This window comes from Clostridium aceticum, assembly GCF_001042715.1.
GTDB classification, from domain to species: Bacteria; Bacillota; Clostridia; order Peptostreptococcales; family Natronincolaceae; genus Andreesenella; species Andreesenella acetica.
In genome coordinates this window covers 230,687-288,357 of record NZ_CP009687.1, presented here as the reverse complement: position 1 = coordinate 288,357, position 57,671 = coordinate 230,687, and the positions used below count along the sequence as shown (strand labels likewise).

The window sequence follows — 57,671 nt, the reverse complement described above, 5'->3', positions numbered from 1 at the left end:
TGCCATCTTTAAATCGAATCAAAAGTCCGGTATCGTTTTGTATAATATTTACTTGGTCTAAAAGATTCTTTTCCCTTAAATAAGCAATAAACTCTTCCTGAGACTGGACTATATCTATTTCTATATCTTCTAGTCCAAAAAGTAAAGCGGCTAAAGAATCTTTTTCATTTTTTAGCACTTCATTTTCTTTACTCAGTTCATCTACCTGACTGCTCAAATCCTCCACCTCTGAAGTAAGGGTTTCTTTTATAGTATATAGTAAACTAGTTTCTTCTGCAGTGAAGATGAAAAATATAATAAAAAAACATAGAACAATGGTGATCATATCACTATAGGTAATGATCCAACTATTAGAGAATTCTAATTCATCTTTTTTATTCTTATATTTTAAACTCATGAAGTTGATAATTCCTTTCATCTGCCCTTTTTCCAGGGTACGCCAACCGATCTTCTTCCTTCAACATAACATTCATTTTATCGAAAACATTCCTTGCAGAATCATTTTCCGCAATCAACAATATGCCTTCAGTAATCATAGCATATCTTAAAATATTTTTACCCACATACTCTTTAATCCTTACCATAATAGGTACAGCAATAAAATTGGCTATCAAGCTTCCATAAAGTGTACTTACTAAAGCTGCTGCCATATTGTTCATAATCTCATAGGGTTGGTGCATATTTGCCAATAAACCGATCAATCCCACCAAAGTTCCAATAAGTCCTAGAGAAGGTGCCACGTGGGAGATCATCTTAAACACGTGATAGGCTTTAAGTAAGTTTGCCTCTCTTGCCTCGATATCCTTTTCTAGAATATCTCTGATCACCTCTGGCTTTTTATAATCATTTAACAAAATCATAGCATCTCTTAAAAAAGTATCTTCCTCAATATTGATCTCAGATTGTATGGATAATAAACCGTCCCTTTTCACCTTTGCTGCAAGACTATGAACTTTATAGATATCCTCAGTATAATTGATTTCCTTTATAAAACTTTCTTTAGTCATTCTTAATGTATCAGTTAAAGTTGTCATCGAGAAACTAACAAATATAGATATAAATATTCCTGCAAAAATAATTTGTATTGCTGTTGTGTTAAGCAATAGCTTCAAAGAAATACTGCTTACAAAGGATTGTCCAATAATCAGCAGCATTACCACAATCACTATTAGTTTTTTGTTTTTTCCTTCAAAATTGATTTTCATTTTATGCCCCCAGTAATTCTATCTAATTCTTATTATTAACTTATTTTATATTATCATATTATCCTGTTTAAGTCATGTTCTGAATCAGGATATTTTAAGGTTTAGTGATAAGTAATTGAAAAAAAGGCAATTTAATGGTAAAATGTAGGAAAAGTGGTAAGTAGTTAGAAAAAACAATTGAAAGGAAGTGCAAAAAACATGAAAAAAATGTTAATTATTACCTTAGTATTAGCTTTAATGCTGACTACAGTTGGATTTGCTTCAGCAGAAACATCCTACTGGGAAGAGTTAAAGAGTATGTATGAATGGGATGCTATGGAGGGAAATATATCAATGGAGTTGACACTAGTGACTCCTCCTGACTCAAGTCATCATTATCATGTACATATGTATTCACAAACAAATTTAAAGGACTTTACCTCTTATACAGAAATGCATATCAAAGATGCCGAAGGATTACAAACTATCCCAACAATCAAGGCGTATACACAAGGCTCAAATCTGTATATTAATAGAGACGCTGTTCTTGCTTTTTTAGCAGCAATAGGTCAAAGTGAAGCAGTAGCTATTTCAGAAGAATATGTTATGCTACAGAACAATCAAAATGCCATTGAACTGAATAGCAATATCCTAAAAGATATGGTGGCATTTATAGAAGAGATGGACTTAGGTATGGATTTAGGTATGACGCAAGAAGATAATGTTTATACCTTAACTCTAACATCTGATGAGATGATCGATCTTTTAGATGCTTACATCCAATACATCCTCAATAATATAGATCAATTACCTTCTGGCCTTATACCATCTGAAGCTATGCCAACAGAAGAAGAAATGCAGGAAGCATTACAGGCATATAACACCTTCCTTGCACCTTATAAGGAAATGGCAAAAGAATTTACTAAAGGAAGCCTTTACCACCAAGTCAGCACATTTGAGGATGATTCCTACCATGAAGACGCTACTTTAACTTTTGTAACCCCTATGGGTCAGCTAAACATGAAAATGACCTCTACCTCTAAAAAGCTTGATTCCTCTACTATCCAACTGCCAACCTCAGTTATGGTTATTACAGAGGAGGAATTCACTAACTTACTAACAGGAGGACTTACTCCAGCTCCTTCAATGGAATTAAAAGCAGTTATTGATCTTGAAGGAAACTATGCTAAGCTAGGAGAAAGTATAGAAGAAGGAAAACTTTCATTGCATCTACTAAACCAAAGAGCCCATATCGCTATGACAGACGTCTCTAAGCTATTGGATATAGAACTAGCAGCTAGCGAAGATCTAGTGGCTGTCAGAGATTTAGAAAACTATGGTTATCTGGTTGTATGGAACGCTGCAAACAGTACTATACAAATCTATCAATAATAAATAAAAAACTCTCTAAAGTCCTCACTTTAGAGAGTTTTTTCTATTCAAGTAATCATTAACGTTAATTTTCCGTAATTTGTCATGCTGAGTGGAGCGAAGGGTACTATTACCATTAGATAGCTTTATATTGCTTCATTGCCTCTTCCCAAGTGTCCCTTAGCTCTTTGGTCATAGTAATTACTTCTCGAAGTTTTTCTGGATCTTTTTCTATGTTGGCCTCTACTAACCTATAGTTCATAAATTCATAAAGGCTAAATAGATTTTTAGACATCTCTATTTCTTGATTCAAAGTACTCATTAACTCAATAAAAATATCCTGTGCCCTTTGGATAGCAACGTTGGTTTTTTCATTGTTTTTTGCACTAATATAAATTACTGCTTGGTTCATGAAACGAATAGCTCCCTCATACAGCATCAGTGTAAGATTCTCTGGTGGAGCAGTTAGGATTTTGCTTTCTAGGTAGTTATTAGCAGATACGGCTTGTGCTCCTGCTGGCTTTGGTGGTATAGATTTTGTAGCATTGGGTTTTGGTGGCACCCCCATATAGGCTCTTGTGTTAGTCTCTGGTACCGACTTAAGTGCTGACGATGTAGCTACCTCTGTTTGTACATCTTGATTCTCGCCTTCTTCTTTTACTGTTTTTTTAACATATTTGGCATAGGCTGCATAGGGATTATTTGTTGCCATTTTTATTCTCCTCTCTTATGTAAGGATTTTCTGTCTTTTATGCTTTTTCGTCTATAATTAAACCTGCTAACTCCCACATCTTTGCCACCATATCCAGAATCTTTTCTGGTGGAATTTCCCTTATTACTTCCTTTGTTTCAGTATTGGTAACCTTCACACTAATTTGCTTCGTTGCCTCATGTATAGAAAATTGAAGCTCTGTTGGAGGTGTTATTAGGCTTTTATTTGCCCTTTCAATCATCTCAATTAGCTTTTCTTCTCCAATATTTAAGGTATCTCCTTCTTTTTTTCTCTGTAGAATATCTCTACCGGCTTTACTTTGCTGCTTTATTTGAGCAGTATTTGTTTGAGAATGGTATTGTTTATCTGTATTTTGAGTCTGATATTTTTGCACTTGTTGAACCGACTGAGGTTGTATTTTTGTGATTTCCATCCTTAATTCCTCCTTAACGCTAGCATTTTTTATCTAACTGCGTGTTCTTCTACTAAGAAGCTTATATTCTCTACTGATTTTTCCTCTATATCGTTTTTAAAAATTGTTCAACAATGACTTTGGGAATATTATTAGCTGCTTATGTCTTTAACACTACATTAATATTATCGGAATATTATCGGCTTTTTTTAAGGAAGTTTTAGGGAAAATAAGAATTTTTTTATAATGTTCAGAAACTTATTTTCTGAAATCACTTAACGTAGCTACATATAGAGAAAAAAGTTCTACTTAGGACCTTCAGTAGGACTATGTTTAAGGTTCACTTGATAAATTTTTCTATTTACGTTAATATATTGCATATATAGACATATGCCTATACCCTATATATAAAAAGGAGACTTTATCCATGGCAAATGAAGATTTAACTAAGAACAAAATAGAAAAATCAAAAAAAATACTCATAACAGTCTTAATAATTTTCTTCAGTATAAGTTTATGGGGATTTGTTGTCTATTATGGTTATACCTACGCTAAAGACTATATCGATACAACCATAAGGAATGTACAACAAGAAAATGCTATGAATATCCAACAGCTGTCAGAAGAAGTGCATACACTAAAACAAGAAATAGTTAATCTGATACAAAGTCTTGAAAGCACAGACTCTACTTTGTCCGATTCTGCATCCCTTCAAATTCGAATTGATAGGAGATTGGAAATACTAGATCAAAATTTGAAAGAGCTTGAAAAAAGTTTAAAAATTCTCAAGGAGGCCCCAAGTGTACAAAATTAGTTTATTTATGTTATTCTTAGTCGCCCCTTTCCTGCCACTCTTTCTAGTCAGCCAGGAGTTTATGCATCAGGAAAAGTTACTGGAGCTTCCTACAACTGTGTTACAGGAAGAAGTAAAACAGTTACAGAAGGAAATGGATCTTTTACAAGAAAAAGTGATGGCGCTAGGGATCAATATTGAAGAACAAGAGCAAACTTTCCGTTTTCAAGAAGAGAGTTTATCTGAATTTTCTCAAGTAAGCACTACTCATAGACAGCTATCTGATGACGTTTACGAACAAAAAATACTAGACATGCTAGGACCCACCGTTGCCACGTATATCTCTGATAAAACTGAAATCAAGATTTTTCAGCTTGCAGAGCTAGGCTATAGAGGGTATATTGCAAAAGTTAAACTTTTTGATCCACAAGGGTTTAAAGTTGTATTGGCACAAGACACCTTAGGAAAGCTAGAAACCACTTCAAGTGCAGCTAAAAGAACCTCGGCGGTTTTAGCCATTAATGGAGGCGGTTTCTATACTGAGCGGCGTAATGGTTTATCTTACGCACAAATGATAGGAAATACCGTAGTTGATGGAAACTTAGTAGAATCTTTCAATGGTTATCCAGGGGATTTATTTTTTGCAGGGATTAATCATCAAGGCCAGGTGGTAGGAGGAATACCAGCTTCTGAAAGGGAACTTATGTCTTTAGAGCCTTATCAAGGGGTAAGCTTCATTCCTGTTTTGCTGAAAGAGAGAAAAAAGGTAGCAATTCCAGATAAGTGGAAAACTACTCGCCAACCTAGAACAATCATTGGAAAGTATGCTAATGATGACCTGATCATGATCGTTATCGATGGCAGACAAAACAACTGGAGCATAGGTGTTACTTTAGAATCCCTACAGGATAAGCTGCTGGAACTGGGAGTGAAGGATGCTTATAATCTTGATGGAGGAGGATCTAGCGCTATGTATTTTAATGGTGTCCTTTTAAACAAGCCCTCGGATGGAAGAGAACGACCCGTAGCAAATAATATTGTAATTATTCCCTAATTAACCTTGATTCAATTTCTCTGGTATCAAATAATATTTAAGCCTAGGGCAGCTAGGTATTCCCAGTGTTTAGCAAATTTACCTGCTCCCTAGGTCTTATACCGGTTGGATCTTATGAATTTTTTCACCTTTCCAGTCTTAATCAACCACAAGAACCCTCCCTGTAGCTGTTATCTCTATTCTTCTCTCCATGCCTCCATTTTCTCCATCACTAAATCATAGGTTTTTTTACTGATCTCTGGCAGCTCTCCACCCAGCATATTAGATGCTTCTTTGAAGCCCTTCTCTATAGCAGATATGAGCATGTCTATTTTATCCGGATCTCCTCCAGATATAGCTTTAGCAAAAGCCACTATATTATCACTAACCTTCTCAGGGCTTAGGGGTCCGCCTTCTGCTATCATCTCTTGTGCTTTTAGGCGAGTCTCTTCATCAATCTCAACTACTGTTTCTAATCCCTCTAAATCCTTAAAGGTCAAACCTTGTTTCTCTAAAAGTTGCCTTACCATTTCTTTTAGCTGACTATGAGTTCTTTCACTTTCTTCTTTTAATCTCTGTATGGTAACCATATCTGGTTTAATGGTAGGCTTTTGATAAGTAACCGTTCTTTCCTCTTTTGGTGATGGAATATATTCGTCCTTTACTTCTTTTTTTGTGTTATCGTTATCTTTGTAATTATTTTTCTTACTCTCCTTTACCTCTGATGATCTAGTTAGATAATGATCTCTGCTTGTTACACTATTAACATTCATCATACTCCCCCCTTAGCATAGTCCTTTGTAAAATTTTTCTTTTCTCCTTAAAGCATTATAGGCACTTCTCAAGACTGTTAGTAATATCGTAATGCTCTAGCTTCTTATCTAAGATCTTATGTAGGTACTGACTCATAGCTAATCCATCATCTTTGTATTTTTCATGAACTTTCCTACTAAGTAGTTTCTATAAATATTATCGGCTTTTTTCTGGTAATGTTTACTAAATTATAGGAATTTTTTCTTCATTACCTTCTTTTCCTGCTTCCCTTAACAAGGTAATTCATACCTCTTACCCTCTACCATAAACCACCTCTCCCTCTATACAAACTCTTCCTATCCTAGTACTTGTATTTCTATGATTTTTTCCAAATCCTTACTTTTTCTTGAAGGTATAAAAGACCCCTTTCAGGATCTTCGCTGTCTACTTTAGTTGGATTTTAATCTAGGACAACTGGGTAGCCTCACTATCTAGTAGTTTGACCTGCTCTCCTAGGGTTTGGACTTGTTTGTTAATCTCTTGAATTTCTTCATCGGTTAAATCTTCATCTACTACTCTTTGGGCTAGCTCCTTCATCTGAAAGAGTTTTTCTTCTATCATATCTAGCATCTGTAGTCGCTGTTTGACTTTCTCTAACTCCTCTTGTAGCTGCTTTTTTACCTGCTCTTTCTCTGTCACGTTATCATCTCATTTGTAGTTATTTATAAGCTTATGTCTAGATTCTTACCTAGGTGTGGGTTAACAGACTGCTCCATCATCTTGGTGTTTTCCTGCACCATTTGTACCATATCATTCATCTGGGTTTGTCCTGCATTCATTGCCATCTTCATAACGGAGATACTGGCTTGCTGGGCTACCTTCATTTGGTTTAGGCTCATTGATAAAGCTGCTATATCCATGGGATCAGCTCCTTTCTTTTAAGAAATAGTGTAAGGTTTAAGTATTCTTTCTACTTCTTCTCTGAAGCTTAAAAATGCCGATAAAACTTCTTCATTTATTATGGTATATTCCACTTTGACTTTTTTCTCTTCCTCTTCTAGGCATACGCTATTACACTCTTAGTATAGCTTATCATTTGATGTAGAAAATTCAACCAGAAGAACCGTCCTCGTATTTTACTAGTCCCCGTGGTTTACTGGCTCCGTTCTGATTGTACTCTCTTCTCTATTTCTTTTAATTCTTCTAGTGGTAAATCTGTAATCTCTGCTACAAAATCTAAATCTGCACCATTCTTAAAGGCTTTCTCTGCAGTTTCAATCTTAGCTCGCTTTTCTCCTTGTTCTATTCCTTGTTCTATTCCCTGCTTCTTAGCATAAGCAATCTTAGAAATTTCATCTCTCCTCGCCTTCTCTCTAGCTCTATAAGCTTCTAGCATTTTCTCATCGGCACTTACCGTTTCTAAAGATTCTATTGCTTTACTCATATTCTCACTCCTCCTTTTTAATCTTTCTATCCTCTCTTCATTACCTACTTTTCCAGCTTCTTTTAAAAAGGCCATCCATAGTTCTACTCCCTCTAATACTTCTATTTCTTTTTCTAGCTTAGTCACCTCTAAATAATGAATTTGCAGGTCTTCTGTTAGGGTAAAATGTTCTTCTCTTTCTAATAGCTTAAAATGCGTATGTAGTTTTTTACTTTCCTTGATAGCGTCATAATCCATAATATTAATAACGATGGTTTTTTTCAGTTCCTCGTAGGGCTCTGCTTCTCCTATGGTTTCTGCGTAGGTCTTTGCCCAGTAATAGAGGCTTCTCTTTCTATAGCTTATTTCTGGCTTTACCTGAATCTCAATGTTTACTCGCTCGCCCTTTTCTGTCTCTGCTTTAATATCTAATACCGATAGTTTATCAAATTCATGCTCTTTATAATTAAATGGGTTGAGGTACTTTACACTTCTAATCAAATCTTCTCCCTTTGCCCTTAAGGTATCATTTAATAGATCTATGAGTAGTTGCTTACTTGTTTGATCTTCTCTTCCAAATAGAGCTTTAAATACAAAATCATTCATTGGATTTAATAGCTTCATCTTCATCACTTCCTAATCACAATCTTTTTATTATACTTATATTTTACCACAAATATAGATTTTTTAACTGTTTCTACTCATAAAGTTTGTGCAAAAAACAGCAGAAAAAAGACCCTTCTCAGGGTCTTTTTTGTCTATTTTATGAAGTTTTCACCTAAGATCGCTAGCTAGCTTCACCATCTAGCAGTTTTACCTGCTCTCCTATCGAAGAAGTTTACTATACTCTTTTAGATGACTATTAGTAGTTTCTAACACAAAACCTCCGTCCCTTTGTGCTCTTTATTTGCAAAATATGACTTACTTCTGTTAATGCCCCCTCAGTAGTTTGATATAGAGAATATACGTTATTAGCGTTTCTTGTAGCTTGTTTTAGACCTCTTATTCTTGCCCTCATCCCTTCACTAATAAATAAACCTGCAGGGTCATCTGCAGATTTATTTATTCTCATGCCACTGGATAGTTTTTCTTTAGTGTTTGAAAGTTTTTTGTTTGTTTTGGTTAAATTATTAAAAGCTGCTAAAATAGGTATGTTGTTGGTTATTTTCATGCTTATACAGCTCCAATTAAAATATTTTGTCCGATTAATTTGGTTTTAAGTTTTATGCTCTTAATAACTGTATTACACTTTGATTATCTTGATTAACTTGTGCTAATATTGCTTGTGCTGATTGTTGTAGTATGTTTTGTACAGTGGAATTAATAGTTTCTTTTGCTATATCTACGTCTCTAATACGAGACTCTGCTGATTGCAAATCCTCAAAGGATTTATCTAGGTTTTTAACAGTATATTCTAGACGATTTTGGAGCGCTCCTAGTTTTGAGCGTTCTGTTGAAACCCTTTGGATAGCTCTATCAACGGATTTGATGGATATTTCGTCTAATTGTGCATCTATATCCACTTGGTCTGGGTAGAAAAGGGCTACTTTATTTTCTATTACTATGTCTCCTGTACCAATACCGGTTCTCCAAATGTGCCCTATCTCATTATTATAATAAGGGTCATAGCTATAATAGTCATCATAGTGAGGATCTCCTGGAAAATAATATTGTTCATAAACAGAGTATGCGATTTCGTTATAATCCTGGTCGTACATTACTAGTATATCCCAACTGTCTTGGTATCTCTCTATTATAAATCTGCCCACTGTAAATATAGATCCATCTAAAAGAAAATCTGTGCTGGCAGTAGCTTGAATAGTAAATGAATTTTCTTGTATATTTAAGGTGTTTATAGTTAGTGTTGTTCCTTCAGGCATGCCTACATAATTATCATTATCTATATGTATACCTATCGGATAGTTATACCCTGAAGTCATATAGCTTGCATAGTTCATATCTTCTAATTTATCTACAGGACTTTCTAGTAAATTGATATATGTGGATTGCTTGCCTGAAAAACCTACGATTTTATCCTTGTCGTCAACTAAAATATGATGCACATAAAACCCATAAGAACCTTCCCAATGTATAAATGGATTATCTATCTCTTTTAGTGTATATGTTTTCCCTTCTTCTATTGCTACACTAGATATGTCAGATATAGTTCCCCAATAAGATTCATTAAGGGTTCTATTTACTTGAGCTATGGTGGGTATTACTCCTATGCCTATGGCGTCCATTTGTCTGATATTTAAAGCTATACTTTGACCTGAGTTGGTTCCTATCTGAAAAGTTCCTTTGAATTTTCCGTTTAATAAATTTTGATTGTTGAATTGAGTTGTATTCGCTATTCTGTCTATCTCTGATACTAGTTGTTTAACTTCTCTGTTTATGGATTGTTTGTCGGATTTTGCTTGAGTTCCGTTTTCTTTTTGAACCATTAACTCCCTTATACGTTGAAGCAAAGAATGTGTTTCATTTAAGGCTCCCTCGGCTGTTTGAATTAAGCTCACTGTGTCTTGGGCATTTCTAGAAGCTTGATTTAAGCCCCTTATCTGTCCTCTCATTTTTTCACTGATTGCTAAACCTGCTGAATCATCTCCTGCTGTATTAATTCTTGAACCTGATGATATTTTTTGCATTGAATTTGTGTTGGCTATATGAGAAATCCCTAGTTGTCTATGGGTGTTAATGGCCGTTAAGTTATTGGCTATTTTCATTTTTATTCCTCCCTAAAATCTATAGCTATTTCAATGCCTTTGAACTATAGGTGCTGCCATAGACATGTTGTAGACGAGATATTCAATTTAAATATCTCGTGTGATAAAAATGTGTTAATTTTAAGGACTAATCTTGTTTTTTATCTTAATAATTGTAATACTCCTTGTGGTACTTGATTGGCTTGCGCTAACATTGCTTGGGCCGCTTGTTGAAGGGTATTTTGTTTAGTTAGTGCTATCATCTCTTTCGCCATATCTATGTCTCTGATTCTGGACTCAGAAGAAGTTAAGTTTTCTGCTGCGTTATCCAGGTTTTGCATAGTATGTTGAAGTCTATTTTGGATTGCTCCTAATCTAGAACGGTGAGATGATATTATTTGTATAGCTGTGTCGAAGGAATCAATAGCTTGAGATGCGTTATTAACTACATTGACATTAGTTAATGCTAAACTCTCACAGCTTGTACTTATTAATTGTAATACTATTTGTTGCCCAGAATTGGCTCCTACTTGGAAGTTTAGTTTGCTTATTTCTGGTGGTTGAACATCTGGCCATATAATAGAAAATCCTGATAGTGGCTGAGGGTTTATGTTTGCTATGTCTGGTACTACGTCCTCTGCATTCCTTGACGCTCCTCCTGTTACATCGCTACCCCAAACAGAACCTGTGTCGTCGTTATACAAATTTATCTGACTTTTAAAATAATCTAAACCGTTTGTCTTGAAATCGTTATAAAAATCAGTTAAACCTCCTGCATAACTACCATTTGAAATATTCTTCAAAGCATCGTCTAAAGTGTGTGTTTGGTTAGTGTTTAGATAAACCATTACGTCTTTTATACCTTCTCCACCATTAGAACGTATGTGGTAATCTAAAAACCTAGTTGCTAAATACCCTGTTGAGTACATAGCACTAGTCCCTACCCAAGGAGAATCTACTTGATTAATAAGGCTTTGTACTGCTGATTCTATGTTGGCTGTTTGTCCTCCCCAAGTTGAATGATCTCCTGTTCCTAATGCTGTATAAACTGCTGATACATTCGAACCCCCTACTTCCCATGCGATGTCTGCACGAAGTCTCTCATCGGCTCCATGTATAAATTCTGCTGTTCCTTCTTTAAACCATGTTGGTAGTGCTGCAAAATTCATTGTTCTTGCCATTACTGCATGAACCATTTCATGAGCTATTATTCTATCATTATACATTGGTGCTGTTCCGCCATTTGGCCATGTTGCAGGACTAAAATCTGCCATTTCTATTACTAAACTCAAATTACTTAGCTTTCCAGTACCTACATCTACTAAACCACTAACGTATGCCAGTGTCCCTCCCTTTACCCCTTCAATTAAATTTATTTTCAACTCTACTCCGTCGGCTTCCAGACCAAAATAATCTTTAATAAGTTTTTCGGATTGTTCTAACCAACTTTTTTGTAGGAATTCTACTATTTTCCCTGCTTCCCCTACATCTATACTATTTGCATTTAATAATTTAATACCGTTAAAATGAGTGCTATTTGATATATTATCTATTTCTTTTTTGAGTTGATTTATTTCATTCTGAACTGATTGTTTATCTTCATCTGTTAATGTATCATTCGCTGCTTGAACAGATAGTTCTCTTCCACGTTGTAGCATTGCATGCTTTTCTGCTAGTGCCCCCTCCATGGTTTGAATGAGGGATATACTATCTTGAGCATTTCTACTGGCACGATGTAGTCCTCTGATTTGACCTCTCATTTTTTCTGATATTGATAAACCTGCTGCATCATCACCTGCTCTGTTTATCCTGTATCCTGATGATAATTTTTCCATAGATTTAGATGTATTAATTACGTTTAAATCTAGTTGTCTATGTGCGTTGCTGGCAATTAAATTATTATTTATTCTCACATTGACCCCCCCTCCCTATGATAATTCACTAATCAGCAAGCATCTCCGAAAACTCATCGCTATTATTAAATAGCTACATCCAAATATATTTCTTTTAATTCTCCTTCAATCCACATCCCTTAATAATCTGTGCACACTTTTTTTGCTGATGGCTGAACTCTCTGCATCATCTGCTGCAATGTTTATTCTATAACCTAAGACAACTTCTGTGTAGACTTTTCAGTACTTTCCCTGTTATTTTTTAATGTTTTCAAGGTGCTTAGAGCATTTGAATTATGATGAATAATCATCTATATCATGCCTCAGCCACTAAGATATAATCTTCCATAAAAGTGTATCGACATAAATCCTCTTAGACTTTAGGACTAATTGCCTATTTTTGAATGTTTTTCTATGAAGTTTTCAATTATACCACCTAAAGATAAAAAGATTTTTAAGTTTAAAGAATCCCTAAGGTTTAGCACCAAGACTTATTCCTAAGCTGGGATTTACTAATTGCTCTATCATTTTGATATAAACCTCTAACATATCAGGAAGACCAGCAGTTTGTATCTCTGCTATATCCATCTTGTCTCCTCCTTTTTTGAGTTATACTTTGCAAAGTTGGTTTTTTATTAGATTTTTAGGTTTATGATACAACATAGGGCTTTAATGTTTTTTCTATCTCTCTTTTCCAATCTGTAAAAACTGGAATAATTTCATTTTGTACTTGTATCTCTAGGTTAATTTCTTTTCCTCTTTTATATTTATGTATAGCTTTACTGATGCTTTCCTTCAGAAGTAATGATAAATTACTTATATTGTTTTCCATAAGTTCTTCATATATAGGTTTCATTGCGCCATCTATGCTAGCTATACCCTCTATCACATCCTGTAGCATAGCTAAAGCTTCTTCATAGCGGAGTTCTGTTAGTTGGTTTTGGATATGAGAAAATCCTTCTTCTATTGTTTCTAATAAAGGTAAAATTTGTTTCATAACTTCTATGTATTTATCCATCCTTATCTCCTCTTTTCTGAGCAATATCCATGCTCATTTTTTAAGGTGTCTGGGGTTATTGCGTCTTTACTAAAACATGCTTAATTGTCCTTGTTAATCTAGCTTTCTGTCTTGTCTTAACTACTTTTCTTCAGCAGCTTTAACCCCTGTTTCTTTCAGTCTTTTCTATACCTTCACTCATATTATAAGCTTTTAATATTATTTCCACGGTCTTTTTACCTTCTTCTCCATTAATAGTGCCCCTCTATCATGCTTTATAAAAAAACCCTCTGTCCCTTTGTGACTCTACCCAGTTTAAGCAGGTCTCCCTTTCTTTTGGGGTACTGTATTTTTAAGTCCTAATTTACTTGCATCCAGTGTTTTTTTTGTGCTACAGTTAAAACTTTTTTCACATAAAAATAATTTTCTGCTTTTATCTCTAGGGTCGTCAAAAGAGCACTCATTTACCAAAGTTATTATCTTATAATTATCTTTGAGGTAGTTTAATTGCTCATCTTGCTGTTGTGCTGTTCCATTGGATTCGAACAATAAATTAGGAGCTAGTTTAGATGCTTTAGTTATTACTTCTTTCCAGTTTTTTATCCATACACATACTGCTAATAAAAAACAAATATCTACTTTATCAGAAAAGATAAAATGATTAATTAAATCCAGGTTCTCTTCTTCTAAGTTAAAGGTGTAAAACTGTAGATTTGCAGAATTATTGATACTTTTTATACTATTTGCGGCATTTATTAGTTTATAATTGTAATCTATTCCAACTCCTAACTTAATTTTAGATGCTAAAGCATGTAACATACCACCCATATTACACCCAATATCTAAGACAACTTTCCCGTTAAAATTATATCTCACATTCTTTAGCCTTTCTAATGGCTCTCGTTGCCCTCTAAAATACTGACCTTTTATTTCTAAGGAGTGATACGCACTTTCAAAGTTTTGTGCATTATAAACAGTGCCACTGGTTTTAGTGTAATTAATAATCTCCAGCACCTTTTTTGTCACACTATCAACTTCTCTACTTTTATTGATAGTTTCATTAGTACTCAATAAAGCAATCTCTGTTAAACTATGTCCTGTGTACTTTAACCACAAATTATTATAATATTCTATAAGTCCTTTTCCTATATAGTTAGGTCTATCACCTGTAAAGTTTTTTGGCACTCCAATAATATCATAAGACTGTTTAAAGCTTTTAGGTTTTTTTGAGTATTTTTGTAAAAACTCAAAATCTATAGCTTTTAGTCCTTCCTCCTGGGAGTATACAAAATTGCCAGGATGGAAATCTGCATGTACATAGCCTTCATCATATATAAACTTAATAAATTTACTAATTTCTACAATATTTAACCTTAAAATATTGCTTTTTCCACTATCTCCTTCTATAATATTTTCATAGTATGGAATTATTATATAATTATTTCCCTTTTCAATGATAGGTGGTATTATTTCGCATTTTTTGCTTAAAACTTCATGTGCAACAATTTCTCTTTTTAAAAAACGTTCATTTCCTGGTTTGTAAGTTTTCTTAACCGCTAAACCATTTTTATATTTAATAACTTCAACTCTCGCTCTATGCTTAAAACTTTCAAAAGTTTTTACAACTTCATAAAACGACTCATAGTATTGATTTTCTATCTCCCTGCATTGGTTAAACAATCGTTTCATCAAGTTTTTTGATGAATTCTCTACTATTGTGATTGATTCTTTTTCGTTTTTTGTATGATAAAAATAATCTTGAATATCAGTAATTCCAAAGTCTAGTTTGAGTTGCTCTCTTAGTGAATCTATCAAAAAATAGTTCTTGTCATCATATTGTCTGTACTCATTTTTTTCCTCTATAGATAATGGTTTTGGATGTAAATTATAAAGTATAATGGTTCTTTTATTTTCATTATTAAAGTTGATATTTAGCGTCTCTATTGTAGTATATCCAAATTCAAAGTACCACTTTTCTAAGTAGTCCTGAAGTTTTTTACTTGCCTTATTGTGAAATATCAAAAGACTTAATCTGCCATTTAAGCTTACAGAATTATCGATACTGTTAATCACTTCTAATTTTTTTGCTATCTCTTCTTTAAGCGATTGTTCATCTGTGTGCTCTAGTACTTCTTTATATAGTTTATAACTTTCTTTATACTCTTTCTTTTGTTCTAGTATATATGCTTTATTGTATAAAAGGTCGAGATGATTTGGGCTTATGACTAAACCTCTATTAATTGTTATAAGAGCTTCATCTATATACCCTTCCATTATAGCGATAATGCTTTTCATAGAGTACGTATCTACGTCTTCTTTTATAATTTTTTCATATTGAGCTAGTAATTCTTTGGCATCCTCTAATCTATTTTTTTCAATTAGCAAATTAATATTTTTCTTTAGTTTCTTCTGATAAACTAGCATTTCCTTGCTCATTATGTTCCCTCCTCTGCTCGTCTCTTATACTTTCCACATCATCATATAAGTTGCAACTGTACTTCAGACTTTAGTATTAGCATTTCTAAATCACTTGGCACAATTTTTAGATATTCATCTATTAGCACTTTAGCCTCAGCAATTTTTTCGGTTTCTAGAAGGATTTTGATGTTTTTTTTCACCGTTTCTTTATACTTTTCAAATTCATCATATCTACTATTTTCTAAACTAGTTTCTATTTTTTCTTGTTTTACTTCTTCAAGAAAGAATTCTATGCCCTTTTTCATATAATCGTAAGAGCTAAGAGCTTTTCGCAAATATTGAAGATACTGAATTTCATCAGTCTCTTTATACTTAAAGGCTTTTCTCATGTACATAAAGAATATCTCTTCATAGCTTTTTAGTATATAAATGTTCTCTTCTTCTAAAATATTCTCCTTATACACTTTTTCTAGATAAAATATTCCTTCTTTTACATATCTGTTAAATAAGTTAAAATAGATCCTATCATCTATTTCACCTTGTATTAATATAGCTCTTTTAAAAGCTTTAGAAAAAACACAATAACTGATATCTTTTTTATCTTTATATTTTTGAAAGTAATTACTTATTACAGTAGAAAAATCACTAAACGTATATACAATATACTCCATATACCTATTCATCTCTTTTTCATTAATTTTGCTTATAATATCAGTTACATCAATAAGATCTCTCAGTAGATGGTAAATAAATTCTCCATAAATTCCTATTTGTTCATGAAAACTGAACTCCCTAATTTTAAGGCCGTCTTCTTCTGTAATATTTTGGGATTTTTGCACTTTTTCTCTTAGTTTGTTTAAGAATATATACGAGGTATTTATATTTAATCTTGAAAACCTCTTTATTATTTCTTTTTTATGACTTATACTATTTTTTATAGAAGATTCTAGAGAAACTATAAAGTTATTCTCTATTTCATGCTTAATATTTTCTGGCATTTGATCTATAATTTCTATATAAGATGCTACTATCTGGTCATATTCCTTATATTTTATACATAACTTCACAATATAACTGAAAGCCTTGTTTAGATATTGCTTCGACTCAATTTCTTCCTCATTAAACAAATCAATTGTTTTTTTTATGAATAGCATCGCATTATGAAAGTCTAAAAGCCCATCATATAGAACTGCTATTTGTTCATATACAAATAGCTTTCCGCCTAAATCAAAAACTTCATTATAATCTACTCTCAGTTGGTTTTCTTCATATAACTCTAATAATCTTAGATATTCTTTATAACTTTCTATAGCTTGGCCATTTTTATTTAAGCGTGCTTGAACCTGTGCTAAGTAAAAATATATCTCCAAACAGGAGGTAGTTTGTTGATGTTGGGCCTGTATTGACTCTTCTGCTATTTTTTCTGCTTCTCTGAAAAGTCCATTCTCTATACACATATTTACCACTAGATTACAAATCCATAAGGGATAAGTATTTGCTTTTTTAACTGTTTGGTAGGCTTTTTGTATTGCCTGCAGTGCTTCTGTATTTTCTCCATGCAAATTATATGTCTTTGACAAATGGTATAATAGATAGATATTATTAGGATCATTTTCAAGTTCTTTTCTAATCAAGCAACTATTTCTCTTGAATTTTTCATGCATTAATTCTTTATCCGTATTAATGTATCCATAATGAATGAATACTGAATTTGATAAATACACAGGTTCTCTTGATGGGAGCTGTTCGTGTATTCTACTTTTAAATCTTACTCCATTATCTTTTTTAACAATTCTTTTAGAATAGAATGTGCTACCTATATTCCCCTTATCATCTGCTAGATTTTTTATCTGTACAGCTAAAGCTTTATACTTTTTATAAATACTTTTATTAAAAAATTCGATGATGCTCTCTACATTCTCCAATATCTCATCCGCATCTATGTAAAAATACCATTCTCCTCGGGATTTATCTATAGTGATATTTCTAGCTTCAGCAAAATCATCCTTCCATTGGTAAAAAAATACCTTGTTCGTAAATCGTTTTGCTATTTCCACTGTATTATCCGTAGAACCTGTATCCACAATAATTAATTCTGATTCTATATTCTCTATAATTGGTTTCAATGCGTTTAGACATCTTTCAAGATATTTTGATTCATTCCTGACAATCATTCCTATGCTTAATTTCATTCTTTTAACCTCCAGTTATAGATCTATAAATTATAACAACACAAAATATATCTTTAAATATATCTTGAATTCTTATAATTTAAAAGAGGCCCAGAGAGAAAACCTCTCTGACCCTCTACTATTTTTGCAAATTTTACAAATAACTATCTTAATAATTGAAGTACCCCTTGAGGTGCTTGGTTTGCTTGAGCAAGCATTGCTTGAGCAGCTTGTTGAAGGATGTTGTTCTTTGTGAACTCCATCATTTCCTTCGCCATGTCTACGTCTCTGATTCTTGATTCAGAAGCTTGTAGGTTTTCAGAAGATGTATCTAAGTTCTTGATTGTGTGCTCTAATCTATTTTGGTATGCACCTAACTTAGATCTTTCTGCTGATACTCTTTCTAAAGCATTATTGATTGTAGTAATAGCAGCTGTTGCCTTTTGAGAATCTGTAATGTCAAGAGCTTCTCCACTATTTCTTAATCCTAAAGCCTCTGCTCTCATATCATCAATACCTATAAGCATTGTTTGGCCACTATTGGCACCTATTTGCATTGTCAATGCTTGAGTTGCATCAGTGTTTCCAGCATCAGCAGCTTTAATACTTATTGTAATACTTTCTCCAACTTGCATATCAGCTAATCCAGCTAATGTTAAATCACTACCAAATCCAGTCAGTGTATCTCCAGCAGCATTTAACGCAATACTTAATTCAGCTGGATCACCTAAATCAAAATCATCTCCTAAGTTAGTTGCCCCAGAAGCAGTACGTGTAATAATAATTGTTCCTGATGTATCAAGGGCCCCAGTAGAAGCTGCTGTAGCTGTTACTGTTGCAGAAGTATTAGATTGCACAGTTACAGTTCCTGTAGCCGCATCTCTTAAGCCAGCTTTATCTCCATTCAATAGTTTTTGTGTATTGAATTCTGTTGTATTAGCAATTCTGTCAATTTCAGAAGTTAACTGATTAATTTCTTTTTGAATTTCTCCTCTATCTACTTCTGTATTTGTATCATTTGAAGATTGAACAGCAAGTTCTCTCATTCTTTGAAGAATTGCATGGGTTTCTGTTAAAGCACCTTCTGCTGTTTGAATTAAAGAAATAGAATCTTGAGCATTTCTAGAAGCTTGGTTAAGGCCTCTGATTTGTCCTCTCATTTTTTCAGAGATTGCAAGACCTGCTGCGTCATCTCCTGCACGATTGATTCTAAATCCTGAAGATAACTTCTCCATTGATTTTGAACCCATGTTGTTACTGATTCCCAACTGTCTATGTGTATTCATAGCCATTAAGTTATTATTAATTCTCATTTGTTATTCCTCCTTGATTTTTGGTTTCGGCATCCTTGCCTTTTTTTATTTTAATACATAATTTGAAAATCTACCTGTCCTTGGCCAAGGTTTTTGGTGAGATTTTTTGTGCTTATTATATATATCGGTATATTCCCTTAAGACTTTATAGTGAAACAAAAATATTTTTAATGGAAAAAACAGGCATCTTATGATACCTGTTTCTTACTTATAATTTTACCGCCTTTAGTCTGACAATATCATTCCAGTTCTTAGCGGTAATCATCTCTACAGCACTCATATCTTCTCTGATTTTTTGTGTTTCTTGGTAAACATTTTGGATCTCACCTTTTAGTTCCTCACGGGTTATTTCATGCTCTTGGGTAAGACGCTGGTCTAATTCCGTAATACGATTATCTAGTTGTGTAATACTACTATCTAGTTGTGTAATACTACTATCTAGTTGTATAATACGATTATCTAGTTCTGTAAAACGCTTTTCAAATTTGATTTCAATTCTGTCCAGTCTTGCATCCATGTTGCTAACCTTTTCTAGTATTTCCCTTAGTAAGCTCTCCATGGCATCACTTCCCTTTTTTCTTTTAGTATTTACTTTATTATACTTTTTTTCTAGGGGATGAGCAAGAGAGAAGGGTCCCTTAAAGGACTATTTCCTAAAAAAACCTTTAAGTCCCTCTATAGAAACCTTCTGCTGACTGGCAGCTTTATTTTCTTCTTGGATTTCTAAGTAGACTTCCTTTCTAAAGATCTCTACATCTCTTGGTGCGGAGATTCCTAGTTTTACCCGGTCTTCTTCTATACCTAGAACCTTTATTTCTATATCTTTTCCCAGCATGATGCTTTCTTCTAGTTTTCTTGCCAGTACCAACATGCTATCTTGCCCCCTCTACCACTGGGGGTTCTTCTGCTTGTGGTGTTTGCTGTGGACTATTAGAGAAAATTTTCATCTCTTCTAAGATGTAATGCTTCGTCTGATAGTTTTCGTCATCTACAACAATCTGTTTTGCCTTGTTGTTTTTGGTATTGATGATAATAGGTGCTCTTAGATTTGCGGTGATTTTTTTGATATCCTCTGGTACTATGACTATGGTGAATACTTGAACTTCTTCACGGGACTGAATCTCTAGCTTTTCTACGATGTTTTTGGGTATTTCAAAGTCATAATCTGGTCGGAAGATAAATGGGTTGACAATGACAAAGGCTAAGTCTGTATCCTCCACCGATTGAAGCCACTGAAAAGGTACGCCTTCTTCTGGGTTTTGAATGATAAAAAATTTTGTTAAATTTTCAAATCCAGGAATACCATCGAAAAAGTCTAGTATTTTGTTTTCGTCTATTTCTATTTCACCAAAATGTTTTGTATTGAGCAGCATGATTTTCCTCCTATCTTAAGAAGTCTAACAAAGTTGGCTGGATGATTCTTGCTCCTACAGAAAGAGAAGCTCGATAGACATTTTCTTCGTTCATCAGCTCCATGATGACCTCTCCCATATCTGCATCCTCCAATTGAGATTGGAGCTTTCTGAAGTTGATAATATTATCCTCAGTTCTATTTTGAACAAGGTCCATACGGTTTACTTTTGCACCTATTTCAGCACGCGTAGTTAATAGTGAGTCTATATACTTATCTAGATTATCAAGTTGACTGCTGACTTCTTCATGTTTTCCAGCCAACAGTTGGGCTTCTATCGTGTCTATTAAGTGAATAAGACCAGATTTTTGAGGTATTGCTTTGATAATCAGTGTTTCTTTGGTCATTTCACCGTCTGCTATTTCTCTCCCTTGTTTTAAGTCCTGCACTTGAAAATTAAAGTTCTTTAATGGATGAAGGGGGTCTTCTATATCTTCTATTGCATCACTTAGTTCTTCAATAATTTTTTTCATAAAATCTTCTTTGCTTTCACCTGAACTATTAACTTCTACTGGCACGGTTCCTGCGTCTGTATGTATGTTAATAGTAGCTTCAAACTCTGGAGGTTCTCCATCTGCTGTCATTTTAATGACAATTTCTCCCCCCTCCAACTGGAGCCTTGTAGCATTTTTCTTATCCTCATCATATACCTGTGTTGGAAGCTGTAGTGTCAAGTCGCTAGCGCTAGTATACTTCTCAAACAAATCTATACCTAGTGTATTAACATCTATTAATTCTCCCACGCCAACCTCATACTGAATTCTATGATCTACTAGATTAGGGTTTTTTGCATCAAACAAATTAACATTATAATTTCCATAGTGATCGAACAAAGGTGTATTTGTGTTTTTTCCAGAAAACACATACTTACCTGCATAGGTAGTATTCCCCAAACTAATAATTTGTTGCTTAATTTCTTTAATTTCTCCCTGTATTTTACGTGTATCTTCGGTACTCAACACACCATTTGAGCCCTGCACCATAAGTTCTCTTAAACGTTGCAGTGCATCTCCTGCGTTGATTGCCGCTATCTCCGTAGCTTCTAGCCAAGAGATCGCATCATCTGTATTCTTTTTATACTGCTGCATTTCCTTAATATCTGCTCGAAGTTTTAAGCTTCTGGAAATGGCTATAGGATCATCTGAAGGCTTATGAATTCTCTTACCTGTAGCCATTTGCATTTGTTTTTTATCTAATCGTGTTACATTTTGATTTAGATTCCGCATCATATTGCGAATCATCATATTATTAGTAGTCCTCATGTATCATCCGCTCCTTATCTTCCTACTAACCCTACACGGCTAATAATAGTTTCCAGTAGTTCATCCATAGTGGTCATCATCCTGGCAGAGGCATTATAGGCATGCTGAAACATCACCATTTTAGAAAGCTCTTCGTCAGTAGATACCCCTGAAATCCGTTGTCTTTCTATATCTACTTGATCTGTCAATATATACTGATTATGAGCGTTTCTTATAGCCTCCTGAGTATCTACCCCGAGGTTAGAGATTAAGGATTTTATAAAGTCCTCTGGCTTTCCTTCTTTAAACATACCATCTTTGTGTCGAAGTTCTAACATTTTAAGTGCCATAGACCCGTCCCCCGGTAAGAGATCAGGGCTGCTTGAAGCCGCTATTTTATTCGGATCTTCTATATCTAAAGAAATTTTTATATTTCTAGCTGTTATTTTTTCTGCATCAACATCCTCAGTAGATACACCATTAGCGGTAAAAAACAGATAGCCTGTCTCTCCCCCTAAACCAAAACCCTCTACATGAAGATCATTGATTTCTTGAGCAAAAACCTCAACGAAACGATTTAATTCACTAATGTAATAGGGTACTCCTTTGTTGCCTCCGCTATCTCCATCCCTTAAGTCCAGCAATGCCTTCAGTTCCCCCTGTAATGCTCTTGTGTCTAGCCTAGAACCATCCGCCCATTGCACTACATTAAGCTCAACATCTGCACCTATGTTGCTAAAAAACTCGCTTTTTTGCTTTTCTTCTGCACTCAGTTTATAGGATCTGTCATGCGATACTAGAGATTGACCATTGATTTGAATCACCATTTTTTTCCCTACATGCTCTTGATCGCTGGCAACGTTATAATTAGCATCGCCCACCTCTATCACATCTACATTAACTAACTTAGAAAGCTGGTCTATTAAAAGATTTCTTTGATCTCTTAGGTCATTGGCGTTACTGCCATCAAGCTCAAATCGATAAATTTGTTGATTTAACACAGCAATTTGGTCTGCATAAGTGTTGATGGACTTCACTGTTGTTTGGATATCAAAGTTTAAATCCTTTACCATTTTTTCTAACTGATTATAGGTATGACTCACAGAGTTAGTGAAAGCTACTGCTCTCTGTCTCACCAAAGATCGAGTCGTCAAGTTTTCAGGATTTTTACTCAATTCCTGAAAAGAGGAAAAGAGTTCATCCATGACAGTTGCTATCCCTGTATTAGAGGGTTCGTTCATAATGGACTCAATCATGGACAAGCCATCTCTTTTTACTTCCCAATATCCTAGAGAATTTACTTCGCTTCTATACTTATAGTCCAGAAACTCATTTCTTAACTGTTTCACAGCTAAGGTATTTACTCCTGTACCCATCATCCCTTTTCCACCTGCAATGGCCATAGGTGTGCTGGATGTTTGTTCTGCCCTTTGTCGTGTATAGCCCGGTGTATTGACATTGGCTATATTGTGTCCCACTACATCTAGGGACTTTTGTGCGGCAAACAGCCCTGAACGGACCGTATTAAATCCTGAAAATGTTGAACGCATTACTATCTACCACCTTCATCAATTTTTACTCTCATGTTATGCCAAGGCAGAGTTTCTCTTCATAGAGTCTTTAATTGTACCATGGCTTCGCTATATCCCTATTAAAAATTTTTATATCTTTACATCTAATAAACTAGATGACACTTTTTTCTTTAATCCCTGATTTTCTCCATAGTTATTCCCCGTCTCTGGTCGTGAGGTCATCATTTCTATATTAAAGTTCACATAGTCTAAACTTTGATAAATCAATTTCTCATTCAATTTATTCACTTCAGCTAATATAGCTATTATTTCTAGGAGTTCATTTCTCAAACCATCTATCTCTATGGCTTCCTCTTCTTCCAAATGTAGAAGCAACTCCGATATACTGGAGAGAGGGGCTATATCCATCTCCTCTGAAATATTTACAAAAATGGAACGACGGATTTTTTCAAAGGTCCCCATCGTTCTAATATATTGTTGCTCTTTGTCAGTGGTCTCCTCCAACTCCTTGAGTTTTCCCTTTTTGATGATTTCTGCCTTGCCTTCAGCCGTCGCTAAAACTTCTTTATACATCTTTAGTTCTTGCCGCAGGGTGTCCTTCAGCTGCTGAATTGATCTTATCATACCCTCACCACCTACTAAAATTTGCTAAATTTTCTTATCGATCATAATCCCTTCTATGATCTTATCTGCTATTTCTTTGCCAGATACATTGTAGCTGTTGTTTTCAATACTTTCCCTTAACTCTTTGACCTTTTCTTGTCGTACTTCCGGCAGGTTCTTTAAGGCCTTCATTGCCACTTGAAATTCCTTTGCTTTTTGAGAAATCTCTATCTTATCTTTTTTCTCTCCAGTTTCTAGCGTTTTCTCCGTCCCCTGCTGAGCTTTATTGTATAGCTTCATTACTTTATTAATGTTAGAGCTATTATAAATTTTCATAATAAAAACACCTCTAGCTTTCCGATTATTTTCTATATAATAGTATCGGCAAGTTTAAGGTGTTTCTTTATATTATTTATTCTTTTTTCTTATTTCTGCAACATACATTTTGTGGTTCTCGGAACTGGTAGCTTTTTTCTTATCTTCGACTTCTTGTTTTGACGGTTTCACCACTTGTGTGAGTTCTTTTTGCAGTTCTATAGTACATGAATCACAAAATCTGCCGGATCGGATGGCAACACCACATCTTTGGCAGTCTAAGAGAAGATTATCTTCTTCCCTGATTTCAATTCTGTTTTCCCTTAAAAACATCAAAATTCTTTTCTCAGTAACCTCTGTTGCCTCTGAAACCTCTATGATGCTAGCACCTGGATGATCATATAAATAGTCCCTTACTTTTTTATAATCATCTTCTACTGTGCTATCACATCGAGAACAAACATCTGAACCAGTATAGGCAAATGCCCTGCCACAGCTGGCACAATTTCTTAAATCCATATCCTCACCCCTTTATTATGATTTTGCTTTTGCCATATAACCCCCCACCTTTAAGCGTTAGTGTAAGTGGGTTTCCTAATCAAGTGGAGTAGCCTCTCCATCTGATGCTCCGATATTCGGTTTTAGCTGGATGGGTTCACTCATTCCTCTTGTGAAGGTCAACACCTCCACTGATCTTGCCTCCGCCTCTATTAATGCTTTTTTACAAGCCTCTACGGTAGCACCAGTGGTAAAAATGTCATCCACCAACAAGATTTTTTTCTTATTTATAGCTTGAGGATTTCTTGTATAAAAGGCATCCTCTATATTTTTTTGTCGTGCTTGCCTTGTTTGGTTGTACATCACATCAGTATCTTTGACACGGATTAAATTATGTTCCATATAGGCTATGCCTAATTTTTTGCTCATATATTTTACTAAAAGATGTGCTTGATTATATCCCCTCTGCTTTTCTTTTTTTTGGTGAAGGGGTACTGCCATCAGTATATCCGCCTCTAATGTCTCTCTTTTATAAACCTCCGCCATCATTGCCCCCATTGCTCTAGCTAGATAAGTGGCATCTTGATATTTCAAACGATAAACTAATTTTTTCAGAGAACCTTCATGAGGGCCTACCGCAAAAGATCCTTGAAAAGCATATTTTTTAAGAAGAGTTTCTTCAAAACACCCTTGACAAATACTATGCTTTTTCTCCTGCGATAAATATTTATTGCAAACAATGCAGTATAGATCAGGAGGATAAACTAAGTCTAACAACGCTTCAAAATAATCTTCAAAATTCCTAAAAATCTTCATGGTTTTTTACCTTAAAATAAATGTATTATTTTTTATTATATAAGTCATTTCTTCTTCTGGCAATATGTTAATAGGATTTTAATAAATTCCTTTAAACTTTTATGCCATGGCTCCCCTATAGCTAAGATTGATGAAATTCATAAAATTTGTTTAATCGCTCACCTAATCCCGAATAACGTTGAACAATTTTGTTGTTGTCTACCATTCTTCTTAAATAATTTTCTGTACCTACCAGCACTACCAGTTTTTTTGCACGGGTGATAGCAGTATACAGTAGGTTGCGGGTCAACAACATAGGCGGTCCCCATGTGATGGGCATTACCACCACAGGGAATTCACTACCTTGACTCTTATGTATTGTCACACAGTAGGCCAGCTCTAATTCTTCCAGTTGACTAAAATTATAAGTTACCAATCTATACTCATCAAACAACACCGATAGCTCCTCCTGCTGCTGGTCAATGGTCTGTATGAATCCAATATCTCCATTGAATACGCCTTCCCCTTTATCTTCTTCGTCCTCAGGGTTTTGACTATACCATTTCAAAGTATAGTTATTTTTGATCTGCATAACCTTATCTCCCACCCGCAGGATTTTTTCCTTCATTTCTTTTTCTGCCTTCCATATCGCTGGAGGATTCAAGGCATGCTGTATCATCTTATTTAGTTGCAGGGTACCTACTTCCCCTTTTTTCATGGGAGCCAATACTTGAATGTCCTTTATGGGATTATACTGATAGTGTTTCGGCAGACGTTCTTTTACTAGTTCTAGAATGGTTTGAGCCACTTCTTCCTTCTGTTGCTTCGTGATAAAATAAAAATCTTTATCCTTGACATTGGCCACAGGATATTGCCCGTGATTGATCTTATGAGCATTGACAATAATCATACTTTCCCCCGCCTGTCTAAAGATTTCGTTTAGCCGTACTACCTTAACGATTTTACTAGAAATGATATCCTTCAGCACATTTCCTGCCCCCACAGAGGGTAACTGATCCACATCTCCCACCAGAATTAGTCTTGTCCCTAGAGCAACTGCCTTCATGAGGCTGTGCATCAAGAGAATGTCCACCATGGAAACCTCATCGATGATGATCACATCACCCTCCAAAGGGTTATTATCATCCCGTTGAAACATCATGGTATCCTCTTCGTCTGAAAAGCCTAGTTCCAATAAACGATGAATAGTTTTTGCTTCTTTTCCCGTTGCCTCTGTCATCCTTTTGGAAGCCCTCCCAGTAGGAGCGCCGAGAGTAATTTTCATTTCTAGTTTTTCAAGAATCTTTATAAGTGTGTTAATCGTGGTGGTTTTCCCTGTTCCTGGCCCTCCTGTAATAACCAAAATGCCATTTTCTATTGCTTGTTTAATAGCCTCTTTTTGGTTTTCCGCCAAAGAAATATTTTCTTCATCCTGTAGTGATTGGAGTTCCTCTTCTATATTGATTTCTAGGGGATCTAATTTTACTCTTGAAAGTTCTATCAGTTTTTTGCACACGTTCGTTTCGCTATAATAGTAGGGCATAGAATAGACAACGATTTCTTCTCTCTGTCGCTCGATTTGGATATTTTGGTTTAATGCCAAACTTTGTACCGCTTCCTGGATCATACTTTCTTCCACCTTCAAAAGCTCCTTCGTTCTTTCTATTAATAGTTGCAGAGGGGCGTAAGTATGTCCTTCTATATGAAATGTATTTAATATGTACTTTGTTCCAGCATAAATACGATATTTAGAGTTTGCAGCAATACCCATCGTCTTTGCAATTCTATCAGCAGTAATAAAACCAATGCCTACAATATCTTCTGCTAGGCGATAGGGATTTTCCTGTATGGTTGCAATGGTACTGTCCCCATATTTTTTATAGATTTTCACAGCATAGTTAGGAGAAATACCGTACTGAGAAAGAAAAAGAATAATTTCCCTTAGCTCCCTCTGGTCTCGAAAAGCTTCTGCAATGGTTTCTGCCTTTGCCTTTCCTATTCCCGACACCTCAGTGAGTCTATGGGTTTGAAATTCTATCACCTCTAAAGCTTCTTGTCCAAAGTGTTCTACAATCCGCTTTGCCATCTTTTTTCCTACACCAGGAACAATGCCAGAGGATAGATAAGTAATCATCCCCTCCTCTGAAGAAGGCACTAAAGGACGATACTCCTCCACTTCCAACTGATGTCCATAGACAGGGTGTATCTTCCAATCCCCCTTCACCAGAAGATGCTCTCCCTCCCTTAGGGCAGGTAAATACCCTACTAAGGTCACTTCCTCCTCAGAGGTTTCCAACACCCCTACTGTATAACCATTTGATTCGTTTTTAAAAATTATCTCTATCAATTTTCCCTCTATTTCAACCAACTTTTTTTCCTCCTGTGGAATTCGCTAATTTTATTATATCATAGGATGATTTCTTAGCAATTCACGATTTGAGAAAATTCAACTATATTAAGTTGCAATAAAACTTTTACAGCAAATGTAACATATTCACTAAAAATTATATAAAAAACCCAGTCAATTTCCCTAACTCTTATAGGTTGACTGGGTTTTAAGATTTGACTTTTAGATTATGCTAATTCTAGAACTTCTTCCGTTGTAACGATAAGCTTTGCAGCGTCAATCTCTGTTAATTCTGCGCCACTTATCCTAAAGACGTTTTGGCTCAATATGCTCTCCATCGCCGCCTTTACCTCCTGAGGGGTTAAATCCTGTCGGGGATTGGGCAAGATAAATTTGCTGATCTTATCATCTTCTCTTTTAAAAGCCATCTCCAATGCTCTTTTCACGCTCTGCCACCTCCTTTTTTACTCACCATGGTTCTATTCCTCTACTAGTTCTGTTTCCACAATTCTTACAATGCTTTTCACTTCCTTTTCCTGTAATCCTATCAACTGAGCTGATAAATTAAACACTGCTTCATCACTGACATCTGCCTTGATATTGCTATAGCTTATAGAGGATAGTTTTTCTCTTCCTTGATCATCCCTACTGTCTACAAGCTGTAGCCTTACTCTTGAAGACTGCTCTTTGATTCTTACTGGCATTTTCCCTACCTCCTTTCCTTTTCTACTACCTGCAACCTTATTATACAAGGGATTTTAAGAAACTACGAAGAAGGAATGAGGCTAAGTCAATAGCCCTTTTTACAGATTTTGAAGGGAATCAACTGCCTTCTTTGAGGGAATTTTTCTAACACAATGAAGGATTAAAAGGGACCTTTCCTCTTTACCAAAAAACAAAAAGAAAGAAGAGAAATTCTCCCTTCTTTCTTTTTAGTTAAGCCTTTAAAAGCTCATCATTTTTTAATGCTTCTGCTTTATCTGTTTTTTCCCATGGTAGATCTAGATCAGTTCTTCCAAAATGTCCATAGGCCGCTACTTGTCTATAAATCGGACGTCTTAAATCTAAGTCTCTAATGATAGCAGCTGGTCTTAAATCAAAATGTTTTCTTACAAGCTGTACCATTTTTTCTTCTTCTACTTTTCCAGTACCAAAGGTTTCCACCATGATAGATACTGGCTGTGCTACGCCGATAGCATAAGCTAATTCAAGCTCACACTTATCAGCTAGACCTGCTGCTACAATGTTCTTCGCTACATATCTAGCAGCATAGGCAGCAGAACGGTCTACCTTTGTTGGATCTTTTCCAGAGAAAGCCCCACCGCCATGACGAGCATATCCGCCATAGGTATCCACGATAATTTTTCTACCGGTTAAACCAGCATCTCCCTGAGGTCCTCCGATAACAAATCTTCCAGTAGGGTTGATATAGTATTTTGTATTTTCATCTAATAATTCTGCTGGAACAATTTTATTAATAACATGTTCAATCAGATCAGTTTGAATGGTTTTGTTTTCTACTTCAGGACTATGTTGTGTAGATATGACGATGGCATCCACCCTTACTGGCTTGTCTCCATCATATTCTACAGTTACTTGAGTCTTACCATCAGGACGTAAGTAAGTTAAAGTTCCATTTTTTCTTACTTCAGAAAGTCTTCTGGCCAACTTATGTGCAAGGGCAATCGGTAGTGGCATAAGCTCTGGTGTTTCATTGCAAGCAAAACCAAACATAATCCCTTGATCTCCAGCTCCAATAGCCTCTAGTTCATCCTGCATTTCACCTTTTTTACTTTCTAGAGCTTCATTTACTCCCATAGCGATATCAGGAGATTGTTCATCAATCGCTGTCAAAACTGCGCAAGTATCGCTGTCAAAACCGTACTTTGCTCTCGTATAACCAATTTCCTCTATGGTTTTTCTCACAATTTTAGGAATATCTACATAACATTCCGTTGTAATCTCTCCCGCCACCAGTACTAGACCAGTAGTTACAGATGTTTCACAAGCTACTCTTGCCTTTGGATCCATTGCAAAAATGCTGTCTAAAATTGCATCAGAAATTTGGTCGCAAATTTTATCTGGATGTCCTTCTGTTACGGACTCTGAAGTAAATAATCTTTTCCCCATTTTATCATATTCCTCCTTTAAATATAGTTTCTCATAAGTAATCCTATTGCATGCGTATTTAGTTTTATTTTTAATATTTACTGAAAAATTATCCCTGAAAGCCTTTAAAAAAACATTAAAATACCTCTTCTCAACAAAGAAGAGGTATTTTTTTAATTAATACCGTCTCCTCATCTTTCAGAATCAACATTCTGTGGGACTTAGCACCATACCTTCTATGGTTGCCGGGTTTCGTCGGGCCCTTCCCTCCACCGCTCTTGATAAGGCATCAAGATTTTATTTAATTTTACCAATGATTATAATATCATTCTAAATTTTATCTGTCAATAAGTATTTTGTAAAAGTATGTAAAAATCTAATGTTTTTGTTTCTAAATAAAGATTACCACATAGCTGAGAATAAACATAATCGTACCTGCAATGGTGGCACCCATTGCAATAGCAGGAAAAGCATACCTAAAGGGAATATTGAATAAGATAGCTGCCAGACAACCACTCCATATGCCTGTAGTAGGTAAAGGTACCGCTACAAATAACATCAAACCTATAACACTATATTTTTTTACATTTTTACTGCGTTTTAATGTTTTTTTTACAGTTTTATCTATAACTTTGTGAAAGGTTCTTGTACTTCTTAGATAATCAAATACAGGTCCTACAAAAGTCAACAAAAAAGGTACTGGGATTAAGCTTCCCACAATGCCTAAAATTGTGGCATGAACAGGATGCATCCCTAAGGATACCCCAATAGGTATTGCCCCCCTTAATTCGACCAATGGCATTGCAGCAATCAACAGCACCATTAGCTCATGGGTGACAAACTCCAATATTTTTTGCATAATTTCACCTCTATTCACTATCATTATATAAATTTTTAGAGGTGCTTAGAACAAAGTATTGTGTAAGTACCTGTATATATCAAAATATGTTAAAATATTTAAAATTTGTAATATAATTTTAATGTTTTTCCTTTCTATTTATGATATAATCTTAACTATAGAGTTAATTAAAACCTATATTTTTACGTATACGAACTGGTAATATTTTCATTTTAATTCGCAAACTACGACTAATAAATATACATACTAACAAAAAAATGCAGCCTTTTTAAAAATCATAGTGAGGAGAGAAGCTGATGAGTAGAGTAGACGAATTGAAGCTAGAAATAGAAAGACTACGCAATAAACTAGGTCGTTATTTGGAACAAAACGAAGACTATGATAAAATCTTCAGCTTAAATATAACCATTGATGAGTTAATTGTAGAATATCATCGTTTGACGATAGGTAGATAAAAAGTCTAAATATAATTATCCATCCATTATATTATAGATCATCATCGTTCGACGATAGGTGCAAGAAATCTCCAGCAAAAAACTTCTTCCATTTAAATTTTAATTAGAGTAATACTAGAATCCTATCTAGATTACTCTAATTCTGTTTTTGATCCTAAATGATAAAGGTAAGCAAAGGAATGGTAACCAAAGACAGCGCTGTCGTAAGGAAGATTCCCTTAGAGGCTAAGTAATGATCTGAGTCATAGAGGGTAGCAAATACTGCTGCATTAGCAGCAGCTGGCATTGCTGTAATTACCACGGGTATTCCTAGCATTAGTCCTCTTACCCCCATAACCCACAAAATCCCCATCACTATTGCTGGTAAAATAACCAGTCTGGCTAAGGCTATCCATAGTATTTTTTCTTCCTTAAACACTTCTCTTAAAGACATATCTGCTAAAAAAGAACCGATCACCAGCATTGCTAAGGGCGTGGTGGTGGATCCCAAAGTATCTAAGGTCTGATAAATAGGCAGCGGTAGTTTTATAGATAGCAAAAAAAAGGAAAAGCCTAATCCTACTGCAAGAATTCCAGGATTTAGCAACACTTTTTTATAATCTACTTTTCCCCTCACTCCTCCACTACTGCGTCGCAGTACATAGACCCCGAAGGTTAACATGATAAAGTTAAAAGGAATGTTATATAACGCCGTGTAAAACACCCCTATCTCCCCATAGATAGCATCTACAATGGGGTATCCCATATAGCCCACATTAGAAAAAATCAACATAAATTGAAAAACATCTCGCTTTTTTCCCTCAACTTTTAGTACTTTCGGCAAGTAAAAGGAGATGCCTATGACAATAGCATACACCAAAAGGGAAAGGATAATGACCTTCATACTAGTAAAAAATAGCTCCTTGGAGAACTCAAACTGCATAGACTTAATAATCATAGCAGGCAATGTTATATGCAAAATAAGATTGCTTAGTCCTTTGTTAAGTGTATTATCGGTATACTTTAGTTTCTTAGCTCCATAGCCTATCATCATTGTAAGAAACAAAATCAATATTTGATTGAAGGTAGCAAAAAATGTCACAGCTTGATCCCCCTACCCTGTAAATTTCCATTTTATCTTATCATAGCAGAAACCTTACTGCATCACAAGAAAATAAAAGAGAGAAGCCCGCTTCTCCCTTTTTCTAAAGACTAAAATCTTCTCTTTTTAGAGGTTCTTCAATAGACATATGACCCATTAGTGTTTCTCTTTTACTGCCATCCACTAAAAATTGTACTGCTTCTATATCATCAAGCTCTGTTAAAGAATATACAATTTGGTAAATCACTAAAGTTTCTTCAAGACTACCTCCACTAAGTCTTTCCCCTGCTACATTTACATAAGCTACACCTTCAGCTGTATCTACACTAAGTACTTTGATATTTTCTAAGTTTGTAGATAAATCATCATCTTGCGGAGAGTTTTGAAGTTCTAGTAAAATCATTTCTTCTACTGACTTTTCGCCTACAGTGATATCTCTTTCTAGAGGAAGTACTTTTTCAGCCCTGGCATCTCCAGTCACAATATATTCATTGTTTGCAAAGTATAAAGTAACTCTAGTTATTTCTCCATCCGGTGCTGGATCCACTACTGTATCTGTCCCTTCCAGTGGTTGGGGATTTTCTGTTTGTACTGGAGGTACTGGTGTTTCTACTGGTGTCCTATTGCAGCCAATAAAAGCCACCATCATAGCCATCATCAATAAAATTAAACTTATTTTTTTCATCACTTATCTCCCTTTCTTTTTTCACTTTATGCTTTCTTAATCTTATTATACAGGAGGAATATGAAGAGCACATAAATAAATGTAAAGAAATTATGAAGAAACCTTTAAAGAATTTTTAGGAATAAGAATGGTAATCTTGGTACCCACCTTCGGTTGACTGCTGGCCTCGACCTTCCACTGATGCAATTGAAGAATCCGACTGACAATAGATAAGCCAATCCCTGCTCCCCCCGTATTTCTGGAGCGAGATAAGTCGGTACGATAAAACTTATCAAAGATAGATTGAATCTCTTTTTCTTCAATGCCAATCCCATTGTCCTCAATACTAATTTCATAGTGCTGGCTTTCCCATCTTCCTAAAATGGCTACTTTACTTTGTAACTTTTCTATATCTCTATACTTCATTGCATTGTCAATAAGATTGATAAAAACTTCTTTGACTCTTTCTCCATCACATCGCACCTCTGGTGGATTTTTTAAGTCAATTTTTACCTCTACCTCATACTTTTCCGCTAAAGGATGCAATATTTTTACAGAATCCTCTACAAGATTTCTTAAGGAAAAAAAGTTAGTGGTAATCCCCTGTTCCTCAATCTTGGTTAAGGACAAAAGGGAGCTTACTAAGTCTGCCAAACGATCAATTTCACCATCCATATCCTTTAAATATTCTCGATAGACTTCAAGATCATCCTCACCATAAAGCAAAGAATCGATCAAAGCCTTCATAGAAGCCAAAGGGGTTTTTAGTTCGTGAGACACATCCCCTATAAACTGTATCCTTCCTTCATCTACTCGGTGCAATTCTCTACTCATATGATTAAAGTTTTCTGCCAGTTTCCCTATTTCATCCCTTGATTTAATTTCTACCACTTCCCCCAAATGTCCCTTTGCAATTCTTTTTGTGGTCTCCGATAAGGCGACTATTGGTTTTGCCATTTTTTCACTGGCAAGGATAGCAGCAAATACCCCTATGATAGCTGCTACTACAGAAAGAGCCATCAGTCGGCTTCTGAAGTCATAAATGGTGTCAAAGGCATTATCTACGCTGACGGATATCAGCACTGCCCCCAGTACCTTCCTACTAGAATCAGATACTTGTAAAATAGGTACTGCTGCCTGTAGGACATACTTATCCGTCTGGTAGTAACCAAATTTTTCCTGCATATTTAGAGCTTGACGAATCTCCTCATTGTCAATCACTGAGTCCTCCAGCAAATTAAAACTGTCTACGATAACCACCCCTTGATGGTTAAGAACAAGAATTCTTCCTCCCACCATGCCACTATACTGTTGTATGCTGTTCTTCAAAGCCAGTTTATCTTCAAAATTGGCTCTGCTGATATTAGAAAGAATATTAGCAGTTTTTAAAGTGTTTACTTCTATTTCCCTCAGCACAGACTCCTTTATATTTTCTATAGAAAAAAAGTTAATGACAAATAAAGGAAGTAAAATCAGTATAATATAAATTGCCGTCAGTTTTTGTTTTATAGAAGAAAGCATATTGATCAATCCCTTCTGAAGTAATAACCTACACCCCATTTTGTTTGAATCATGGGGGAGCTGTCTTCATGATCCTTTAATTTCTCCCTAAGATTTTTTATATGGACATCAATAGTCCTTGTATCAAGACATGGTTCTTGCCAAACAAGCCGGAAGATTTCTTCCCTCGGAAAAACCCGTCCTTTGTTTCTTATCAACAGTTCTAAAATATCAAACTCTTTAGGTGTCAGCTCAACCTCTTTAGCAGCCTTTTTTACAGTGCGACCACCGGAGTCTACCACCAAGTCTCCAGATGTATAGACGCTTTCCTGTTGAATCTCCTGTTTTTCTACTCTTCTAAGGATAGCACGAATCCTAGCAATCAACTCCCTCGTATTAAAGGGTTTTGTCATATAATCATCTGCCCCCAGCTCTAGTCCCAGTATTTTATCAATATCACTATCCTTAGCTGTGAGCATAATAATAGGTACTTCACTGTGCTGACGAATCATGCGACAAAGGGTAATACCATCAATCCTTGGCAGCATTAAATCTAGAATCAGTAAATCGAAGCTATTGGTTTCAAAAACACGAAGGCCTTCTTCTCCATCGTAAGCAGTAAAAACTTCAAAACCCTCCTGCTCTAAACTCTTTTTTAGTCCCTTGATTAATAGCTTTTCGTCATCGATAATCAATAACTTCATACAATTTCAACTCCTTATTAAAATAGATGCCTATTTTATATATTATACCTTTTTTGCTTCTTTCAAACAAAGCGAGCTTACAATCTTAAAACCTCTACTTATAGGATATCCAAATTAACAAGGAGACAAGCCTAGCATTGGGCTTGTCTCCTTGCTTACATATATATTAATGTAAGAGTAAGTTCAGCTTATGGTATTTTCTATTAATAATTAAAGTTATATCTTTTCAACAATAGCATGTATCAAACTATCTACTTTTTTTCTGCAATCTTCCAGCGAATCCTCTACTACCCCGCAATAAATTTTTAATTTCGGCTCTGTTCCAGAGGGCCTTAAGCACACCCATGTGTTATTTTCTAAGATAAATTTCAGTACATTCTCCTTAGGCAGTTTATTTTGGTTTAAATAATCTTCTAACAAATTCACCTTATATCCTCCTATTTCAAAGGGCGGGTTATTTCTAAAAGCCTCCAGCGTGTTTTGTATTTTTTCCATTCCTTCCTTACCCTGCAAAGTGACAGACTTTAAATCTTCTAAATAATAGCCATACTTTTTATAAAGCTCTATCAACCCTTCATAAAGGGTAAATCCTTTAGCATAATAAAAGGCGGCCATTTCACAGATTAACATAGAAGCTACCACCGCATCCTTGTCTCTGGCGTGAGTACCTGCTAAATAGCCATAACTTTCTTCATAACCAAACAAAAACATTTTTTCTCCAGTTTTCTCAAACTCTTTTATTTTTTCTCCGATATATTTAAATCCAGTCAAAGTATTTATAATATCTACATTATGCTTTTTTGCAATCGTCGCCCCCATCTCGCTAGTAACAATGGTTTTTACAATCACAGCATTAGAAGGGAGATTTTGTTTTTCCTGCAATGTAGAAAGTATATACTCCACCAGCAAAGCTCCTATTTGGTTGCCGGTAAGTGTGGTGTATTTCCCTTCTTTGTTTTTGACTACCACACCAACCCTATCACAGTCAGGGTCTGTACCAATCACAAGATGAGCACCTTGTTTTTGCGCTAACTCAATGGCTAATCGAAAAGCTGCTTCCTCCTCTGGATTGGGATAAGCTACTGTAGAAAAGTTGGGATCTGGTAATTCTTGATCCGCTACCACCAACACATTCTCAAATCCTACTTCTTTTAATACTCTTCTTACCGGAAGGTTTCCAGTACCATGAAGAGGCGTGAAAACAATCTTAAAGTCTTTTGTCACCTGTTGAATCGTTTCCCCCCTTAGGGATTGACTTTTTACAGACTGTATATAGGCATCATCCACCTCTTTTCCTATATATTGAAACAACTTGGCTCTTTGGGCTTCTGTTCTGTCCATTGGAAGCACTTTATATAGGTCATAGATTTGCTGAATTTCTTCTGTAATTTCTTCGGCTATCCTAGTGGCTACCTGCGCCCCATCCTCCCAGTATACCTTATAACCATTATATTCAGGAGGATTATGACTAGCAGTAACCACAATCCCCGCTATAGCTTTTAAGTATCTTACAGCGAAGGAAAGTTCTGGAGTAGGTCTAAGATCTTCAAATACAAAGGCCTTTATACCATTAGCAGCTAAAACCAAAGCAGCTTCTTCGGTAAATTCCTTAGACATATGTCTTGAGTCATAAGCGATTACTACACCACGGTCCATAGCTTCTTCCCCGTGAGATTTTATGTAATTAGCCAGGCCTTGTGTGGCTTTTCTGACAGTATATTTATTGATCCTATTGGTACCAGCGCCAATAATGCCTCTGAGGCCTGCTGTGCCAAACTCTAAATCCCTATAAAAACGATCTTCTATTTCCTTTTCCTTACCCATAATTTCTTTCAATTCTTCTCTTGTTGTATCGTCAAAATATGGATCAAATAACCATGTCTCGTAGTTTTTTATGGTCTGTAAGTCCATTTCATCTCCCCCCATCTCATTCTATGGATAGAATATTCTTTATCTACACTTATTCCTAATTTTGTAAATTACATTTCTATTATACTAGGTTTTGTGGAGTTTTGCCAGTTAGAGCCTAGTAATTAGTTTTTTTATTTACTAGCTGCCAGCTTTATCTGCTTTTACTTATCTATAATTATGACTATTTTTGATTTTTATATCAATTTTTTTAGATGTTTTTTTGTTTCTATTACTATTCTTTCTATTTATGGAAATATTATAATATAAAATTTATAACTTCTATGTTAATATAATTAGTATCTAAAGCTTGTGCAGTTTTCAAACTATATCGAGGGAAAGTTAAATATATTAAGGGAAAACATTTGAAAGCCTTGTCAATACTTGGGATAAAATGAGGGCGTATATTTAATTTTCATCTCTACACTAAATAATCGCACAACTCAAGTTAGTATATTTCTATTTTCACTTCTCAAAACACCATGATTTAACACAATATTTAATAAAAATTTAATGCTTTATTTATTTACAGTTTATAATTCACTGCTATACTCAGTTATAAGGTTATAAGCAACATCTTACTCTATAGGTTAATCTATTTGAAAATAAGTAGATTTTGTGTTAGGATAGTAATTACGAGCAATTTAAAAATACTATATATTATGAAGGGAGTTTTTCATTTGTTACGAAAGTTATTTTTAATTATATTATCAATAGTATTATTGATTTCAGTTTCAGCTTGTTCCTCAACAGATAACAATGTATCAGGTCCAGCAGAAGAAGAGGGAGCTGTTGTAGCCCTTGTAAATGATACGGAGATTCAAAGGGTAGATTTTGAAAATATGGTAGAAAACATGAAGCTATCCTATCAACAATTCGGCTTAGATTTTGATAGTGAAGAAAGCAAAGAAATATTAGAGTTGCTACAAGAAGAAGCCTTAAATAATTTAATTCAACAACAATTACTTTTGCAGGATGCCTTTGAAAAGAATTACACAGCTTCTACAGAGGAAATAGCACATGAAATAGAGCAAATCAAAGCTCAATTCAGCAGCGAAGAAGAATTTACCACCATCTTAGAAACGCATCAACTAACCTTAGAATCATTAGAAAAAAGTATCGCTGACGAGATAATTATTTCTCAATATATGGAAAATGAAATTGGTGATCTGGAAGTATCAGAAGAAGAAATTAGAGCTTTGTACGATGACTACAGCGAGTTTATGGAAGATCTAGCAGAGTTTGAAGAAATGAGATTTGAATTAGAGGAAGAATTGAAGTACCAAAAGTTCCAAACAACCTTTACCGAACTTATTGAAACCTTAAAAGCACAAAGCAATATCCAGATTTTACTTTAATCCTCCTTAACTATATAAAGCACACCCTCCTAGTAAAGCAAAGCTAGGAGGGTGTGCTTTATACATAGTAATTTTATGCTTCATTAAGGATTTTCACACCAGAACTAGTACCAATTCTATCTGCACCTGCTTCTATCATCATAACAGCATCCGCCGCCGACCTTATGCCTCCAGATGCCTTAACCTTCAGCTTAGGGTGAACAATACTGCTCATTAGTTCAATATCTTCTTTAGTTGCCCCTCCTTTATTAAACCCAGTAGATGTCTTAACAAAGTCAGCCCCGGCATCCACGCATATCTTACACGCCTTTACCTTTTCTTCCTTAGTTAATATACATGTTTCAATAATTACTTTAACAATAGCTTTAACTTTAGCTTCATCAACTACTGCTTTAATATCCTTTAGTACAAATTCATAATTTTTGTCCTTCAACTGACCTACATTGATCACCATATCTACCTCTGTAGCCCCTGCCTCAATTGCCTTCTTGGTTTCATACCTTTTAACCTCAGTAGTATTTAAACCTAAAGGAAAACCTATTACCGTACAAACCTTAACATCAGTATCCTTAAGCAGATCATATGCCAAAGGGACAAAATGTGGATGAATACACACTGAAGCAAAATTATACCTCTTAGCTTCATCACATAGCTGTATAATCTCTTCCTTTGTAGCCTCTGGCTTTAAAATCGTGTGATCAATCATTCCTGCAACTTTTTCTTTGATTTTATTTGAAATCATACATTTCCCACCCTCTAAAATATTTAATTCTTCTATTATTTACTTAAATTTTATTGTCAAAAATCTTTAAGCTATATTATCATTCTTCCCTATAGGTGTCAATATAAAAAGACATCCTCACCCTGATTTGACATTAAAAAAAATACATGTTAATCTGAAAGTAAAAAAATGGAGAATAGCTATGAAAATCGGTACTGGTATTTACCTAGAAAAACTAAATCAACATCCTGATTTTTATCAAGAGACATACAATTGCTTAGAAATCCAAGATTTTGTTATGCCTAGCAATTTAGACGAAAACCGTGATAGGATTATTGAACAATACAACAACGTCTTAAAAAACTATCAAGGTCTTTTAACCCTTCATGGACCCTATATTGATCTGCACCCTACTAGCTTTGACCCTTTAGTTCGAAGTGTATGCACACAGCGTTACTGTCAGACATTGGCAGCAGCTAAGGCATTGAATGCAAAGTTTATGGTGGTTCATTCAGATTATGATCCTGCGGCATATTACGATAATTATGAAGATTATTTGTTAGAAGAAAGCATTCTCTTTTGGAAGAATCTGATCAAAGAGTGTGAATCCTTCCAAATCACTGCGGTTATAGAAAACGTACACAATAAAAATCCTCAATTAATCAAAAATATCGTTGATACAATAGACTCTCCCTATTTGGCTGCCTGTCTGGATACAGGTCATGCCCATGCCCTTGGCAAAAGTCAGTTAGCTACATGGGTTGAATCCTATGAACAACGTCTCCAATATATTCATCTTCACGATAATCACGGAGAAAAAGACCAGCACTTGCCTTTAGGAGAAGGGAATATTGATTTTGAAGATTTTTTTACAAAGCTTAAAGAAACACAGTACAACGGTATTATCATTTGTGAGATTTTTGAAAGTATAGAAGTGCAGCAAGAAAACTTAAAACAACTGAAAACTTTCTTAAAAAAGGGTCATGATCGATAGGTTTACCTACTGATCATGACCCTCTATATTTAAAAACAAACCAATACTTTTACTAATCACGCAACTTTGCCAATTAGTCAGCTCTTATTACCTCAACATCATAGCCATCTGGATCTGTTACAAAATAAAATCTAGGGGGGCTATCTGGAAGTCCCATTAGCTTTGTAACCTTATAACCCATTTCTTCATGTCTTTTTCTAGATTCCTCTAAATCCTCTACAGCAACTGCTATATGGCTAAATCCATTTCCTATTTCATAAGGTTTCTCTGGATTGTAGTTATAGGTTAACTCTAGTTCATATTGTCCTGACACATCACTCAAGTAAACTAAAGTAAATTCATGTTCAGGAAAATCCTTTCTCCTAGTTTCCTTTAGTCCTAATGCTTCCTGATAAAACTTTAAAGACTTCTCCAAATCCATTACTCTGATACAAGTATGTAGCATTTTGTAATTCATTTACTGACTCCTCCTTATTTATAAATAAACCAACTATCTTTATATTATAACATAAAATACTTTATCTTTTTTTCAATAGCATTATGCCCTTCATTATAAATACTATAACAATCACAAAATAGCTCTTTAAGTTATAGCGTAGCGAAGAAACAAAATTCCCCTTATAGTAAACAGTTAAAGTAATATAACTATCTACATGTAAGGGGACTTTGGAAACTATATGTTTTCTATTATTTTTCATCGATCATAGCAAAACTCAAGTTTGCAGCACAAGCCAATTCTTCTCCTACATAGGCTTTTCCTTCTGCCTTAGCAATGCCTCTTCTAAAGGCAGTAATCGTTACTTCTAGTCTCAGCTGATCTCCTGGGACTACTTGTCTTCTAAATTTGCAGTTATCTATACTGGTAAAAACCCCTATTTTTCCTTTGTTTTCCTCTATACCACCGCAGACAATACCTGCCACCTGGGCTAAAGCCTCTACCATCAGTACCCCTGGCATAAGAGGCATCTGAGGGAAGTGTCCTTGAAAAAAAGGTTCGTTCATCGTGACATTTTTTATACCTATCGCTGACTTTCCCTCTTCTATTTCTATAATCCTGTCAACCAGTAAAAAAGGGTAGCGGTGAGGAATTCTTTTTTGAATTTCCATGATATTTAGTTCCATTCATCTCCTCCTTCCTGGAACCTTGGGGATAGTTCCTTCTCGTCATCCTGAGCGTAGCGAAGGATCTTAAAGGCTTGAAACACGAGATTCTTCACTGCCTTCTGAATGACAAAAACACGAATAAGCATACTTCAGAAATGCTCGAACCATCCCCACACTTCCTTCACAATGACATAAATTCATGTTCCTAGTATATGTCTTTTAAGCAAAAAATATTTTTTCTCTACTCAGCAGAAGTTTTTATATTTCTAGATAGTTGTTGATAGAGTTGTTTTGCAAGTCCAATACCCTGGCCTCTAGCCATCTCCTTTGAAATTTCTTCATCCTGCATGCTTTCATAAATCTCTCGTCCATAGCTTTTCTCTACAAAACCATCCTCAGTAATTGTTTTTCTCATCTGTTGCAGCATCATATTTAGGAAGATAGCTTCAAACTCCTTACATGCCTCCATCAGTTTTTCTGGGTCTTCCGTAAGATTTTTGTTTTGAATTTTTTGAGCGCTGGCAAATTGCAGCATGTGATCATTAACCTTCATAAAAGCTTCCTCCTTAAAACATTGCTCGCTTATTATCGTTTAAGATTGTTGGCCATACCCAGCATATCATCTGCTGTCTGTATTGTCTTGGAACTTATCTCGTAAGCCCTTTGGGCTGTAATCATTCGCACCATTTCATCAACGATCTGGACATTAGAGGTTTCAAGATAACCCTGTCTGATAGTACTTGTGCGGTTTTCATCCTCCATTGGGATTTCTTCACCTGATGCAACAGTAGCTTTATATAGATTTTTCCCTATAGCCTCTAGCCCTTCAGGGTTTAAGAACTTTACAAGTTTGATGGTGGCGATTTCTTCAATCTCTCCATCTTGATTTTCACCCGTGATTAGCCCTGTTTCAGAAACATTGATGTTACTGATACCTTCCATAAAGGCGATTTCATCATCAAACTCTGACAATACCGTATAACCATCGGCAGTAACCAATCGCACCTCGTCAAAATCTACACTGAGTTTAAAATTACCATCCCTTGTGTAACGAAATTCTCCTGTAGGGGTTTCTACAACAAAAAATCCTTCCCCCTCTATGGCAAAGTCAAAGGGATTTCCCGTGGATTCTAAGTTGCCGGTAGTAAAGACTCTGGAAGTTGCCATAGGCATGACACCATGTCCAACCTGCAGATTTACTGGACTTCCTACACCATCATTTAGATCACTCTTTCTTATGGTGGCATAAAGCAAATCTTTAAATTCTACCTTTTGTCTTTTATAACCTGTGGTATTCACATTTGCCAAGTTGTTGGCAATGGTATCTACACTTAGTTGCTGAGCTTTCATGCCTGAAGCCGCTGTCCATAAAGCACGCACAATCATTCCCCCTCATCTTATATCTCAAACATAGCCGTTAACTTAGTACAGTTATTATCAAAACCCTCTGGAACTGTCATCCTGAGCGTAGCGAAGGATCTTGGAGTAACGAAGAACTTTACTAACACTAAGATCCTTCGACTCCGCTTTGCGCCACTCAAGATGACAAATTATAGCTTAAGTTAACTCTAATGATATCTCAAATAATGTATATTACACTCTACCTATCTCGTTTACAGCTTTTTGCAAAATTTCATCATAGGCCTGTACTACTTTCTGATTAGATTCATAAGCTCTTAGTACCGTAATCATGTTTACCATTTCAGCTACGGGATTGATATTGGAGGCTTCTAAATAACCCTGTAAAACCCTGCCTTCAAAAGGCTCTGCCTCTATTTCTCCTCCTTCTGCAACCCTATAGAAACCTTCTCCATGTTTCCGCAGTACATTCACATTGGTGATATTGATCATATCAATAAAATCAATCACTTGATTATTTAAGACAATAGCACCATCTTCTCCTATTCTAAAGTCCTTTATATCAAAGTCCTCTTCTATCAGAATAGAACCTAACTGTCCTATGAGATGATAACCTTCCTTTGTAACGATTTCTCCATTGTTATCTAAAGTAAAGTTACCATTACGGGTATACATTTCCCCCATAGGGGTATTCACTTTAAAAAAGCCATTGCCTTCTATAGCTAAGTCCAAAGAATTTCCGGTTTCCTCCATAGTCCCCTGTGTAAAGTAGGTCTGAATCTTCTCCATCCTTAGGCCGCTATTGATGGTTCCTATGGTGTTAAAACCAGGTCTTGTCACCAAATTGGCCACGATTTGCCCATTGGCTGCTACTTGACCTTGCTGGGTCACTTCTATGTCATTTCCTTCTATCAAAATCCTATTGCCATTGGCATCTAGTATATAATTCCCTTCTCTGGTGTCGATCCTCCCATGCAGATCTCTAGTAAAGGTTTTTAAATAACCTTCTTCGTCTACTGCAAAGCTAGTAAAGGAACTATGACTGGTTCCTAGTGGTCCCTCCGCCATAAAATAGCCTGATTCTGTGGATAGCCGAAAACCTTCTCCATCCCTTTCTACCTCTACCTGCAATGTTCCAATATAAGGTTCTGCGGGTAGACTTCCATTGATTTTTTTTACCAACACTTCTGGAAAAGATTCGGAGATGAGAACATCCTTTTTAAATCCAGTAGTATTGACATTGGCCATATTATTAGAAGATACATCTAATTTTTTCTGTGTTGTTTGCATGGCTGACACAGCTGTATAAAGTCCTCTTAGCATATTCCTTCACTCCACTTTTAAAGTTACGTTGACTATGTATATTTTTCTTAGTATATCACAGCGTCTTAGACAAATATCTATATCCGCTATGCCACAGGGACAGAGAACCGTCTCCATGACTCCGAAATTTTTCGTTCTTCATTTATATATCGGCTTATTCTACTAGAATCTTTAGTACTTATCTTCTGGATTTTCTCATTCTCATATCGCCTTCTAAGATTTGCAATGAATCCAAGGCTTGTCCTGTCCCTTTTGCTACGCAGGAAATAGCCTCCTCTGCAACTCTTACAGCAATACCTGTTCGGTTGGAAATCAACTGATCAAATCCCCACAAGAGAGCACCGCCACCGGTCATAACAATACCTTGGTCAGCGATATCAGACGCCAATTCTGGAGGAGTTTTTTCTAAAACAGAATGTACAGTATCAGCAATAGCCATAACACTTTCTTCTAAGGCTTCCGCCATTTCATGACTACCCACTTCTATATTTACCGGAAGACCTGAAACAAGATTTCTTCCTCGTACATTCATCTTGATCTCTTCATCCCTTTTTTGAGCACCGCCGATATGGATTTTCATTTCTTCAGCGGTTCTCTCACCAATCATAATATTATGTTTTTTTCGCATATAGCGTATAATTGCTTCATCAAACTTATCACCAGCTACTTTGATGGAGTTGCTTACAACAATTCCTCCAAGAGAAATTACAGCAACATCAGTAGTACCCCCTCCAATATCCACGATCATGTGACCATTGGCTTGGGCAATGTCTAGCCCTGCTCCTATGGCAGCTGCAATAGGCTCCTCGATAAGATAGGTTGCCCTAGCACCAGCTTCATTTGTAGCATCAATAACTGCTCTTTTTTCTACTTCTGTAACACCACTAGGAACACATACGATAATTTTAGGCTTAAATACCCATTTTTTTCCTACTGTTTTGTTAATAAAGTATTTCAACATTTTTTCTGTAACATTATAGTCAGAAATCACACCATCTTTTAGGGGCCTTATGGCTACGATGTTTCCAGGTGTTCTCCCTAACATTTTACGAGCATCCTGCCCTACTGCCAGTATGCTGTTTGTATTTTTATCAATAGCTACCACCGATGGTTCTTGTAAAACAATACCTTTTCCCTTTACAAAAACAAGCACACTGGCAGTTCCTAAATCGATACCTATATCTGAACTGAATCCGAACATTTTTCCCCCCACCTTCAATTTTGTCTTTACTGAACACTTAAATTAATATGTTCAACATTATTAGTTCTATATGGATTAGGTAAAATCCTTTTTTTATTTTAATTTTTTCCCAACAAAAAATCTCCTGTTATAACAGGAGATTTTAACCTTTGGCTTCAGCAACTCTATCGCCCTTATATTTTATCTTCGTGGCCCTACCGCCTCTGATATGTCTTTCGGCTTTATTTACTTCAAGTATATTTTTTACTTGATTTGCCACTAGAGGGTTTATCTTCGGAAGTCTTTCTGTAACATCTTTATGGACAGTACTTTTACTAACTCCAAATACACGAGCGGTTTGTCTAACGGTAGATTCTTCTTCGATGATATAACGAGCAATTTCGATCACTCGTTTTTCTATATAGTCCTTCAACTTTGTGACCCCCCTCTGTTTTGCGTCTTATTTTATAATATGAGGGAAGGTGAAAGTTTAGAATTGTTATTTTATCAATATTTAAGAGAATAAACTTTTTTACTGTCTATGTGAGGATAGTGTATTTTAAGCTATACAACAAAATGAAGACTTATAAAATAACATGGGGAGCAAATGATTTGCTCCCCATGTTATGATCCTTAATTGAGTTTTGGTAAATAGCTTTGAGGGTCTACAGCCCTTCCATCTTCTAATACTTGGAAATGAAGCAAAGGTCCTTCTACTGTTTTCATAGCAGCTGTCCTGCCTACGCCACTAATGACTTGGCCCTTTGCAACAGTTTGCCCTACCTTTACCATAGCATCAGTGGATAAGTTGCTGTATCTAGTAAGTAAATCTTCATCGTGTAGCAATGTAATAGTAATTCCCATAATCGTATCATTGAGAACTTCTACGACCTCCCCGTCTAATACGGCTCTTACAGGGGCTCCCTCTTCTGCATGGATATCTATACCATCATGGGTACTCCAATGCTCCAACGTTTCATGATATACTAAGTGATCCATTGCGTAGGTTAAACCTACTTTTCCTGTTACTGGTTGAATCATCACCTCTTGAGTAGCTGCTGCAGGTTCTGGTTTTGTTTCTTCTGGCTTAGGTTCCTGCGGCTTTACCTCCTGCGGTGCTGCTTCCTGTGGTTTTGCCTCCTCCGCTCTTGCTTCTTCTTGCGGCATATTTCGAGGACTTTCTTTTAACTCTATTTCCTCATTAGGTTTTTGCTGTATCGCTGTTTCTTGAATATCTTCATCAGCTTCTGCATCTTCTTCTACCAAGGTTACTTCTACCCTACTTAACTCTTCTTCTACATTTTCTGGTGTCTTCTCTGCAAGAAATTCATTTTCTTGCCTAGATACCCAAACCGCAGTTACTAAGACCACTGAAACGCATAGTAACAAAATAAGGTAAAACCCTTGTTTGTCTAAAAACCTATCAAGGGATTTTTTTGGTTTTTTTCCATCGTTATTATTATTATTTTGAAAAGACATACAATTCCACCTCCACCTGTAATTATCGCCTGTTTGCAACAATTTATACATAAAGTTGGAGGTGGAATTGTAATTTTTTTGTGCTATACTGCTATGCCACGGGTGCTACGCCACGTACGCCACGGGGACGGTTCCATCGCTTTCCCTTTGGTCCTTTGCTGCGCTTCGGAAGCGCTCGAACCGTCCCCATGGCTCCGCTCACCACGATAACCGAAAGGGTCACCCTGAGCGTAGCGAATGGGTCTTAAAGTTTTAGCGTACAGGACTTTTCACTCCACTACTGATAACTGGTAAGTTTACTTAGAGTGACCCCTTGATAATAGTGTTTTAAGATTTCCTTATAGGTTTTGCCTTCCTCCGCCATACCATTTGCTCCCCACTGGCTCATGCCTACCCCGTGTCCATAGCCTCTTGTGGTGAAGGTAATATGATTTCTACTAACGTCTACAGAGAAGTCTGCTGATCTTAGTTCAAACAGTTGACGTATTTCAGAACCTGTAAAGGTTTTGTTGCCGATTTGGATGTTTTTTATGCTGCCTCCTTGATTTCTTTCCAGTATTCTTATCTCGGAAGCAATGTTGTTTCTATTGATCTGAATATCTCTGTTTTTGCTCCTCATACTGTTGATAAAGGCTTCTATGGAAACCTCTTTTTGATCCACCAGTACAGGAGATCTTTCCTCATAGGGACTGGAAACACTTCTCAAATAAGGCAGCGCTGAGGCAAATACATCCTCTGAATTTTCTGTTTTTCCTCCGCTGGTGGAGTGATACAGCGGTTCAATGGGTTGCATGTTATAGGTCATGATTACGCCTGCGGTAGAGAGAACCGACTCTTCTATCTTAGGGAGATATTCCTCTACCCACCTTTTACCGTGGCGGTTTGTTAGTTCCTCAAGAGACAACCATTCTTGACAGTGGGCATGACTGGTACAAACACTAGCCCCTGGATGAGAGGGATGTCCTTCTTCTCCGTAGATGTTTTGACGCCATATGGCGTAGGTTCTAGCAGCTACTGCCTGTGCCTTTAATGCCTCTAGCTCAAAACTACCGGGCATTTCTGCTGCCACTACCTGCGTGATATATTCTTCTAAATATAGTTCCATAATTTTTTTTGTTTCATGATTGTAAACATGAATTTTCATATCAGATTCCCGTATCTCTTCTACGACAGTACTTTTCCTTAAGGGTACCTCCATATCACAGCTATTTAAAATAAATATCGGTAGCAGGAGGGTAGTGACTAAAAACAGTATACAGGCAAAAAAAATACCCTTCATTTGGCATATCCCCTTATTGTCAATTTTATCATCCTTAGGATGATCTTTATCATAAATAAGGTATATGCCATCAATGAAGGTTTTAGAACTACTTTACTTCCTCTTCTACTCTATAAACATTGGCTCCTAGGCCTCTGAATTTCTTTTCCACATCTACATAACCCCTTTGGATATGTTCGATGTTGCCAATTTCTGTTTTGCCTTCAGATACTAAGCCCGCCAAGATCAAGGCTGCTCCAGCTCTAAGGTCTGTGGCCTTCACTGGTGCCCCTGTCAGAACTTTTTGTCCTTCTATAATAGCACTGCGGCCTTCTATCTTTATATCAGCACCCATTCTTTTCATTTCACTGACATGCATAAATCGATTTTCAAACACTGTTTCAATGATAACACTGGTACCCTCAGCAACGCTCAACAAGGCCATAAACTGTGCCTGCATATCTGTAGGAAACCCTGGATAAGGTAGTGTCTTAATATCTACTGGTTTTAATCGTTTAGGACCGATGACCCTTAAACCATTACCTTCTTCGTAAATCTCTACGTCACTTTCTCTTAGCTTTGCGATGATAGGTTTTAAATGATCTGCTTCCGCATTGTCAATAAGGACGTTTCCTCCCGTCATAGCTGCCGCCACCATATAGGTTCCAGCTTCTATTCTATCAGGAATCACAGTGTGGGTAGTACCAGTTAGCTTTTCTACCCCCATGATCTTTATGGTATCTGTACCAGCACCCTTGATCTTGGCTCCCATCTTATTTAAAAAGTTTGCAAGATCTGTTATTTCTGGTTCTTCTGCAGCATTTTCAATAATGGTTTGTCCCTCTGCTAGAACTGCCGCCATCATGATGTTTTCTGTTGCTCCTACACTAGGAAAATCTAAATAAATTTTATTTCCTATCAGTTTATCTGCCTTTGCTTCCACAAAGCCGTGACCTAGTGTAATGGTAGCACCTAAGGCTTTAAATCCCTTTAGGTGCAAGTCGATAGGTCTAGTGCCTATGGCACATCCTCCTGGCATAGAGATTCTGGCCTTCCCCATGCGGGCCAAAAGTGGTCCCATCACTAGGAAAGAAGCTCTCATTTTTCTGATCAACTCGTAGGGTGCTTCGAAATCATCAATTTTATGTGCTCTTATTTCGATTTGTTCTCTATTTAATCTTTTTATATCGGCTCCTAAAGTAGCTAACACCTCGCAGATAACATCTACATCTCTTAAAGGAGGTACATCTTCTAATAAACACTTTTCTGTTGCCAACAGAGATGCTGCTAAAATAGGCAGTACAGAATTTTTCGCTCCGCTGATTCGGACCGTACCTTTTAATGGTTGACTTTTTTCAACGACTATTTTTGCCAATATTTACTCCTCACTTTCCATAGCTGCCAAAATACAATTTGGTTAATAGGTCAGGGTAATCAAAGGATTAGCAACATATAAATAAGTTTTCCCCTCGTGATCGTTATATCGCATTGCTAAATGAAGGTTTACCACTTTATCGCCATACTGTATTGTTTGCGGGATGAGGGGTGTATAGATGGTAGTACTTATATAAGACTCTTCCACAACTTCTTCGACTTTTCTACCCTTTACGGAATGGATCATGGCATCTATTTTGCTTTTTCCTTCTATTTTCGACAACTTTTTATCATAGGTTCCCACAAAATTCATGGTAGTTTCAACTGTTTCTCCATATTTTCGTAGTATTACTTGACTTTGATTACTTTTCTCCACTATATCTTTATACCTTTTATTTTGTATGATGTCAATAATAATATACGAGGATTTTTCTTCAAAGACCTTTGTGGAATAAATTTTAAAGGTAATAAAATCTCCATCTTGATTTTTAGCACTTCCAATCACTTGATTCGTATCATCATCTAGCAGTTGATGAATAAATAGGCTGTCGCTTTCTGCAAACTGATCATTCATAAATAGTAAATTTTCCTCATATAAAACTTCCTCTGTTTTTTCCTGAAGCCCTAGTTCCTCTTTCAAATCCTTCTTGATCTTCATGACCTCTTCTTCATTCCAAAATGTATCTAACACTTCTAGCGTTGTAGTGACATTTGCTTCTAGTATATCTGCTTCACTGTTCTTAATAAATGTTATGATAGTTTCATTAGAAGGTGCATGATTTTTTTCCACCCCAGTAAAGGCAGAAGCTATGTAAAAAAAGCTTAGAAAAAATATAAGTATCATTGCGGTTTTATAAAATTTTTTCATGGTTTCCTTCCTTTCTATATTAAACTTTCGTAAATTTTCATAAAAAAAGAGAAGAGACCTAAGTGTTTAAGTATGATGTTAAAGGGGGACGAAAAACATCTGTACTCTAACTTACTCTCTTCCCTTTGTAGTTTAATTATTGACAGAAAAAAAAGGGGATATACAGTTTTTTATATTTTTTCTTTGACGCTCTTACATAAGTGGTCCGCCATCTTCTTGCCATCCACAGGCACCACAATATAAGCCGATTACTTTATCCACAAAAGAGAGCTTTTTAAACTCCTTCGCTGCCTCTGGAGACAAGTGCTGTAACTCTTCATAACATTTGCTGCATAATTCTTTATGTTTAACATGATGAAATTTTTCTGGTAGTTCTTTGATTACTGGTGTAACATCTTCTCGATCTACAGCACTACGACTTGCCAATACTACCCCCATCGCCTCTTGGGCTTCTGTAGCCACAGACTTGTATTCTTTATTCATTTCCTTGGCTAACTTCATGTACTTACCAGCGGTTTCCATAGGGATATTGTTGTTGACAATCAGCATTTCTGCCGCAGAATCCTTCAACCCTTCTTTTACTACATTGATAGCTTCTATCTTTTTTGCTTCCTCTATGGTTAAGCCTAAAACAACTCTTTCTCTAAATTCTCCTAGCCATTTTCTTTTTTCCTTTGCCTTGATTTCTGGCACACCGTTTAAGGCATACTCTATAGTTCTTTCTAAGTCGGTTTTTTCTGACATGCTTTTCACCACCTGTTTTTATTTATTTGTACACCGCTACGCCATGGCTCCGCTCAAAATTCACCTTATTCGGTTTTTTGTCATTCTGAACGTAGTGAAGAATCTTATATCTTAGACATTTAAGACCCATTCGCTACGCTCAGGGTGACAATTCTAACGCAGTCTGGATACGCCACGGGGACGGTTCCTGTGGTTCTGCTTCTTTTACTGTTATTACTTTTAATTTTCCATGATTTACGATTGATTATACGCCTTGCTTTAATTGGATTTGTAAAGTCGCATAAAATAGTATATAATAAAATTTATGAAATTATGTAGACTCTGGTTGAATGGAGGTTTGTTTACCATGAAAATCATGACAAAAGCAGATCTTGTATTGATCATTATGGTTTTTATATTAAGTATTGCATCTATTTTTGCCATACCAAGACTTTTAACTTCTGGAGAAAATGGTAAAACGATTGTTGTATATCTAGATGGGGAAGTAATCCATCGTTTTCCATTAGAAGAGCATGAAGAGTCTGAATTTATCGAGTTTCCTTTTACCATAAACGATGTAGAATATACTGGCAGGTTAGAAACAAAGGATGGGTATGTGAGACTTCACAGGCTACCAGATGAAATTTCTCCCTTGTCTATTCATGCAGATATGGGTTGGATTCGAGAGCCCTATCAAATGATTGTTAGTCTTCCCATCAAAATGTATATTGCTATTGAAGAAGAAGTGGAAGAAGAATCACCTTTTGATATTATTGTCCATTAAAAAAACAAAGCAGGATTTACCCTGCTTTGTTTTTATCTATGTTTAGAACTTTGTACTATTTCTAGTCTATTGATGGCCTTTCTTAAAGCAATCTCTGCTCTTATAAGGTCGATATTTTCACGATTGCCACCCAATCGTTTTTCAGCTCTTTGCTTTGCTTCTTCTGCTCTTTTTATGTCAATTTCTTCTGGCCATTCTGCTGAATCAACAATGATCGTCGTTTTTCCTTGTTCGATCTTTACAAATCCACCAGCAATAGCAGCCTCTTTGACATTGCCGTCTGTCTTTATTTTCATCTTCCCGATTTTTATAGGCGCCACCGTAGAAATATGATCATTCATAATTCCGAGGTCCCCTTCAGAGGTTCTTACCACTGCCATTTCTACTTCATCGTCGTAGAATATTCTATCGGGGGTTACAATATCTAGATGAAACTTGGAAGCCATTTTATCACCTACTTCCCTTATTCACTTCTTTTTGCTTTCTCGATTGCTTCCTCTATAGCTCCTACAAATAGGAAAGCTGATTCTGGTAAAGCATCATGCTTGCCTTCTATAATCTCTTTAAATCCTCTAATGGTTTCTTTTATTGGAACATATTTTCCAGCCATTCCTGTAAACTGTTCTGCTACATGGAAAGGTTGTGATAAGAAACGTTGGATCTTTCTAGCACGAGAAACTGTAAGTTTATCTTCATCAGAAAGTTCGTCCATACCAAGAATCGCAATAATATCTTGAAGTTCCTTATATCTTTGTAGTACTGCCTGCACCCCACGGGCAACTTCATAATGTTCTTGTCCTACAACAGCAGGGTCAAGAATTCTTGAGTTGGAGTCCAATGGATCCACCGCTGGATAGATACCTAACTCAGCAATTTGTCGAGAAAGTACTGTTGTTGCATCTAAGTGGGCAAAGGTTGTAGCTGGAGCGGGGTCTGTCAAGTCATCGGCAGGTACATATACCGCCTGTACTGATGTAATAGATCCCTTCTTAGTAGAAGTAATACGCTCCTGTAATGCCCCCATCTCCGTTGCTAGTGTAGGCTGATAACCAACGGCACTTGGCATACGGCCTAGTAACGCAGAAACCTCACTACCAGCTTGTGTAAATCGGAAGATGTTGTCTATAAATAAAAGTACGTCTTGGCCTTCTTGATCTCTGAAGTATTCCGCCATGGTAAGTCCTGTAAGTCCAACCCTCATTCTAGCTCCTGGCGGCTCATTCATCTGACCGTATACAAGTGTAGTTTTATCAATAACGCCTGATTCAATCATTTCATGATAAAGGTCGTTACCTTCTCTTGTTCTCTCACCAACCCCTGCAAATACAGAAAGTCCACCGTGTTCTTTTGCGATGTTGTTGATTAACTCCATAATCAATACTGTTTTACCAACCCCAGCACCACCAAAAAGACCGATTTTTCCACCCTTTGCATAGGGAGCGATCAAGTCAACAACTTTGATTCCTGTCTCTAGAATCTCTGTTGATGCTTCTTGCTCTTCAAAACTAGGCGCTGCACGGTGAATCGGAGAATGGAAATCAGATTTTACACCTTCTTTTTCATCCACCACTTCTCCTAGCACGTTAAATATTCTACCTAATGTTGCCTTTCCTACCGGTACAGTAATTGGAGCTCCTGTATCTTTGGCATCCATACCTCTTACCAATCCTTCGGTAGAGCTCATGGCAACGCATCTTACAGTATCATCCCCAATATGCTGTGCTACTTCTACTGTAACCTTGTGGTCTTTACCCTCTATTACAATAGCGTTTAATAGGGCCGGTAGGTTGTCACTGCTGAACTTTATATCTACAACTGGTCCAATGATTTGTACCAGTTTACCTACATTTGCTTCAGGCATTCTGTTACCTCCCTGTCATAAGAAATTAAAAACTATATTCTCTTGTAAAATCCCGTATTTTTCTTTTATTTTATTGCTTCTGCTCCCCCAACAATCTCTGAAATTTCTTGTGTGATGGAGGCCTGTCTTGCACGATTGTATTGTAACTGTAAATCTCCAATCATCTCTGTAGCATTGTCAGTAGCACTTTCCATAGCAACCCTTCTAGCTCCCTGCTCACTGGTAGCAGACTCTACTAAGGCGCCATAGATCATACTTTCGATATATTTAGGAATTAAGTAGCTTAGTACCGCCTCTGGAGATGGTTCATAGGCCATAAACTCCTCATCCTCTTTAGGCTTGGCATCCTTCGCCTGTATCTCTTCCGCTGATAATTCTATAGGCAATAACTTTGCAACCTTTGGTTTTTGGTTAATGGTACTTAAAAATTCCGTATATACTAAATAAACTTCATCTACTAATTCTTGTTTGTATAACTCAGTTGCTAGGTTGCCTATACTTTGCGCATCTGTAAAAGTAGGATTTTCTGAAATATGGGTGAACTCTCCATCCAAGTCATATCCTCTTTTTCTAAAGAAGTCTCTACCCTTCTGTCCGATGACAATCACTGATTTATTTTCTTTTGTCTCCATATGATTTACAGTAGCCTTCATTACATTGGTATTGTATCCACCACACAGACCCCTATCAGCCGTTATGACAATATAAGCTGTCTTTTTCACTTCTCTTTGTTTTAGAAAGTCGTGTCTTATTCCTCTGGTGGAGGAGATTATTTCTTCAACCGTTCTTCCTATGGTGTTAAAATAGGGTTTGGTTTTTTCCAAGCTTTCTCTAGCTTTTCTTAACTTTGCTGAAGAAACTAACTCCATTGCCTTTGTAATTTGCTTTGTACTATTAACACTCTTAATACGTCTTTTTATATCCCGCATTCCTAGTCCAGCCAATGTATCACCTCCCGACTATTGGGCCTTAAACTTCTTCTTGAACTCCTCTAGCGCTGCCTTTAGCTTCTCTTCTGTAGGACCCTCTAACTTACCAGTTTCTACAATGGTTTTACCGATTTCCGCATACTGACCATTGACAAACTCTAGGAATTGTTTTTCAAATTCGCCTACTTGTTCTACCTCGATATCAGCAAGGTATTTGTTGGTTACAGCATAAATCATCATAACTTGGTTTTCTACTGGCACTGGGCGGTACTGTGGTTGTTTTAATACTTCAACAATCCTTTCCCCTTGTGCTAATCTTGCTTGAGTTTCTTTATCTAGTTCAGAACCAAACTGTGCAAAAGCCGCCAACTCTCTATATTGTGCCAATTCAAGACGAAGCTTTCCTGCAACCTGCTTCATGGCTTTGATTTGTGCGTTACCACCAACCCTTGATACAGAGATACCAGCATTTACCGCAGGACGAACACCAGAGTAGAATAATTCTGACTCTAGGAAGATCTGTCCATCTGTAATTGAGATAACGTTGGTTGGAATATAAGCAGAAACGTCTCCTGCTTGTGTTTCAATCAGCGGAAGGGCTGTCAATGAACCAGCGCCTCTTTCATCGCTTAGCTTTGCCGCTCTTTCCAATAATCTACTATGAAGGTAGAATACATCTCCAGGATAAGCCTCACGACCTGGAGGACGTCTTAATAACAGAGACATGGCACGATAAGCCACCGCATGCTTTGATAAATCATCATAGATAATCAATACATGTTTGCCATTTTCCATAAATTCTTCTCCCATTGCACATCCAGCATAAGGAGCAAGGTATTGTAATGGTGCCAACTCACTGGCAGTAGCTGATACGATAATGGTATAATCCATCGCACCATTTTTTTCTAAAGTACTTTGAATTTGTGCTACGGTAGATTTTTTCTGACCAATAGCTACATAAATACAGATTACATCCGTATTTTTTTGATTAATAATCGTATCAATAGCAATAGCAGTCTTTCCTGTCTGTCTATCGCCGATAATTAACTCCCTTTGTCCTCTACCGATAGGAATCATAGAGTCAATCGCCTTGATTCCTGTTTGTAGTGGTTCGTGTACAGATTTTCTAGCAATAATACCAGGAGCTACTCTCTCAACGTCTCTATACTTATCGGTGTTGATAGGACCTTTTCCATCTATTGGCTGACCTAAAGCGTTTACAACACGACCTAGAAGGGCATCTCCTACAGGTACCTCTACAATTCTTTCGGTACGCTTTACCATGTCACCCTCTTTGATATTATCATCTGAACCTAAAAGAACGCATCCTACGTTGTCTTCCTCTAGGTTAAGTGTCATTCCGTAAACTTCACCAGGAAACTGTAAAAGTTCTCCAGCCATACATTTTTCTAGACCATGAATCCTTGCTATCCCATCACCAACCTGAATAACAGTTCCAACGTCCTTCATCTCAAGTTTGTTTTCGTATCTTTTAATTTGCTCTTTAATTACCGAGCTTATCTCTTCAGGTCTGAGATTCATCTGACTATCACCCCTATTCCTATAATATAACTTGCGACAACTGCTGCTTCAAATGTCCAAGTCGACTTTTTAATGTTCCATCTATTACCTTGTCCCCCATCTTTATGAGGACACCACCAATCACATTTTCATCTACTTCATTGTTTAATTTAACATTTTTACCTGAAGCCATGGAAAGCTGCACCTGCAATTTTTGCAATCTTTCCTTATTAAGGGGTATTGCTGTTACTGCAACAGCCTCCACCATATTTTTAGAAGCGTCCGCCATCATGTTAAATTCTTTTACAATCTCTTCGAAATGATTAGCTCTTCCCTTATCTACAAGAATATAAAGAAAGTTCAGCATTTCAGTGCTTACTTTTTCTTTGAAAACGTTTTTAACAATTTCCTTCTTCTCATTAGACGTAATTAAGGGAGTATGTAGTAATTTTTTAAAATCTTGATTCTCCTCTAATGCTGCTTGAATAAAAGCTAATTCTTCTCTAATAGGCTGAAGCGTATTATCTTCTTGAGCAACTTCAAATAGGGCCTTGGCATATTTTTTTGCTATTAGTTCTGCCATTGTGTTTCCCCTACCTCTTTAATAAATTGTTCGATCATCTTTTTGTGAGCCTTTTCATTTAACTCTTCTTCGATCACCTTAGAAGCTGCCATAATCGCCAATGTAGAGATTTGATCTTTTAATTCGTTTAATGTCTTTTGTTTTTCTCTTTGAATGTCTTGTTGCCCTTTTTCTATAATTTTTTGAGCCTCTGCTTGAGCAGCCTTGATAATCTCATCGCCTTTTTCATCAGCACGCTTTGTAGCTTCCTTGATGATTTGGTTTCTTTCGTCTTTGATATTATCTAACTTTACTTCATATTGTGCCTTGATTTCTTCTGCTTCTTTATTTTTTGTGGTTGCCTCTTCGATGGCATCCTCTATACTTTTTGTTCTATTTTCCATAAATTCCGTTGTAGGCTTAAATAAGAAACGTCTAAGGACTAAAAATATAATAAGTGTATTCACTATCTGGAAAATAAAGGTCCATCCAAATTCCACTAATCCTTGTTGCATCGTTTATTGCCTCCTTTCTATGGCTTGAGAGGTTGAAAAACCTCTTTTCACTACAATAGGTTGATCAGTGGATTTGCAAATAATAGGATTAAAGCAATAATTAATCCGTAGATACCAGTTGTTTCCGCAACCGCTGCACCTAGTAACATTGTTCTAACGATATCTGCTTGAGCTTCTGGTTGTCTTCCTACCCCTTCTGCACCTTTACCAGCGGCATACCCCTGACCTATACCAGGTCCGATACCTGCGATCATCGCTAATCCTGCTCCTATAGCTGAAGCTGCTAATACTAATGCTCTACCTGTAATTGGTTCCATAATGTAAATTCCTCCTTCAAAAATAATAATTTTTTAGATTTAAAATTTAAATAAACCGTCAAATAAATAACCCCTCAAAACTTTTAAAAACTTTTGATTCTCACCCCATAATTTACTATACAGTATACAATCGTAATTGCGTCAAACCTCTAAATGTAATCTTAAAGCAATCCTATAAGCGGGTTAGCAAACATCAGCACTAATGCTATGATCATAGCATAAATACCAGTGGTCTGAGCTACCGC

63 protein-coding genes and 1 riboswitch (2 of these 64 running past the window's edge) are annotated in these 57,671 nt (G+C 36.1%); of the genes, 7 read left to right on the top strand and 56 right to left on the bottom strand.

The window, feature by feature from the left end; genetic code table 11:
- Nucleotides 1-397, bottom strand: partial view of an OmpA/MotB family protein gene (locus CACET_RS01365; RefSeq protein WP_158385937.1) — the 5' portion only. It extends 329 nt beyond the left edge of the window; 397 of the gene's 726 nt are visible here — the first part of the coding sequence; its start codon is at nucleotides 395-397; its stop codon lies beyond the left edge, outside the window.
- Nucleotides 381-1,205: a motility protein A gene (locus CACET_RS01360; protein WP_044826111.1), complete on the bottom strand. Its 825-nt coding sequence runs from the start codon at nucleotides 1,203-1,205 to the stop codon at nucleotides 381-383. Before CACET_RS01360 ends, CACET_RS01365 begins: the two co-directional genes overlap by 17 nt.
- A 198-nt stretch (nucleotides 1,206-1,403) precedes the next feature.
- On the opposite strand from CACET_RS01360, the gene CACET_RS01355 reads away from it, so the two are divergent.
- Nucleotides 1,404-2,576 carry a hypothetical protein gene (locus CACET_RS01355; RefSeq protein WP_044826110.1) on the top strand — a complete coding sequence of 391 codons (1,173 nt, stop codon included), beginning with the start codon at nucleotides 1,404-1,406 and terminating at the stop codon, nucleotides 2,574-2,576.
- Between the two features lie 115 nt (nucleotides 2,577-2,691).
- On the opposite strand, the gene fliS is transcribed toward CACET_RS01355, so the two are convergent.
- Nucleotides 2,692-3,267, bottom strand: a complete 576-nt coding sequence (gene fliS / locus CACET_RS01350) for a flagellar export chaperone FliS (protein WP_242846962.1) — start codon at nucleotides 3,265-3,267, stop codon at nucleotides 2,692-2,694.
- Nucleotides 3,268-3,304: 37 nt separating this feature from the next.
- Nucleotides 3,305-3,700: a flagellar protein FlaG gene (locus tag CACET_RS01345; RefSeq protein ID WP_082058296.1), complete on the bottom strand. Its 396-nt coding sequence runs from the start codon at nucleotides 3,698-3,700 to the stop codon at nucleotides 3,305-3,307.
- Between the two features lie 406 nt (nucleotides 3,701-4,106).
- On the opposite strand from CACET_RS01345, the gene CACET_RS01340 reads away from it, so the two are divergent.
- Entirely contained in the window at nucleotides 4,107-4,493 is a 387-nt protein-coding gene (locus tag CACET_RS01340; RefSeq protein WP_044826109.1) for a hypothetical protein, read from the top strand.
- Nucleotides 4,480-5,526: a phosphodiester glycosidase family protein gene (locus CACET_RS01335; RefSeq protein ID WP_052661545.1), complete on the top strand. Its 1,047-nt coding sequence runs from the start codon at nucleotides 4,480-4,482 to the stop codon at nucleotides 5,524-5,526. Before CACET_RS01340 ends, CACET_RS01335 begins: the two co-directional genes overlap by 14 nt.
- A 176-nt stretch (nucleotides 5,527-5,702) precedes the next feature.
- Here the strand turns inward: CACET_RS01335 and CACET_RS01330 are convergent, their stop codons facing one another.
- From CACET_RS01330 to CACET_RS01200, 25 genes are all read right to left on the bottom strand, one after another.
- Nucleotides 5,703-6,278, bottom strand: a complete 576-nt coding sequence (locus tag CACET_RS01330; RefSeq protein WP_052661544.1) for a hypothetical protein — start codon at nucleotides 6,276-6,278, stop codon at nucleotides 5,703-5,705.
- 445 nt (nucleotides 6,279-6,723) lie between these two features.
- Nucleotides 6,724-6,957 carry a hypothetical protein gene (locus CACET_RS01325; protein WP_044826108.1) on the bottom strand — a complete coding sequence of 78 codons (234 nt, stop codon included), beginning with the start codon at nucleotides 6,955-6,957 and terminating at the stop codon, nucleotides 6,724-6,726.
- 23 nt (nucleotides 6,958-6,980) lie between these two features.
- On the bottom strand, nucleotides 6,981-7,178 hold the full coding sequence (locus tag CACET_RS01320) for a YjfB family protein (protein ID WP_044826107.1): 198 nt from the start codon (nucleotides 7,176-7,178) through the stop codon (nucleotides 6,981-6,983).
- Between the two features lie 233 nt (nucleotides 7,179-7,411).
- A complete protein-coding gene (locus tag CACET_RS01315) occupies nucleotides 7,412-8,305 on the bottom strand; it encodes an Rpn family recombination-promoting nuclease/putative transposase (RefSeq protein WP_044826106.1) in 894 nt (297 codons plus the stop codon).
- A 238-nt stretch (nucleotides 8,306-8,543) separates the two neighbouring features.
- On the bottom strand, nucleotides 8,544-8,852 hold the full coding sequence (locus tag CACET_RS01310; RefSeq protein ID WP_044826105.1) for a flagellin: 309 nt from the start codon (nucleotides 8,850-8,852) through the stop codon (nucleotides 8,544-8,546).
- Nucleotides 8,853-8,904: 52 nt separating this feature from the next.
- A complete protein-coding gene (locus CACET_RS21045) occupies nucleotides 8,905-10,404 on the bottom strand; it encodes a flagellin N-terminal helical domain-containing protein (RefSeq protein ID WP_052661543.1) in 1,500 nt (499 codons plus the stop codon).
- Between the two features lie 140 nt (nucleotides 10,405-10,544).
- Nucleotides 10,545-12,296, bottom strand: a complete 1,752-nt coding sequence (locus CACET_RS20320; RefSeq protein WP_044826104.1) for a flagellinolysin — start codon at nucleotides 12,294-12,296, stop codon at nucleotides 10,545-10,547.
- A 628-nt stretch (nucleotides 12,297-12,924) separates the two neighbouring features.
- A complete protein-coding gene (locus CACET_RS01290) occupies nucleotides 12,925-13,293 on the bottom strand; it encodes a DUF8042 domain-containing protein (RefSeq protein ID WP_044826103.1) in 369 nt (122 codons plus the stop codon).
- 294 nt (nucleotides 13,294-13,587) lie between these two features.
- Nucleotides 13,588-15,708 (bottom strand): methyltransferase domain-containing protein, encoded by a 2,121-nt coding sequence (locus tag CACET_RS01285; protein WP_044826102.1) that lies wholly within the window; start codon nucleotides 15,706-15,708, stop codon nucleotides 13,588-13,590.
- A gap of 41 nt (nucleotides 15,709-15,749) precedes the next feature.
- Nucleotides 15,750-17,882, bottom strand: coding sequence for a glycosyltransferase (locus CACET_RS01280; protein ID WP_044826101.1), 2,133 nt, complete (start codon nucleotides 17,880-17,882; stop codon nucleotides 15,750-15,752).
- A gap of 143 nt (nucleotides 17,883-18,025) precedes the next feature.
- Nucleotides 18,026-19,174 (bottom strand): flagellin N-terminal helical domain-containing protein, encoded by a 1,149-nt coding sequence (locus CACET_RS01275; RefSeq protein ID WP_044826100.1) that lies wholly within the window; start codon nucleotides 19,172-19,174, stop codon nucleotides 18,026-18,028.
- Between the two features lie 208 nt (nucleotides 19,175-19,382).
- Nucleotides 19,383-19,733, bottom strand: a complete 351-nt coding sequence (locus tag CACET_RS01270) for a hypothetical protein (protein WP_044826099.1) — start codon at nucleotides 19,731-19,733, stop codon at nucleotides 19,383-19,385.
- Nucleotides 19,734-19,820: 87 nt separating this feature from the next.
- Nucleotides 19,821-20,045, bottom strand: a complete 225-nt coding sequence (gene csrA / locus CACET_RS01265; RefSeq protein ID WP_044826098.1) for a carbon storage regulator CsrA — start codon at nucleotides 20,043-20,045, stop codon at nucleotides 19,821-19,823.
- 1 nt (nucleotide 20,046) lies between these two features.
- Entirely contained in the window at nucleotides 20,047-20,547 is a 501-nt protein-coding gene (fliW, locus tag CACET_RS01260) for a flagellar assembly protein FliW (RefSeq protein WP_044826097.1), read from the bottom strand.
- 10 nt (nucleotides 20,548-20,557) lie between these two features.
- Complete coding sequence (gene flgL / locus CACET_RS19315; protein WP_052661542.1) at nucleotides 20,558-21,847, bottom strand: flagellar hook-associated protein FlgL; 1,290 nt, start codon at nucleotides 21,845-21,847, stop codon at nucleotides 20,558-20,560.
- Between the two features lie 14 nt (nucleotides 21,848-21,861).
- Nucleotides 21,862-23,376, bottom strand: coding sequence for a flagellar hook-associated protein FlgK (flgK, locus tag CACET_RS01245; RefSeq protein WP_044826096.1), 1,515 nt, complete (start codon nucleotides 23,374-23,376; stop codon nucleotides 21,862-21,864).
- Between the two features lie 111 nt (nucleotides 23,377-23,487).
- Nucleotides 23,488-23,982, bottom strand: a complete 495-nt coding sequence (locus tag CACET_RS01240) for a flagellar protein FlgN (protein WP_044826095.1) — start codon at nucleotides 23,980-23,982, stop codon at nucleotides 23,488-23,490.
- A 24-nt stretch (nucleotides 23,983-24,006) separates the two neighbouring features.
- Nucleotides 24,007-24,297, bottom strand: a complete 291-nt coding sequence (flgM, locus tag CACET_RS01235) for a flagellar biosynthesis anti-sigma factor FlgM (RefSeq protein WP_044826094.1) — start codon at nucleotides 24,295-24,297, stop codon at nucleotides 24,007-24,009.
- 72 nt (nucleotides 24,298-24,369) lie between these two features.
- Entirely contained in the window at nucleotides 24,370-24,795 is a 426-nt protein-coding gene (locus CACET_RS01230) for a TIGR03826 family flagellar region protein (protein WP_044826093.1), read from the bottom strand.
- Between the two features lie 75 nt (nucleotides 24,796-24,870).
- A complete protein-coding gene (locus CACET_RS19310; protein ID WP_052661541.1) occupies nucleotides 24,871-25,590 on the bottom strand; it encodes a ComF family protein in 720 nt (239 codons plus the stop codon).
- A 121-nt stretch (nucleotides 25,591-25,711) separates the two neighbouring features.
- Complete coding sequence (gene recD2, locus CACET_RS01220) at nucleotides 25,712-27,937, bottom strand: SF1B family DNA helicase RecD2 (protein WP_044826092.1); 2,226 nt, start codon at nucleotides 27,935-27,937, stop codon at nucleotides 25,712-25,714.
- A gap of 206 nt (nucleotides 27,938-28,143) precedes the next feature.
- Nucleotides 28,144-28,362: a DUF2922 domain-containing protein gene (locus CACET_RS01215; protein WP_052661540.1), complete on the bottom strand. Its 219-nt coding sequence runs from the start codon at nucleotides 28,360-28,362 to the stop codon at nucleotides 28,144-28,146.
- A 33-nt stretch (nucleotides 28,363-28,395) separates the two neighbouring features.
- Nucleotides 28,396-28,620 carry a DUF1659 domain-containing protein gene (locus CACET_RS01210; RefSeq protein WP_044826091.1) on the bottom strand — a complete coding sequence of 75 codons (225 nt, stop codon included), beginning with the start codon at nucleotides 28,618-28,620 and terminating at the stop codon, nucleotides 28,396-28,398.
- Between the two features lie 232 nt (nucleotides 28,621-28,852).
- Entirely contained in the window at nucleotides 28,853-30,046 is a 1,194-nt protein-coding gene (gene metK / locus CACET_RS01205; RefSeq protein ID WP_044826090.1) for a methionine adenosyltransferase, read from the bottom strand.
- Between the two features lie 167 nt (nucleotides 30,047-30,213).
- Nucleotides 30,214-30,313, bottom strand: a riboswitch (SAM riboswitch).
- 103 nt (nucleotides 30,314-30,416) lie between these two features.
- Nucleotides 30,417-30,884, bottom strand: a complete 468-nt coding sequence (locus CACET_RS01200; protein ID WP_052661539.1) for a COG2426 family protein — start codon at nucleotides 30,882-30,884, stop codon at nucleotides 30,417-30,419.
- 296 nt (nucleotides 30,885-31,180) lie between these two features.
- Here CACET_RS01200 and CACET_RS20055 point away from each other — a divergent pair, with 296 nt between their 5' ends.
- Entirely contained in the window at nucleotides 31,181-31,339 is a 159-nt protein-coding gene (locus tag CACET_RS20055; RefSeq protein WP_144414696.1) for an aspartyl-phosphate phosphatase Spo0E family protein, read from the top strand.
- Between the two features lie 154 nt (nucleotides 31,340-31,493).
- On the opposite strand, the gene CACET_RS01195 is transcribed toward CACET_RS20055, so the two are convergent.
- The 5 genes from CACET_RS01195 to CACET_RS01175 all read right to left on the bottom strand — a co-directional run bounded on the left by CACET_RS01195 (nucleotide 31,494) and on the right by CACET_RS01175 (nucleotide 37,199).
- Entirely contained in the window at nucleotides 31,494-32,420 is a 927-nt protein-coding gene (locus CACET_RS01195; RefSeq protein WP_052661538.1) for an AEC family transporter, read from the bottom strand.
- Nucleotides 32,421-32,523: 103 nt separating this feature from the next.
- Nucleotides 32,524-33,105 (bottom strand): GerMN domain-containing protein, encoded by a 582-nt coding sequence (locus tag CACET_RS01190; RefSeq protein WP_044826088.1) that lies wholly within the window; start codon nucleotides 33,103-33,105, stop codon nucleotides 32,524-32,526.
- A 90-nt stretch (nucleotides 33,106-33,195) separates the two neighbouring features.
- A complete protein-coding gene (locus CACET_RS01185) occupies nucleotides 33,196-34,644 on the bottom strand; it encodes a sensor histidine kinase (RefSeq protein WP_082058294.1) in 1,449 nt (482 codons plus the stop codon).
- Nucleotides 34,611-35,288, bottom strand: coding sequence for a response regulator transcription factor (locus tag CACET_RS01180; protein WP_044826086.1), 678 nt, complete (start codon nucleotides 35,286-35,288; stop codon nucleotides 34,611-34,613). Before CACET_RS01180 ends, CACET_RS01185 begins: the two co-directional genes overlap by 34 nt.
- A gap of 216 nt (nucleotides 35,289-35,504) precedes the next feature.
- The gene (locus CACET_RS01175) at nucleotides 35,505-37,199 is read right to left on the bottom strand and encodes a phospho-sugar mutase (RefSeq protein WP_044826085.1); all 1,695 of its coding nucleotides are present in this window, start codon (nucleotides 37,197-37,199) and stop codon (nucleotides 35,505-35,507) included.
- Nucleotides 37,200-37,876: 677 nt separating this feature from the next.
- Between CACET_RS01175 and CACET_RS01170 the strand changes: the two genes are divergently transcribed.
- Nucleotides 37,877-38,554: a SurA N-terminal domain-containing protein gene (locus tag CACET_RS01170; RefSeq protein WP_044826084.1), complete on the top strand. Its 678-nt coding sequence runs from the start codon at nucleotides 37,877-37,879 to the stop codon at nucleotides 38,552-38,554.
- 73 nt (nucleotides 38,555-38,627) lie between these two features.
- Here the strand turns inward: CACET_RS01170 and deoC are convergent, their stop codons facing one another.
- Nucleotides 38,628-39,296, bottom strand: coding sequence for a deoxyribose-phosphate aldolase (deoC, locus tag CACET_RS01165; RefSeq protein WP_044826083.1), 669 nt, complete (start codon nucleotides 39,294-39,296; stop codon nucleotides 38,628-38,630).
- Nucleotides 39,297-39,477: 181 nt separating this feature from the next.
- Here deoC and CACET_RS01160 point away from each other — a divergent pair, with 181 nt between their 5' ends.
- Entirely contained in the window at nucleotides 39,478-40,269 is a 792-nt protein-coding gene (locus CACET_RS01160) for a sugar phosphate isomerase/epimerase family protein (RefSeq protein WP_044826082.1), read from the top strand.
- A gap of 73 nt (nucleotides 40,270-40,342) precedes the next feature.
- On the opposite strand, the gene gloA is transcribed toward CACET_RS01160, so the two are convergent.
- From gloA to CACET_RS01100, 13 genes are all read right to left on the bottom strand, one after another.
- Nucleotides 40,343-40,726, bottom strand: a complete 384-nt coding sequence (gene gloA, locus CACET_RS01155; protein ID WP_044826081.1) for a lactoylglutathione lyase — start codon at nucleotides 40,724-40,726, stop codon at nucleotides 40,343-40,345.
- A gap of 230 nt (nucleotides 40,727-40,956) precedes the next feature.
- Complete coding sequence (gene fabZ / locus CACET_RS01150; protein ID WP_144414695.1) at nucleotides 40,957-41,391, bottom strand: 3-hydroxyacyl-ACP dehydratase FabZ; 435 nt, start codon at nucleotides 41,389-41,391, stop codon at nucleotides 40,957-40,959.
- Nucleotides 41,382-41,519, bottom strand: coding sequence for a hypothetical protein (locus CACET_RS20315; RefSeq protein ID WP_158385935.1), 138 nt, complete (start codon nucleotides 41,517-41,519; stop codon nucleotides 41,382-41,384). The genes fabZ and CACET_RS20315 overlap by 10 nt, the downstream gene beginning before the upstream one ends.
- Before the next feature lie 95 nt (nucleotides 41,520-41,614).
- On the bottom strand, nucleotides 41,615-41,926 hold the full coding sequence (locus tag CACET_RS01145) for a rod-binding protein (protein WP_044826080.1): 312 nt from the start codon (nucleotides 41,924-41,926) through the stop codon (nucleotides 41,615-41,617).
- Between the two features lie 32 nt (nucleotides 41,927-41,958).
- Nucleotides 41,959-42,759 (bottom strand): flagellar basal-body rod protein FlgG, encoded by an 801-nt coding sequence (flgG, locus tag CACET_RS01140; RefSeq protein WP_479722649.1) that lies wholly within the window; start codon nucleotides 42,757-42,759, stop codon nucleotides 41,959-41,961.
- 207 nt (nucleotides 42,760-42,966) lie between these two features.
- Complete coding sequence (locus CACET_RS01135; RefSeq protein ID WP_044826079.1) at nucleotides 42,967-44,055, bottom strand: flagellar hook-basal body protein; 1,089 nt, start codon at nucleotides 44,053-44,055, stop codon at nucleotides 42,967-42,969.
- A gap of 178 nt (nucleotides 44,056-44,233) precedes the next feature.
- Nucleotides 44,234-45,256, bottom strand: a complete 1,023-nt coding sequence (gene mreB / locus CACET_RS01130; protein WP_044826078.1) for a rod shape-determining protein — start codon at nucleotides 45,254-45,256, stop codon at nucleotides 44,234-44,236.
- Nucleotides 45,257-45,398: 142 nt separating this feature from the next.
- Complete coding sequence (spoIIID, locus tag CACET_RS01125) at nucleotides 45,399-45,668, bottom strand: sporulation transcriptional regulator SpoIIID (protein WP_044826077.1); 270 nt, start codon at nucleotides 45,666-45,668, stop codon at nucleotides 45,399-45,401.
- A gap of 200 nt (nucleotides 45,669-45,868) precedes the next feature.
- A complete protein-coding gene (locus CACET_RS19305) occupies nucleotides 45,869-46,714 on the bottom strand; it encodes a M23 family metallopeptidase (RefSeq protein WP_052661537.1) in 846 nt (281 codons plus the stop codon).
- Nucleotides 46,715-46,991: 277 nt separating this feature from the next.
- On the bottom strand, nucleotides 46,992-47,993 hold the full coding sequence (gene spoIID / locus CACET_RS01115) for a stage II sporulation protein D (protein WP_044826076.1): 1,002 nt from the start codon (nucleotides 47,991-47,993) through the stop codon (nucleotides 46,992-46,994).
- Nucleotides 47,994-48,081: 88 nt separating this feature from the next.
- A complete protein-coding gene (murA, locus tag CACET_RS01110) occupies nucleotides 48,082-49,347 on the bottom strand; it encodes a UDP-N-acetylglucosamine 1-carboxyvinyltransferase (RefSeq protein WP_044826075.1) in 1,266 nt (421 codons plus the stop codon).
- Between the two features lie 42 nt (nucleotides 49,348-49,389).
- Nucleotides 49,390-50,214 (bottom strand): YwmB family TATA-box binding protein, encoded by an 825-nt coding sequence (locus tag CACET_RS01105; RefSeq protein ID WP_044826074.1) that lies wholly within the window; start codon nucleotides 50,212-50,214, stop codon nucleotides 49,390-49,392.
- A gap of 192 nt (nucleotides 50,215-50,406) precedes the next feature.
- Nucleotides 50,407-50,958 (bottom strand): YueI family protein, encoded by a 552-nt coding sequence (locus CACET_RS01100; protein WP_044826073.1) that lies wholly within the window; start codon nucleotides 50,956-50,958, stop codon nucleotides 50,407-50,409.
- A gap of 346 nt (nucleotides 50,959-51,304) precedes the next feature.
- Here CACET_RS01100 and CACET_RS01095 point away from each other — a divergent pair, with 346 nt between their 5' ends.
- Entirely contained in the window at nucleotides 51,305-51,721 is a 417-nt protein-coding gene (locus tag CACET_RS01095) for a NusG domain II-containing protein (RefSeq protein ID WP_082058291.1), read from the top strand.
- A gap of 32 nt (nucleotides 51,722-51,753) precedes the next feature.
- Here CACET_RS01095 and CACET_RS01090 read toward each other — a convergent pair whose 3' ends face one another.
- The 8 genes from CACET_RS01090 to atpE (CACET_RS21415) form a co-directional block, all read right to left on the bottom strand.
- On the bottom strand, nucleotides 51,754-52,167 hold the full coding sequence (locus CACET_RS01090; protein WP_044826071.1) for a F0F1 ATP synthase subunit epsilon: 414 nt from the start codon (nucleotides 52,165-52,167) through the stop codon (nucleotides 51,754-51,756).
- A gap of 17 nt (nucleotides 52,168-52,184) precedes the next feature.
- A complete protein-coding gene (gene atpD / locus CACET_RS01085; protein ID WP_044826070.1) occupies nucleotides 52,185-53,582 on the bottom strand; it encodes a F0F1 ATP synthase subunit beta in 1,398 nt (465 codons plus the stop codon).
- Nucleotides 53,583-53,647: 65 nt separating this feature from the next.
- Complete coding sequence (gene atpG / locus CACET_RS01080) at nucleotides 53,648-54,526, bottom strand: ATP synthase F1 subunit gamma (protein ID WP_044826069.1); 879 nt, start codon at nucleotides 54,524-54,526, stop codon at nucleotides 53,648-53,650.
- A 15-nt stretch (nucleotides 54,527-54,541) separates the two neighbouring features.
- Nucleotides 54,542-56,053: a F0F1 ATP synthase subunit alpha gene (gene atpA / locus CACET_RS01075; RefSeq protein WP_044826068.1), complete on the bottom strand. Its 1,512-nt coding sequence runs from the start codon at nucleotides 56,051-56,053 to the stop codon at nucleotides 54,542-54,544.
- A gap of 19 nt (nucleotides 56,054-56,072) precedes the next feature.
- Nucleotides 56,073-56,615, bottom strand: a complete 543-nt coding sequence (locus tag CACET_RS01070) for a F0F1 ATP synthase subunit delta (RefSeq protein ID WP_044826067.1) — start codon at nucleotides 56,613-56,615, stop codon at nucleotides 56,073-56,075.
- Nucleotides 56,603-57,109 carry a F0F1 ATP synthase subunit B gene (gene atpF, locus CACET_RS01065; RefSeq protein WP_044826066.1) on the bottom strand — a complete coding sequence of 169 codons (507 nt, stop codon included), beginning with the start codon at nucleotides 57,107-57,109 and terminating at the stop codon, nucleotides 56,603-56,605. Before atpF ends, CACET_RS01070 begins: the two co-directional genes overlap by 13 nt.
- A gap of 50 nt (nucleotides 57,110-57,159) precedes the next feature.
- The gene (atpE, locus tag CACET_RS01060; protein WP_044826065.1) at nucleotides 57,160-57,426 is read right to left on the bottom strand and encodes an ATP synthase F0 subunit C; all 267 of its coding nucleotides are present in this window, start codon (nucleotides 57,424-57,426) and stop codon (nucleotides 57,160-57,162) included.
- Nucleotides 57,427-57,587: 161 nt separating this feature from the next.
- Nucleotides 57,588-57,671: the end of an ATP synthase F0 subunit C gene (atpE, locus tag CACET_RS21415; RefSeq protein ID WP_479722670.1), read on the bottom strand. Its footprint extends 198 nt past the window's final position; only the last 84 of its 282 coding nucleotides appear in the window; the start codon falls outside the window, past its right edge; the stop codon is at nucleotides 57,588-57,590.

What these genes read in the sequence shown, in the direction of transcription:
- CACET_RS01290 (WP_044826103.1), bottom strand. Translation starts at nt 13,293, where the DNA reads ATGGATAAATACATAGAAGTTATGAAACAAATTTTACCTTTATTAGAA.
- fabZ (WP_144414695.1), bottom strand. Translation starts at nt 41,391, where the DNA reads ATGGAACTAAATATCATGGAAATTCAAAAAAGAATTCCTCACCGCTAC.
- flgM (WP_044826094.1), bottom strand. Translation starts at nt 24,297, where the DNA reads ATGAAAATTTATAATAGCTCTAACATTAATAAAGTAATGAAGCTATAC.
- CACET_RS01240 (WP_044826095.1), bottom strand. Translation starts at nt 23,982, where the DNA reads ATGATAAGATCAATTCAGCAGCTGAAGGACACCCTGCGGCAAGAACTA.
- CACET_RS20055 (WP_144414696.1), top strand. Translation starts at nt 31,181, where the DNA reads ATGAGTAGAGTAGACGAATTGAAGCTAGAAATAGAAAGACTACGCAAT.
- CACET_RS01270 (WP_044826099.1), bottom strand. Translation starts at nt 19,733, where the DNA reads ATGGAGAGCTTACTAAGGGAAATACTAGAAAAGGTTAGCAACATGGAT.
- CACET_RS01340 (WP_044826109.1), top strand. Translation starts at nt 4,107, where the DNA reads ATGGCAAATGAAGATTTAACTAAGAACAAAATAGAAAAATCAAAAAAA.
- CACET_RS01285 (WP_044826102.1), bottom strand. Translation starts at nt 15,708, where the DNA reads ATGAGCAAGGAAATGCTAGTTTATCAGAAGAAACTAAAGAAAAATATT.
- CACET_RS01315 (WP_044826106.1), bottom strand. Translation starts at nt 8,305, where the DNA reads ATGAAGCTATTAAATCCAATGAATGATTTTGTATTTAAAGCTCTATTT.
- CACET_RS01360 (WP_044826111.1), bottom strand. Translation starts at nt 1,205, where the DNA reads ATGAAAATCAATTTTGAAGGAAAAAACAAAAAACTAATAGTGATTGTG.
- CACET_RS01095 (WP_082058291.1), top strand. Translation starts at nt 51,305, where the DNA reads ATGAAAATCATGACAAAAGCAGATCTTGTATTGATCATTATGGTTTTT.
- CACET_RS01230 (WP_044826093.1), bottom strand. Translation starts at nt 24,795, where the DNA reads ATGGATTTAAGAAATTGTGCCAGCTGTGGCAGGGCATTTGCCTATACT.
- CACET_RS21045 (WP_052661543.1), bottom strand. Translation starts at nt 10,404, where the DNA reads ATGAAAATAGCCAATAACTTAACGGCCATTAACACCCATAGACAACTA.
- CACET_RS01320 (WP_044826107.1), bottom strand. Translation starts at nt 7,178, where the DNA reads ATGGATATAGCAGCTTTATCAATGAGCCTAAACCAAATGAAGGTAGCC.
- metK (WP_044826090.1), bottom strand. Translation starts at nt 30,046, where the DNA reads ATGGGGAAAAGATTATTTACTTCAGAGTCCGTAACAGAAGGACATCCA.
- CACET_RS01180 (WP_044826086.1), bottom strand. Translation starts at nt 35,288, where the DNA reads ATGAAGTTATTGATTATCGATGACGAAAAGCTATTAATCAAGGGACTA.
- CACET_RS01185 (WP_082058294.1), bottom strand. Translation starts at nt 34,644, where the DNA reads ATGGGGTGTAGGTTATTACTTCAGAAGGGATTGATCAATATGCTTTCT.
- CACET_RS01355 (WP_044826110.1), top strand. Translation starts at nt 1,404, where the DNA reads ATGAAAAAAATGTTAATTATTACCTTAGTATTAGCTTTAATGCTGACT.
- CACET_RS01135 (WP_044826079.1), bottom strand. Translation starts at nt 44,055, where the DNA reads ATGCTAAGAGGACTTTATACAGCTGTGTCAGCCATGCAAACAACACAG.
- fliS (WP_242846962.1), bottom strand. Translation starts at nt 3,267, where the DNA reads ATGGCAACAAATAATCCCTATGCAGCCTATGCCAAATATGTTAAAAAA.
- spoIID (WP_044826076.1), bottom strand. Translation starts at nt 47,993, where the DNA reads ATGAAGGGTATTTTTTTTGCCTGTATACTGTTTTTAGTCACTACCCTC.
- fliW (WP_044826097.1), bottom strand. Translation starts at nt 20,547, where the DNA reads ATGCTGCTCAATACAAAACATTTTGGTGAAATAGAAATAGACGAAAAC.
- CACET_RS01070 (WP_044826067.1), bottom strand. Translation starts at nt 56,615, where the DNA reads ATGGCAGAACTAATAGCAAAAAAATATGCCAAGGCCCTATTTGAAGTT.
- CACET_RS01105 (WP_044826074.1), bottom strand. Translation starts at nt 50,214, where the DNA reads ATGAAAAAATTTTATAAAACCGCAATGATACTTATATTTTTTCTAAGC.
- CACET_RS01310 (WP_044826105.1), bottom strand. Translation starts at nt 8,852, where the DNA reads ATGAAAATAACCAACAACATACCTATTTTAGCAGCTTTTAATAATTTA.
- gloA (WP_044826081.1), bottom strand. Translation starts at nt 40,726, where the DNA reads ATGAATTACAAAATGCTACATACTTGTATCAGAGTAATGGATTTGGAG.
- CACET_RS19310 (WP_052661541.1), bottom strand. Translation starts at nt 25,590, where the DNA reads ATGAAGATTTTTAGGAATTTTGAAGATTATTTTGAAGCGTTGTTAGAC.
- CACET_RS01160 (WP_044826082.1), top strand. Translation starts at nt 39,478, where the DNA reads ATGAAAATCGGTACTGGTATTTACCTAGAAAAACTAAATCAACATCCT.
- flgG (WP_479722649.1), bottom strand. Translation starts at nt 42,759, where the DNA reads ATGATTGTGCGTGCTTTATGGACAGCGGCTTCAGGCATGAAAGCTCAG.
- CACET_RS01145 (WP_044826080.1), bottom strand. Translation starts at nt 41,926, where the DNA reads ATGAAGGTTAATGATCACATGCTGCAATTTGCCAGCGCTCAAAAAATT.
- CACET_RS01090 (WP_044826071.1), bottom strand. Translation starts at nt 52,167, where the DNA reads ATGGCTTCCAAGTTTCATCTAGATATTGTAACCCCCGATAGAATATTC.
- atpF (WP_044826066.1), bottom strand. Translation starts at nt 57,109, where the DNA reads ATGCAACAAGGATTAGTGGAATTTGGATGGACCTTTATTTTCCAGATA.
- csrA (WP_044826098.1), bottom strand. Translation starts at nt 20,045, where the DNA reads ATGTTGGTACTGGCAAGAAAACTAGAAGAAAGCATCATGCTGGGAAAA.
- CACET_RS01280 (WP_044826101.1), bottom strand. Translation starts at nt 17,882, where the DNA reads ATGAAATTAAGCATAGGAATGATTGTCAGGAATGAATCAAAATATCTT.
- flgK (WP_044826096.1), bottom strand. Translation starts at nt 23,376, where the DNA reads ATGCGTTCAACATTTTCAGGATTTAATACGGTCCGTTCAGGGCTGTTT.
- CACET_RS01200 (WP_052661539.1), bottom strand. Translation starts at nt 30,884, where the DNA reads ATGCAAAAAATATTGGAGTTTGTCACCCATGAGCTAATGGTGCTGTTG.
- CACET_RS20315 (WP_158385935.1), bottom strand. Translation starts at nt 41,519, where the DNA reads ATGCTTATTCGTGTTTTTGTCATTCAGAAGGCAGTGAAGAATCTCGTG.
- CACET_RS01275 (WP_044826100.1), bottom strand. Translation starts at nt 19,174, where the DNA reads ATGAGAATTAATAATAACTTAATGGCTATGAATACACATAGACAGTTG.
- atpD (WP_044826070.1), bottom strand. Translation starts at nt 53,582, where the DNA reads ATGCCTGAAGCAAATGTAGGTAAACTGGTACAAATCATTGGACCAGTT.
- CACET_RS19305 (WP_052661537.1), bottom strand. Translation starts at nt 46,714, where the DNA reads ATGTCTTTTCAAAATAATAATAATAACGATGGAAAAAAACCAAAAAAA.
- CACET_RS01210 (WP_044826091.1), bottom strand. Translation starts at nt 28,620, where the DNA reads ATGCCAGTAAGAATCAAAGAGCAGTCTTCAAGAGTAAGGCTACAGCTT.
- CACET_RS01100 (WP_044826073.1), bottom strand. Translation starts at nt 50,958, where the DNA reads ATGTCAGAAAAAACCGACTTAGAAAGAACTATAGAGTATGCCTTAAAC.
- CACET_RS01175 (WP_044826085.1), bottom strand. Translation starts at nt 37,199, where the DNA reads ATGGACTTACAGACCATAAAAAACTACGAGACATGGTTATTTGATCCA.
- flgL (WP_052661542.1), bottom strand. Translation starts at nt 21,847, where the DNA reads ATGAGGACTACTAATAATATGATGATTCGCAATATGATGCGGAATCTA.
- atpE (WP_044826065.1), bottom strand. Translation starts at nt 57,426, where the DNA reads ATGGAACCAATTACAGGTAGAGCATTAGTATTAGCAGCTTCAGCTATA.
- CACET_RS01345 (WP_082058296.1), bottom strand. Translation starts at nt 3,700, where the DNA reads ATGGAAATCACAAAAATACAACCTCAGTCGGTTCAACAAGTGCAAAAA.
- deoC (WP_044826083.1), bottom strand. Translation starts at nt 39,296, where the DNA reads ATGATTTCAAATAAAATCAAAGAAAAAGTTGCAGGAATGATTGATCAC.
- CACET_RS01190 (WP_044826088.1), bottom strand. Translation starts at nt 33,105, where the DNA reads ATGAAAAAAATAAGTTTAATTTTATTGATGATGGCTATGATGGTGGCT.
- atpA (WP_044826068.1), bottom strand. Translation starts at nt 56,053, where the DNA reads ATGAATCTCAGACCTGAAGAGATAAGCTCGGTAATTAAAGAGCAAATT.
- mreB (WP_044826078.1), bottom strand. Translation starts at nt 45,256, where the DNA reads ATGTTCGGATTCAGTTCAGATATAGGTATCGATTTAGGAACTGCCAGT.
- CACET_RS01330 (WP_052661544.1), bottom strand. Translation starts at nt 6,278, where the DNA reads ATGAATGTTAATAGTGTAACAAGCAGAGATCATTATCTAACTAGATCA.